Below are 57671 nucleotides of genomic sequence, written 5' to 3'. Positions count from 1 at the left end.
CACGCCACCTATGATGTACTCAAATCTTCTTACCGCCTATTAAAAATAGAAATAGATTATGATTCAATATTGAACGTAATGATCGAACAAATGTAATAGATGAGGCAGAGTTGGACTCTCAGAAATGACGAGAGATCTGTTTACTCTAATATATGGAGGGAATTTCATATGAATGTAAAGTCATCCGTTCAGGTGTTAAACGATTTGACTTATTCTTTGACACATCCACAGAAGCGCATATGGTATATGGAAAAGATTTTCCCTGGCACATCGCTAGCGAATATTGGCGGGCCCGTTCGGATTAAAGGTGCAGTTAATAATCAATGGCTTGAGCAGGCAATTCATACGTTTATAGGTCAGAATGAAGGATTGCGTCTGCAACTTGGTGAGCTTGACGGTGAAGCTTCACAGATGGTCAAAGCTTATGATGGGCTGCCATTAGATTTTAAGGATTTTTCAAAGGAAGTTAATCCTGAAGCGGCTTTTTGGTCATGGGTACATCGTGAAGCAAGCAAGCCTTTCCAGCTGTTGAACGCAAAGTTATATTACTTTGCATTATTTCGTATTTCAGATGAAGACAATGGGTACTTCGTTAAATGCCATCATATTTTGTCTGATGGATGGTCAAATCAGCTGCTTACATCGCAGATTGCCCAGTTCTATACGAAGCTTGCGAATGGTGAGGTACTGGACAAAGAAGCCAAGGCTCCTTCTTACTTACAATATGTTGGAGAAGGGGATCAATATTTCTCCTCATCGAGATTCAGCAAGAGCAAGCAGTTCTGGAACGATAAATTTAAAGTGCTTCCGGAAGGATTAATTCAATCATCTGTCAACAGCACAGAGGGAAAACGATATTTGATGCAGCCAGGCACCGAGATATCATTGCGTATTCAAGCCGTAGCAAATGAGTTAGGCATTTCGCTGAATACGTTTTTTGTGCTAGCTTATTTGATCTATATGTACAAAACGACGCAGCAAAGTGATCTCGTTGTTGGCACTCCTGTACTCAATCGCTCAGGCAAAAGGGAGAAATCGATGTACGGGATGTTCACAAGCACAATGCCATTTCGGTTCGAGCTTGATGCGAATGCAACAGTTAATGCTACGTTAAAGCTTGTTCAAAAGGGACTGATGGAATGTTACTTCCATCAACGATACCCTTACGATCTACTCTCGCAAGATTTGGAACTGAAAAAGCGGGGGTACGATCAATTGTTTCAGACGAGTATCAATTATTACAATACGAAACTTCAGTCGCAGATAAACGGATTGCCTGTTGAGAATGTAGAGTTTTACAACGGTCATCAGTTGCATGAGCTTCAAATAATTATTAAACATTGGTCGGAGGACGGTAGTTTAACACTCGAATTTGATTACAGGCTTGATGCCTATGAAACCGAGCAAGTTGAAGAGTTATCTCATCGCTTGCTGCTTTTAATCGAACAAATGTTGGAGAACCCCGAAGGGGAAATCAAACATTTAAGCTTATTAACTGATGCGGAAAGACAGGAAGAGCTTTATTACTATAATCAAACAGCTATGCCCTATCCGATGGAAAAGTCGGTACTAAAGCTGTTTGAGGAACAGGAAGAGAGAGCTCCTAGTACGATCGGCATTGCGTTTGAAGGAGAGAAGTGGACATATCGGCAATTAAATGAAAAGGCGAATCGGCTGGCACGTTATTTATTGCAAAAAGGGATTGTTCACGAGTCGATTGTAGGGCTTTGGATGAGTCATTCTATTGATGCGGTTGTCGCCATCTTAGCTGTGATGAAAGCAGGCGGTGCATATTTGCCAATCGATCCAGCATATCCAGAAGAGCGGATTCGTTACATGCTGGAAGATTCCTCCGCGCAACTTGTGCTTACAAATATAAATGATGCAACCATTATGGGCTACGAGGGCGAGATCTCAGATTATAAGAGCATTGAACTGGATGGACAAGATGTAGCTAATTTGGATCATGTAAATAAACCAAGTGATCTAGCTTATGTGATTTACACATCGGGTTCTACAGGACGGCCAAAAGGCGCAATGATTGAGCATAAAGGGTTAACCAATTATATATGGTGGGCGAAGAAGGTTTATGTTCGAGATGAGATTCCAACGTTTCCACTTTATTCCTCATTAGCCTTTGATCTTACGGTAACTTCTATATTCACTCCATTAATATGTGGTGGATGTATACACGTTTATCGGGATAATGGCGATGAATTTATACTGTATCGCATTATGAAGGACAATGCTTCTACGATTGTGAAGCTGACACCAGCACATCTTGCTTTACTCAAGGAACAAGATGTTGGGCATTCATCTGTACGACGATTTATCGTCGGAGGGGAAGACCTGAAAACTGACCTAGCGAAAGAAATTGTGAATCGATTTGGTGAAGCAATTGAAATTTACAATGAATATGGCCCAACTGAAACGGTCGTTGGCTGTATGATCCATCAATATAACAGAAATGAAGATCAGTTCGTATCTGTACCCATTGGCGTACCTTCTGATAATGTAATGCTCTACATTTTGGATCAAGACCAGCAGCCTGTAAGATCGGGAACCATCGGGGAACTTTATATTGCAGGAGACGGAGTAGCTAGAGGATATCTTCACCGAGAAGAGTTAACTAGGGAGAAGTTTCTGAACAATCCATTTTTGAATGGTACTCGGATGTATCGCACGGGTGATTTGTCGAAGCGGATTGCAAATGGATTGATTGAGTACGCCGGTCGAGTAGATCATCAAGTGAAAATAAAGGGTTATCGGATTGAAACAGCGGAGATCGAGAAAATTGTTATCCAGCATGAAGCGATTCAAGACGCAGTTGTTATTGATCGTGAAAGTGAGAAGTACGGGAAATATTTATGCGCTTATATTGTGAAGCAAGCCTCGATAGCTACAGCTGAACTAAGGCAGTACCTATCTGCTCAGTTGCCGACCTATATGGTTCCATCAATATTTATAGAGTTGGAGGAAATTCCATTAACGATTAATGGAAAAGTAAATAGAACATTACTGCCACAATCGGATTTTGCTTTAGTACGGGAAAACGAGCATGTAGCAGCACGAAACAGTAATGAATCGCAATTAATCGAAATCATTAGTGGCGTTCTTCAGAATACACGTATAGGTATTAAGGATCACTTCTATGAACTGGGTGGTGATTCAATTAAAGCGATACAACTCTCATCTCGCCTGAACAAAGTGGGTTTTTCGCTCAAAGTTAGAGACATTTTGGAAAATCCAATTATTGAGCAGATGGCATTGCGACTAGAGTTGCTAAACCAAATAAACGTTTATTCACAGGAGCGGACGGAAGGAAAGCTCCGACCGTTGCCGATTGCCGATTGGTTTTTCCGTCAGAAGTTTAAACGTCCAGAGTATTATCATCAGTCGGTACTTCTTCAATTGCAGAGAGATATAGATGAACATAATTTAAAAGCTATTTTGTTACGACTTGTCGAACATCACGATAGTTTACGATTGCAAGTTGATTCAGATACGAATGAGCTATTTTACTCTAACCAAGTTGATCGTCTGCTGCTTATACATTCGGTTTCATTAAATGAAGCTGATGATCATACGCAAACTATACGGATGACCCAGTTAAGCGAGACATTTAAGTCCCAATTCCATCTGCGTGATACATTGCTGATCGGGGTGTGCCTATTTGATCTCGGTCGTAATGGGAAGAGATTGCTTCTTACTGCGCATCATCTCGTAATTGACGGTGTATCGTGGCGCATTTTATTAGAAGATCTTGCGGAAGCGTTTAAAAGCCATGCAGGGGGTGAAGTCTATCAAATTCCTCAGAAAACGGCGTCTTTGCAATTATGGTCAGAGCACTTGTCGAATTACGTTGTTCCAGAAAAGGAGCTTTATTATTGGCAATCAACTTTGGATTGCATAACGGCTATTCCAACAGATAGTCACGAGGGTGAAGCATTGGTAAGCAGTACAAGTACGATGGAGCAGAGGTTTAGTGTGGAGCAGACAAGCACATTTTTGTTCGAGTGCCAGCAAGCCTATGGAAGCAAGCCAGTAGACCTGCTTGTGGCAGCACTGACTCATGCGGTCTATAACTGCTTTGACAAGGAAGAAATAGTTGTCGAGCTGGAAGCGCACGGACGAGAGCAGCTTCAACATGAGATTGATCTTTCTCGCACGGTTGGCTGGTTCACGAGTATGTATCCGGTAGTGCTAACGTATCCAACTGGGTCCATTACGCCTCAACTCGCTTCTCTTATTAAGTCAGTGAAAGAGCAGCTTCGAGAGGTGCCGTTGCAAGGGATTGGTTTTGGCTTACTACAGTCACGAAAGAAATTTACACAAAATTACGATGCCAGAAAGTTAATTCGCTTTAATTTTCTTGGTGATTTCGACGGTGCATGGGATAAGCGATGGTTCACATTAGCTCCCGAAAGCAGTGGCTTAGATTCAAGTAGAGCTAACGAACTTACTTCGTTGCTAGATATTCAGGTTATGATCATCAATCAGTCCTTGCACGTTAGCATCACTTATAGCCGCAATCAGTTTAAGATGAAAACTATTGAAAAGTTTATGGGGTTATTTAATGAAGCGTTAATTTTGATTATTAATCATTGTGCGGGCAATCAAGTATTGGAATATACCCCTTCGGACTTCGAGACCACGAGCTTGTCACAGGGAGAGCTGGATAGTTTATTTCACTAATGATTAATTATGTTTGAAAGTCTAGAAGGTGGAATTGGATGCGTCAGCTCGGTGCTGCTAGCGTCGTTAATTGTATTAATTATACGTGGTATTGATACGTAATTGTTTCACATCCGAGTTATCAATGGAGGTCGTTTTGTATGTCCAGAGTGGTATTTTTCGGGATAGATTTGCACGGACATGTAAACCCAACGCTTGGATTAATTCATAGGCTAATCGAGAAGGGCGAAGAGGTCACTTATTATAGTAATGATTCTTTTCGAGCAAAGATCGAAGGGACCGGTGCGACGTTCCGCAGTTATAGAGATCTGTTTAGTTTCGGAAGGCATATTGGAACCGGCGTGGAGACGATGATTGTGCTCGCCGATTTTCTCATGAATAAGTGCCGAATATTGGTGGATGCGCTACATGATGAAGTCGCTCAATTAAGACCTGATTATATTATTCATGATACATTTTGCCCTTGGGGGAAAGAGCTTGCAGCTAAGCTCAATATTCCGGGTATCGCGGTCTTCGCGAATTTTCCTTTTATTGATGAGATGGCGAAAAAGGACCCTGCGTTTTTTATGGAATATGTACTTCTTGCCGCAGATGATCCCCTCTATATCAAATATAAGGGTCAACACGATGTATATCGTAAGTTGTTGGACAAGCTGTCACGTGTAATTGCTCTCAAATACGGAAATCGGGAAGTTAATGTCATGAATGATATATTTTGCAGCAAAGAAAAACTGAATCTCGTATTTACGTCCCGTGAATTTCAAATTCATGAGGAAACCTTTGACGATACTCATCGGTTTGTAGGTTATGAGATTTATCCAAGAGTTGAGCCTTATGATTTCCCGTTTGAGCAATTGAATGGCAGACCGTTGATTTACATTGCTTTTGGAACGATCCTTCATAATTTGTCTGAGCTTTATCAAGCTTGCTTTGACGCTTTAGGCGACACCGATTATCAGGTGGTGATGTCGTTAGGTATTGGGACTGATGAGTCGCTCTATACTACGGTTCCTGATAACTTTATCGTTCGACCCTATGTGCCTCAATTAAAGCTATTAAGTATGGCAGATGTGTTTATTACTCATGGCGGGGCTAATAGTGTCTACGAATCAGTATGCAACAGTGTACCGATGTTAGTGATACCGCAAGTGTTTGACGAGTTTATGGGTGCAATGATGGTAGAGCGATCGGGTACGGGAATCTTTATGAGAACGAATGCACCAAATAGAGAGGAGCTGCAAGAATCAATTAGGCAGCTAATAACGAATCCACAATACAAACAAAATTGCAGATACATAAAGCAATCCTTTGAAGCGACGGGCGGTATTGATTATGCAGTAAATGAGATTATTCAATTTGCGAAGCAGAAGGTGTGCCATGAATAACATAGGAAAGCTGTTAATGTTCGTAGGTTTAATCGTTTCCTTGTTTATGTCTTCAAGTGGAAGTATAGCAGCAGCGTCAACAATAGGTTTGGCAGCAGATAGCGATATTGATGCTTATATCGAAGAAATGATGGATAAATCGAAAATACCGGGAATGTCCGTTGTTATTATAAAGGGCAACGAAACGGTCTATCAAAAGGGATTCGGTTTTTCAGATGTCAAAAAAGGGATACCTGTACGACCAGAAACGCTATTTGAGCTTGGCTCGACAAGTAAGGCTTATACCGGGTTAGCGGTACTTCAGCTAGAAGAACAAGGGCTCTTGAAGCTAGATGATTTAGCAACGAAGTATCTCCCTTGGTTTGAGACCACATACAAGGGTGAGACTGCTGATATTCAATTAAAACATCTTCTTCATCATACAAGCGGCATCCCCTTTCATAGTATTGGGGATATCCCCGTAGCAGAAGATGACGGGGCGCTTGAAACGACGGTTCGCACACAGATTGGGCAAAAGCTTGATCACAAGCCGGGCGAAAAATATAGTTATGCAACGATAAATTACGATGTTCTTGCTCTTATTATTGAGACTGTCTCTGGCATGTCATATGAGGAATACGTGCAGAAACAGGTGCTGGCACCACTAAATTTAGGGCAAACGTATATGTTCCATAAAGACGCAGCTCTTGGAGAGATGGCTGTGGGCTATAAGTTTCGCATGTTAAGACCAGCCCCATACGATGCTCCTATTTATAGGGGGAATACGGCCGCAGGCTATATTATTGCGAACTCGCAAGATGTAGCTAAGTGGTTGCAAATTCAGTTAGGTTCGGTTCCGGAAGCACAAAGCTTCGATAAATGGATTGAGCAATCCCATAACCCGGACCGTTCCGTAGCACCTGGTAGCGATGGTTCATCCTATGCGGCAGGTTGGAGTGTTTATCAGGATGGGACAGGGATGATCGCGCATGCTGGAGGTAATCCCAATTATTCGACTTATTTCGTTATTCGTCCGAGCGACGGTTATGGTGTAGCTGTCCTTGCGAATATGAACTCCCCTTATTCTGGTACAACAGCACAGGGCATTATGAATTTGCTAACGGGTGAAAAGGTGCCAGAACCTGTAAGTGATATGTACAAGAGTCTTGATTCTATCTCGACGGTAGTTCTTCTCTTAACACTGCCAGTAGTGCTGTTAGTTTTATGGCTGACAAGTAAAGCAGTCTGGCAGGCGCTCAAAGGTAGACGAACCTATGTGGGGCGACACGCTACAACGATTACTGGATTGGCAATATTTTTAGCGTTTATGGCGGGACTTGCTTATTGCTTATATCAAATACCTGACACGCTCTTTTGGGGATTAAATTGGTCGTTCGTTCAGGTCTGGGCCCCAAGCACACTGCCATATGCCGTAATTACTTTGTATGCAACGATTGTGTTGTTTGGACTGTACTTCCTATTCACGACCGTATTTCCGAAACCTGATGATCGCTCCTTCTTTGCAATTGTATTGCTTAGTGTGGCTAGTGGATTTGGTAATGCCCTCATTATTTTTATCGTTAATGAAACGTTGAATCGGGGTATCGAACAGTTCCAGAGCGGTATGCTTATCTTTTTTGTGCTTGGAATAGCAATCTATGCGTTCGGACAAAAGCTAGTCCGTACTCGGCTAGTCCGGATTGCAAATGACATGGTGTATGAGAAGCGAATGGAGCTGCTTGGGAAAATATTGAACACGTCGTATCAGAAAATAGAAGGAGTAGAGAATGGTAAAATTCCTGCCTCCCTTAATAACGATACGGAGGCGATAAGCGGATTCTCGAACATCGTAATTACGGGTGCAACGAGTGCCGTTACGTTAATCAGTTGTTTTGTGTACATGGGAATGATCAGTTTAGTGGGCGTGCTAATGGCGGTTGGATTTATTGTAGTAGCTGCTGGCATCCACTATTTCACGGGACTTAAAGCAAATAAGCTTTGGGAGCAAACTCGTGATATTCAAAACGTATTTTTCCGATTTATTAGTGACTTAACAGGTGGATTTAAAGAGCTGAGCCTAAACAAAAACAAACGTCAAGAATTTCAGCAGGATATGGGAGAGAATTGCCATACCTACCGCGAGAAACGAGTTGGGGGCGATCTTAAATTTGCTAATGTTAATGTAATCGGGGAACTGCTGTTTACTTTTGTCATCGGTGCAGTCGTCTTTCTGTTTCCATTGTTGTTCAGTGACCTGAAGGTAAGTACACTACGCAATTATGTATTCGTCCTTCTATATATGACTGGTCCGGTACACGGCATATTGGGAACGATCCCTAATATATTCCGCGTGAGAATCAGTTGGAAACGTATTAATGAATTGTCGAAAGAGCTGGATTCGATTCAAGAAGCCGAGAAACAAGCAGCACCTAGCCTCGAAGTGTTGGAGCAAATGGAGCTTAAGCTGCAAGCAGTTGAATATCACTATGGGAAAAGTGAAGGCGAGAGTTTTGGTGTAGGACCTATCGATTGTTCATTCCGATCAGGAGAGATCACCTTTATTACAGGCGGCAACGGAAGTGGTAAATCGACGTTAGCGAAGTTAATTACAGGTCTTTATGCTCCTGAGCAAGGTAGTATAAGCGTTAACGGCAACCCTGTTTCTATGCGTGAGCTGAGTGAACAGTTTTCCGCGATATTTAGTGATTTTTATTTGTTCGATAAGCTATATGGTGTTCCTTATACGACCAAGGAGGCAGAGATTTCCCATTATCTTAACGTGCTTCATCTGCAGGATAAAGTGGAAATACAGGATGGTAAGTTAAACACAACAAAACTGTCTACAGGTCAGCGAAAGCGGCTAGCGCTATTAATTAGTTATTTGGAAGATCGACCAATTTGCTTGTTTGATGAATGGGCAGCGGATCAAGATCCAGAGTACCGGGCATTTTTCTATAACAGCTTGCTGCCTGAGTTGAAGCAGAGGGGTAAATGTATTATCGCAATTACGCATGATGATCGTTATTTCGATCTGGCTGATCAGGTTATTAAGATGGAACTCGGCAAGGTCGTACAAGTGTTGCAAAACGAAGAGAACAGCGAGCTAATCTATTCAAAATAAAATAGAGATCGTTCATTTTATGAGCTTGGAGGAGAGGAGGAGGCTGTATGAAGCAGAACCATTCTAACCAGTTGGATAAGAACAATGTGGAGGATATGTTGGCATTAACTCCGATGCAAGAGGGCTTGTTATTTCATCATAGGAGTGACAAGGGAAGAGGGTATTATACGCAGCAATTTTCGGCACGATTGTCAGGTGAATGTTCTGTCGAAACATTTAGACAAGCATGGCAAATCGTTGCCAAGGCGAATGATGTTCTACGAACGGTTTATCGATGGGAGAAACTTGATAATCCCCTTCAAATCGTTCTCAGAGAGCGGGAAATACCGATTTCCATCCATAATTATTCCAATGATTCGACCGAGCAAGCCGAGACACGACTTGTGGAGCTCAAACGGCAAGATCGCACCCGGGAGCTCAATCTTGAGGTTTCGCCAATTCGCATCACGTTATGTCAGCTTGGCAATGCGACGAGCGAAATGATCATTACATGGCATCATATTTTGTTTGATGGCTGGAGCAATGGGATTTTAATTAAGGAGTTTATGCAAACGTATCAAGCACTATCAGAAGAGAAGCCTGTACCGCTCAGAGGTGCTGCGAAAACGGCATTTAAACATTTTGTGCGGCTGCAACAGCTTCAAGATAAGGAAGAGCACCAACGTTTTTGGGAGCGGGAGCTAGCCGGGTGGCAGGAGCGCAGCCGATTGACGGAGCAGCTGCTGGAGCTGCCGCTTGCGCAGGATGATGGAGTTGCAGGAGCGCGCCATACAATCATAATTTCTGCCACGGAGGCAGAGGAAATGAATCGCTTTACAAATGACCATGGAATAACAATCGCTGCTTTTATGTATACTGCTTGGGGAATATTGCTGGGACGTTACTGCCGAGTAGAAGATGTGCTGTTCGGAACTACGGTATCTGGCAGAACGCCCGAACTTCATGGGATGGAAGAAATGATCGGATTGTTTATCAATACGATTCCGCTGCGGATGTGCTGGAAGCCGGACGATACGGTTCATCAGATTGTTAAGGCTGTTAACGAACAATTGAAACGTAGAGTTGATTTTGAATTAACGCCGTTAATTGACATTAGCACCTATAGCGGGGCTGATCATTACGAGCCGTTATTTAATACGATTGTAGTTGTTGAGAATTATCCGTTAGATAAAGGAATCGGGCAAACAGACCAGTTGCAGATCGCGCATTATGAGATGGAAGAGGCAACACATTATGGAATGACAATAGGCATTAATCTACTGGGATCTGGAGAGATTGAGCTGGATTTTGCTTATGATGCAGGCAGCTTCACTCAAGCAATGGTAGCGAGGTTAGCAGGCCACTATGCAGAGGTCCTCAGGCAATTGTGCAGGAGTGCTGAGCTGCTCATAAGCGAGATTGGACTATTAACAGAGGCAGAGCGAGAGCAACTATTGTATTCGTTTAATCAAAAGCAGTCTCCTAAACAAATGCCGGAGCAGGCAGTTTTAGATACGGTAAAACTGCGATTTGAACGACAGGCAGAACAATCTCCGAATGAAATTGCAATGATTTGTAGTAATAGAAACTATACTTTTGCTCAAATAAATACGGCTGCAAATCGGCTGGCGCATCAATTGAGAGCACTAGGCGTCCAAGTCAATGAGCCTGTAGCAATCTATATTGACGAGCCAGAAAAGATTTTCATTGCGATGTTGGCAGTGCTTAAGTCGGGCGCTGCATATGTACCTATCGACTATGATTATGCTCCAGGTCGCATCAATCAAATGCTGCAAGATTGCAAAGCGAACATTTTAGTGACCATGGGAAAGCTATTGCCTGATTCAATTTCATTTGGCGGCACGATAGTGAACATTAATGAGGGATTGTTGCTACTAGATTCGACGGAATCGAACGAATCGCTCAACTTGCCTCCTATCCATAAGTCCAATGATGCAGCTTATATTTTATACACATCGGGCTCGACAGGTACTCCCAAAGGAGTCGTTGTAGAACATCGCAATATGGTTGCTTACGTGGATGCATTCCAACATGAGTTCCAGTTGACTAGCAAGGATATCTTTCTGCAACAAGCTTCTTGCTCCTTCGACCAATTTGTAGAGGAAGTATTTCCGGTGCTGCTAGCAGGAGGTCAAGTTGTTATTACACGCAAGACGGACGTAATTGACTTGCCGAAGCTTGTTCAGCTCATCGATCATTATGAAATTACGATCGTTTCCGTCTCGCCATTGCTACTGAATGAGCTTAATAAAGAGAACGGGATGGCAAGTGTGAGAACTTTTATTAGTGGAGGCGACGTGTTAAAGCCAGAATATATATCAGCATTACTAGATAGAGCTGATGTCTATAATACGTATGGCCCCACAGAAGCAACGGTTTGCGCAACTTACCATCGATGCATCGCTAATTCGTCACGAAACAGCATTCCGATAGGCAAGCCAATTTTAAACTATCGTGTCTATGTACTTGATCCCTATGGACATCCGCTGCCAGTTGGCGTTTCAGGGGAGATTTGTATCGCTGGAGCGGGTGTAGCCCGTGGTTACTTGAACAGACCAGAACTGACAGCTCAGCAATTCAGTAAAGATCCGTGTTATGCGGATGAACGAATGTATCGAACGGGAGATATCGGAGTTTGGCTGCAGGATGGAAGCTTGCAGTATGTGGGAAGAAATGATCAGCAGGTGAAAATTCGAGGCTACCGCATTGAGCTGGGTGATATTGAGCATCGATTGCTTAATCATGAAGCGATAGACGAGGCAATTGTACTTGCACATGAAGATGAACACGGCATGATGCAATTGGTCGCTTATGTGAAAACAAATCGCGATGTAACCGGCTATGAACTGAGTCATGAGTTAGCTGGCAGTTTACCGCCCTATATGATACCAGCTGTATTTTATGGGATAGATATTGTTCCTAAGACATCTAACGGCAAGCTGGATCGCAGAGCTTTGAAGCTCTTTACAAATCGATTAGCTAGTCATGTGCAATCATCGATCAAAGATAGCGATGTTAGTGAGACGGAGAACAACATTCGGCGTGTATGGAGAGAGGTGCTGAAAGCGGAAGATGTGGGGCTCCATGACCATTTCTTTGACCTTGGTGGCAATTCCATTCTGCTGATGCGGCTTCATGCCAAATTAGAGAAGGAATTTGCATGGGGGCTTCAAATCGTTGATCTCTTCACCTATACGACGATTGCTAGATTAGCAGAATGGGTAGATGAGAAGCAAAGAGAGACTGAGAGTGTGGGTCAGCCAGTATGGGGTAGTTATCAACAACTTCCACCAACATTTTTCCACCATCAGATGAATGGAAGCGGAATGGGAATTGTCAGCTTTCATCTTCAATCTCATTTGTACGAGCTGGTTGTTGCTGTTGCCGAGGAGAACGAAGTTGAATCGTTCGATGTGTTGTCGGGTATGATGCTGTATTTATTAAGTGAATGGAATGAGGAGCCTCGCGTATCGATTCAATGTTTGGTAGAAGGAGGAGAGCAGGTAGTTCCAATAATGGCAGATTTGCATGCGATCAAAGGCTTTGAACAACTTTTTCAATATGTGCACACAGCGCAAAAAAGTGAGGAAACAAGTCGTTATGCTATTCGTCGAATACACGCATATAAGCATACAAAAGAAGAAAACGATGTTCTGCCATTAATCTACCGAGAACTTGATTTAGAGCTCGATGCGCATTGGTTGGAAGCTTATGATATCGCTTGGGGCATAGAGGATCAGGTTGATGAAGATCAATTTGCTATATCGATCAAATACAACGATAGACGTATAAAAAAGGAAGCTATTCATACGCTTGTGGGTGGATATGTCGATCTGCTTGGTCAAATGGCGAAAAGCCGTGTGATGGTGTGAGAGGAGGAGGACGAAGATGAGAAAGTTGGCGCTTCTATTTCCAGGACAAGGTTCGCAATATGTCGGCATGGGCAAGGAATTAATCGAACGATCTGCAACAGCACGAACGGTGTTTGCTGAGGCTAATGAAGTGCTCGGGTTCGATTTGCAGGAGCTTATTGCGAAGGGCAGTTCTGATGAATTAATGCAAACCGAGAACGCACAACCAGCCCTGCTTACGGTAAGTGTCGCTGCATTCCGTGTATATATGGAGGAGATTGGATTAAAACCTGCTTATTCGGCGGGGCATAGTTTGGGTGAGTACTCAGCACTAACTTGTGCGGGAGCTATAACGTTTCAAGATGCACTGCTTCTTGTTAGACGCAGGGGTCAATTGATGCAGGAAGCTGCCGCAGAAGGAATCGGTGCAATGTGTGCAATTATAGGCAGTAAAGGGCAGCTTGTAGAAGAGGTATGTAAACGAGCATCATCTTCGGAGGATGAAGCAGCGGTTGTCGTTTCTAACTACAACAGCTCGGAGCAGCTCGTTATTTCCGGCCATTCCTTGGCTGTCGAGCGAGCCGCTCGTGAGCTAGAATCTGATGGAGCTAATATTGCGTTTCTAAAAGTGAGTGCACCTTTTCATAGTCCGCTCATGAAAACGGCTGCGGTACGGTTTCAAGAGGAGCTAGCTTCCTATACGTACCAACCATTGAAGTGGCCTGTATTGTCCAATGTTACAGGGAAGCCTTATGAATCTGCAGAGCAAATTGTCAGCCTTCTTACTGAGCAGTTAACAGCTCCAGTTCGATGGGATACCTCAATGAAGTTCTTGCTCGATCAGGGTGTTGCAGTTGCCGCTGAGATGGGGGCGAAGCAAGTTCTCACTAAATTTATGAAGACAGATGCTAAGTCTATCCTGTGTTATCCATATGAAAAAGCAGCCGATCTGGATATGCTGCGAAATGAACTGACAGCTGATAAGTTGGAGCAGGAACGTCGTCAAGCAACCAATAATGTGGTCACCAAATGTCTTGTTGCGGCTATTTGCACGAGAAACCGAAACTGGAATACGGAACAGTACGAGCAAGGTTTCATTACACCATACAGACGGGTCCAACAAATGCAAAAACAATTAGATGAGACTGGAGCTCCACCAACGGAGGCCCAGATGGAAGAAGCGTTAGAGCTACTGAAGCAGATGCTAGATACAAAGCAAGTACCAGAAGGAGAGCAGCAAGAACGATTTGCCGATATTTTACAGCAGACGGGTACAACGGCACAATTTCCAGCCTACTTAAGTACATGTGTTTAGTTGGTTCATACTTGATGATGTATGGAGGTGATCGGGGTGGATTTTCAATCAATCAAGTTAAATCGTAAGCCTGCCGCTGCGCTTGAAGATGTTGCCTTTGATACTGTACCCAGTCAAGATATCGCAATTATCGGAATAGCGGTAAAGCTTCCACTAGCCGATACGTTGGATCAATTTGCTATAAATCTAAAGACGGGAAGGGACTGTGTCAGATCGATTCCGCAATTGCGGAAACAGGATACAGATTCGCACTTCAAACAACTTGGTAGAGACCCTAAGGAGTTAGTTTATGGAGAAGCCGCTTATCTCGATGAAATTGACAAGTTTGATTACTCATTCTTTAAGTTATCGCCAAAAGAGGCCAGTCTCCTCGACCCGAATCAGCGACTATTTCTACAGACAGCATGGAGTGCTATCGAAGATGCAGGTTACGGTGGAGGAAAGCTTGGTGGGAGTCGAACAGGCGTTTATCTCGGGTATGGATCGGATGCCGATTACTTGAAGCTTATCCGTCAAGCTGAGCCAGAATCAGTGTCGATGTCGATGACAGGAAATGTTCGTCCAATTATCGCCAGTCGATTATCATATCTGATGGACTTAAAGGGACCTAGCTTGCTTGTGGATACGACATGCTCCTCATCTCTTGTAGCTGTTCATCTTGCATGTCAGGCAATTCGTAACGGCGAGTGTGATTCTGCGATTGTTGGAGGTATTCAACTTCATCTGATTCCCGTTCGGGAGTATGAAGTCGGAATAGAATCATCGACATCACGAGCGCGGACATTTGATGATGGTGCTGATGGTACGGGTACTGGTGAAGGTGTCGTAGCGATCATGTTGAAGCCTTTGGATCAAGCGATTGCAGCTCGTGACAACATCTATGCGGTCATCAAGTCGAGTGCGGTGAATCAGGACGGCGGATCTGCGGGAATAACAGCTCCGAATGCGGAAGCGCAGGAGGCAGTTATCGTTGATGCGTGGAAGCGGGGGGATATTAATCCCGAGACTATCGGATACATTGAAACCCATGGAACAGCGACAAAGCTGGGAGATCCAATTGAGGTTAAAGGTTTGGAGCGGGCGTTCCGGAAGTTTACCGATAAACGTCAATTTTGTGCAATCGGGGCACTGAAAAGCAATATCGGACATTTAGACAATACAGCGGGTATCGCTGGTTTACTAAAGGCGGTAATGTCCCTAAAGCATAAATGTATTTATCCGACATTGCATATGGATAGACCAAATAGAGTAATCGAGTTTGAGTATTCACCCCTTTATGTGAGCGATAAGTTGATGGAATGGGAGGCTGGTGAATCTCCCCGCAGATGTGGAGTAAGCTCTTTCGGCATAAGTGGTACAAATTGCCATGTTGTTTTGGAGGAGGCTCCACCGGAACGGAAGACTAGGAAGAGTAGTCCAGACGAATACCGGTTGTTTGTTTTATCGGCACAGTCGGAGTCGGCATTACAAGCTTATGTGGACTCAAGTATGGACTACTTACAGCATAATTTATCGATTGACTTCGGTGATCTATGTTTTTCATTAAGCACAGGCAGGGGTCATTATCGATATCGAATCGCTATAGCAGCACAACATGTAGAGGAAGCTTTGGCCGAGCTTAACAGATTCAAAAAATTAGGTTTCACAGCCTGCTCAGATGAATCCAATGATACTAGCTCTCTCTATGTGGGCAATGCAGATCGTCCCAACTTGCAGGTGGAAGTGATACGTTCTGATGCCGATTCTGCATTAGCTGCGTTTACTCAATCTGATAAATGTGATCGACAACTCTGCTTAGAATTAGGCAAGCTGTATGTGCAGGGTGCTACCTACAACTGGGAGCGATTATACAAACAAGAGCGAAGGAGACGTGTCAGCTTTCCAACGTACCCTTTCGATCGATATCGTTGCTGGGTTAAGCCAAGCGATGTTAGGTCAAATGAAAATGCTGGACATGAGGGACTTGCGGCCAATCGTAGGGATGAACAGACGGTTTCTGATATTCATCAACGTAGTCAGAGCAGTTTCTACCATCAAAGAAAGTGGTGTCCTGAACCGCTCGCGAGCAGCAATCGCAGAAGCTGGGAACGTCAAGGAGTCTTGATTTTTCATGATGAGCACATAGCGGCGAGTGCATTAATTCGTCAATGGGGCGATTCAGGGGCTACCGTTATCGCTGTTGTTATGGGTGAACATTATGAGCGTATTAACGATTTAACGTATATTATCCGGGACGAGCCAGGCGATTATGAGCAATTATTGCTAGATACAGCTAATGTCTCCGTTCATCACATTATCGATTTACGCTTTATGTCCATACGGGCAGAAGCGGAGAACTTGGCGGGACATAAACAAAGTCTTGAGCAATCGATTTATAAATTTTATCGTTTGGCACATGCGTTAACGCGCAGGACAGGCAGTGAGTCGATAGAAATGACCATTGTATCTTCATATGGAGATGAGGTTATCCACGATCAAGCTCGAGTACAGCCTGAGCAATACGCAATGATCGGATTAAGTAAAGCCATCGGCTGGGAAAATCCGCACATCCGTATTCGCTGGATTGATCTGGACGAACAAACTGATTCTGCGCAGGTTATATGGTCAGAACTTGAAGTTCCAGCTAACGACTACTGGATCGCTTATCGTCAAGGAACTCGTTATTTAGAGCGAGTAGATGAGTTGCAAGTGGAAGAGCAACGACAAGACAACAGGTTAGTGGAATACGGCAATGAGGGTGTTTATGTGATTACGGGTGGACTTGGCAGTATTGGTCTCCTTATAGCGGAACACTTTGTTAAAGAGGCAAAGGATGGCATTAATATTGCCCTAATGGGAAGATCGGTGCTGCCGCCGGAAGAACAGTGGTCTGACCTTGTGAATAGCAATCTGGACAAAAGAATCATCCGTGCGATACGTGCCATTAGAGGTATGAAAGAATTAGGTGCAAATGTTGAAGTCATCGCTGCGGATACGTCAAATGAAGAGCAGCTAAGTGCGGCGTTAACAGAACTGCGGCAGAGATACAGTCGAATTGCTGGTATCGTTCATGCTGCTGGAGTCGCTGAGGGGAACGTAATGAACCGTTTGTTATCGGACGAGCTTCGAGCAGTAATCACTGCAAAAACGACAGGCACATGGCTTCTGGATCACCTTACACGGGAGGATCAACCTGATTTCTTTGTATTATTCTCATCAGCGATAACGCTTATAGGTGGGATTGGATCAGGTCCGTATACAGCAGGAAATGCCTATTTAGATGGTTATTCGGCCTATCGGAATCGGCTTGGCTTGCCAACTCTTACAATTAACTGGCCTGCATGGGAGGATAGTGATGTTGCTGGGAATACCGATGTTGATGAATCTAAGGAGATGTTCTATTTGATGTCTGCGGAGCAAGGAATACGAGCATTTCAACTGCTGTTAAAAACAGTTGACTCGCAGCCCTTGCGACAAGTATTCGTAGGTAACTGGAATCATAAAAGTCATCTGTTCGCATTGGGAGAGTTATTGCCATTCCGCCAATCCGAGCAACTTCAACAAGCTCATACAAGCTCGCTCTATTCTACGAAGAGTAAGTCAACAGGAGAAGAAGCTACCGCTGCTAAGCTAGCAAAGGAAACTGCAAGCACAGTAAATCCAGTAGCTGGCACACACGACGAAATTGAACAAGTGGTAACAAAAGCTTGGAAGTTAGTACTTGGTTACGAAGAATTAGACATAAACGCTAATTTCTTCGAGATCGGAGGAGATTCCATCCTCATTACAAAAGTGCATCACTACATCGAAGAAGCTTTCCCTAGTCTAACAACGATTGCAGACCTTTTCTCTTATCCAACGATTGCACGTATGACTAGTCATCTCTTTTCTGTTGTTGCAAGTAGATTCGGTATTGAGAAGCCAGAGCCCGAATCGATGGAAGCTGATTCATTCGAGGAAGAGATTCTAGTAATGTTTACGCAAATGAAACGAGGCGATTTATCGATTGATGACGCAGTTGATCGATTTCACGAATTGGAGGTAGTTAATGGATAAATTAGCGAACCTTATTTTCGAGCAAGTTGCTGCGAGTCGCCTGGATGAGAAAGTGGCTTTGGAGTTGCTTCGAACGTTAAAGCAGCAAGGGGATTCACGGACGACGGACATCGCTATTATAGGGCTATCATTAAAAATGCCCGGTGCGACTAACGTTGAGGAGTTTTGGAATAACGTCGAACAAGGTCGTGATTGCACAGGTCCTTTCCCAGTAACCAGACAAGAGGACAGCGCAGCATTTATTCGTACGTTCACGCAGCTTAGTGAGGAACAAATTCACTTTAGTTATGGCGGGTATATGCAAGATGTAGATAAGTTCGATTATGCCTTTTTTAATCTATCACCGAAAGAGGCTGCTTTAATGGACCCGAATCAGCGGTTGTTTCTGCAAACTGCCTGGGAAGCCATTGAGGATGCTGGGTATGGTGGGAGACGAATACAAGGAAGTAACACAGGAGTTTATATCGGATATGCGGATTGGCCTGTATATGGCCAATATATAACGAAAAATCAACCTGCAGAGATCCCAATGGCAAGTACAGGGAACACGCCTTCCATTATGGCGGGACGAATCGCTTATTTACTAGATTTGCAAGGTCCTGCCTTGCTCATTGATACAGCTTGCTCGTCGTCACTTGTAGCTGTTCATTCTGCTTGCATGGCACTGCGAAATAAAGAGTGTGAGATGGCAATTGCGGGTGGAGTGAAGGTTTGTCTCATGCCAGTGGACGGCTTGTTCGAGATTGGCATTGAATCAACGAATAGACAAACGAGTGCATTCGATGATAGCTCGGATGGCACGGTGTGGGGAGAAGGGAGCGTTGCTCTGCTGCTCAAGCCGCTAAATCAAGCGATTCGAGATCGTGACCCGATTCATGCGGTTATCCGGGGCAGTGCGATGAATCAAGATGGAACATCGGTAGGACTGACGGCTCCAAATGCTGCATCTCAAGAAAAGCTGCTCATTCGAGCATGGCAGGACGCAGGAATTAATCCGGAAACGATTAGTTACATCGAGGCGCATGGTACGGGAACTAAGCTGGGAGATCCAATCGAGGTTGACGGTATGCGAAGGGCATTTCGCAATTACACGAATCAAACACAGTTTTGTGCAATTGGTTCTGTAAAAACAAACGTAGGGCATTTAGATGCAGCTTCGGGTGTTGCTGGGCTTGCGAAAGTGATTGCTGCACTCAAATATAAGAAGTTGCCGCCCACGCTACATTTTACAAAACCGAATCGAAGTATCCCTTTTGAAAGCTCGCCGCTTTATGTAAATGATCGTTTGGCAGAATGGGCAACAGATGAAGGAGTTCCTCGAAGATGTGGTGTCAGCTCATTTGGTTTCAGTGGTACGAACTGTCATCTCGTACTTGAAGAAGCTCCTGGGAGGTTGAAGGGTTTAGATCAAGACAGCAGGGATGGAGATGGACAACTCATCGTTTTATCTGCGAAGAGTAAGTCGTCCTTAGTACGACTCATACAGTCATATGTCGATCGATTGCCGTCACTTGAAGCAAACCTTGATGATCTTTGTTACACCGCCAACACGGGAAGAGGACAGTATAGCTATAGATTGGCCCTTATTGCTGGCAGCAAGTCCAGCTTACTGGACCAGTTGCTAGAGGTATTGGAGTCTGGCTTGCATTCTGTGGTAGAGAAAGGGATTTATTACGATGAACATCGAACAGCGAGCAGCCGAAAAGACGAACGAAAAAGGGGGGAATGGACATCTGAAGAGCTGAGAGCTCGAAGTAAAGCTTCACATGAATTAATTCTTCAGGCAGTTGATGCAGGTGGGAAACTCGAGCGCACTCAGCTTGAGCAGCTGGCTCAGCTTGTTGTACAAGGTGCAGAAGTAGATTGGACGCTGCTATATGAAGGGCATATCCGCTCGAAGCTGCATATCCCTGTTTACTCCTTTGAAGCAACACGATGCTGGATTGACTTTGGCGCTAATACGTATCATTCTCCCACAACATCAGTGACTGCCGCAAATCCCGGTGAGAGCAACTTAATTCCTTCATCGTCTTCAAATGACACTTCAATGAAACATACTCCTCGTCTGACAGGAAGAGCAGACGGTCGCTATTCCACCTTAGAAATACAGATATCAAAGTTATGGGAACAACTGCTTGGCGTTACGGAACTCGACTTGGATGATGATTTCTTCGAGCTTGGAGGAAATTCAATTCTAGCCATTCGCGTAGAGGTTGAGTTAGAGCAATCAGGTATTCAGTTTAGCTCGGAGCAGCTGTATCAAAGCCCGACGATTCGTGAAATAGCGGCATATGTGGAGCAATATTATAGTGAATCCACATCAGTAAAAGCTGAACGGGTAGAGCAACCGGATAGCGAGCAGTTTACATTGGATCAAGCAGCGGTTGCTAGCGAACAGCATAGCAGAACCTCCCTTGTCTTGGAGACTAATCAGGATCTGCCGAATCATGCGGAAGTTTTCATACTACCCCGCATAGAGCCATTTAACGATCTGTATTATCGAAATTGTTTTTATAACTCCTTTTTCCCAGTAGTTAACCATTTTGGAGGGGGTATTCTCCCATTTCTCCTGAATGATTTAATTGTATTTCACCATTCGGGATTAGAGGATTCTAGCGGATATGAGCTTTGCTACAGAGAAGTTCAGCCACTTGAGTCTCTATTCTCGCAATTAAATCTTATCGTTCAAACGAATTATGGCTTCGATGATCTAACGGATGAGCTTATACAAAGTATTCGTCAAGGTAATCCCGTCATCGTGTGGATAGATATCTACTATGTGCCAATGCGCAAAGATGCTTACATGAAGCAACATGTGGATCATACTTTGCTCATCTATGGTTATGATGAGCAGAATCGATTGTTCTATATGCTAGAGCATGATCGCCGTGAAAATCTGTCATATAAGCCTTGCACGATTGGGTTTGATGATCTAGTTCGGGCTTGTCAAGGGTTCCAAGAACATTATCAAGAGATGGAGCACAGAGCTGCATCTTACGTTATTTCACACAATAGCGATGCAGATCGTTGGCGTCTTGATTTGCCTGAGCTTAAGGGGATATTCGCGCGCAACTTGCTTAACAACCTCCATAGTTTAAACGAAAGTATGGAGGTGTTGAAACAGTTTGTGAAATGGATCAAACATATCAGTTCGACAGAAGATTGTTTAAAACAGAATGTTGGGATGCTTGTCGATACATTGAATCAAATGTTAATGGCCAAACAAGTGGAAGGTTATCGCATAACGGCTCTTTATGGAGTGGATGCAGAGATTCTTGTTGCACATCGTGAATGTGTAGATCACTGGGAAACGATTCGGAAAGGAATCGTCCGCTTTTTCTATGTACCGACCTATCAGATTGATAGGATCGAGGCTATTCATGCTAGATTAGACCGATTATTAGCGGCTGAAGAAAGGTTTCTAGCTGCAATGATCAATCAGCTTCAATTAACGTTAACTCACAACTATTAGGAGGAATAAACATGATAATCGAAACGAAGGACGAATTAACAATGAAAGTTATTGAACTGCTGAAGGATAATGTCGATGATCCATCTGAACTTGATCAATGCGGGCTAGACGATGATTTATCGGCACTTGGTATCAACTCAATGACGTTTATTAAGCTGGTTATTGCTACAGAAATGGAATTTGGTGTTTCTTGGAGCGATGAGGATCTTGATTTCCGCAATTTCAACTCGATCAATCAAATTGTTAGCTATATCCATTTAAACCAAGAAGATGACCAATAGAAGGGGGATGCTTTCATGTTAACAAGAGCAGGAAAACTTGGAGGAACCGCATTAGAGGAGCATGTTAAGAACTTGGTGCCAACAATTAAACAGCTCACATTATACCCATCAGAGTTATGTAATTATCGTTGCAACTTTTGTCATATATGGGGTGAGACAGGTTGGGCGCTCAAAGAACCTCAACGTGCTATCCGTGAGCAGCTTGATATTGATGTATTAAAGAAGTTTCTTGACGATGTCACTGCAGTAAATAAAAATCTCGGGGTCATTATTACTGGCGGAGAGCCAATGTTGTACAAACATTTTACGGAACTTGTGGAGCATCTTCGGAAGCGTAAAGCGAATATTTATTTGCTGACCAATGGATCATTAATTAAAAAACGTATCGAGTTTATTATGGAAAATATTGTAGCGATGAATATTTCCATTGATGGGCCAGAAGAGTACCATGATGCAATTCGGGGTAAGGGCAGCTTCCAAATCATTTGCGAAAATATCGAAGCGTTGCTAGCAGAGAAACGTAAACGGAAAAAGAGACTCCCATTTATTAATATTACGATGGTGCTCTCTCCAAGCAATTACCTTAGCATCAAGGAGTTTATGAGTGCGCTTCGAGAACGATTCAAAGATGCAGAGGTGCTCCTGCATGACTCTCGTAATCCATGGGCAAAGCGTCGTGACTTGTCCGTGAATTTAGCTCCACTGTTATTTACAACACCAGAAAGAGGTCGTGCTTATGCGACTCAGATGAAGCATGATTTGGACTGCGATGTTTCGCCAGCATGGCAAGGTTTCGCTGAAGATTCAATCCAGGTAGATACACTGCTCTTGAAGAAGGAACTGGAAGAGTTGTGGGCAGCTGAAGGGATGGATGCCTCCCACTTTGTGGACATACACGATTATTATACGGATATCGAAAATGTATTCGGTCGTACTAAATGTGTGGCACCTTGGCATGAGATGATCATACGCCGCACAGGTGATGTGTATCCATGCGTTGATCTACCAGACTATAAGTATGGCAACATATATGAGAATTCATTTGCGGATATGTGGGAGGGCGAGCGTGCAACCAAGTTCCGTGATTATTTGAGAACGACCAACTTGATGATGTGCAACCGCTGCACACGAATGTTTGCAGATCCTGAGTCCTATTAATCGACTACAATAGTCATCAACAAAAATGGAGGTCAGTTTCATGACAATCGTTGAAGTGGAATCCGCACTGGTTGATCAATCGAAGAGAAGTGTAAAATTGCCATTTGCGATGCCGCAAGTGTACGGTTTTTTGGGTCATGCCTATGTGCTCGGTATACTTCAGCCCTACGAATATGCGCAGCCATGGATACACACCAGCTATATTCAACTTTTTTTATCCAAGCACTACTTAAATGATTTTCAGGAATATCGTCTTGATTTTTACCCGGATTTAATGATCGCCTACGGTAATATGCCATGGCTGCGCTATAGACAATTTGATAAAGCAATGATTAAGCAGCTTAATATCGATATTCACCATTACCTTATTATGCAGTTAGAGCGCAAGTATTATGTTGTGACGTATGTGGATGAATACTATATTCACAATACAATTTGCTATCAGCAAAACCATTATGTCCATGATATTTTCATCTACGGGTATGATTTGGATCGGCAAGTGTATCATGTTGCTTTATTTGATAAAAATCGTCAGTTTTCTATGCAGGAGATCTCTTTTGAGCAATTTTATCAAGCCTATTCATCAGAGATCGCTCAATCACACAAGTTAATAAGCTCATGCAGTAGGGTGGAGCCTGTCGATTACAATGAAACGAAATACGGTTCAGGGGCGGGGAAATTTGAATTTGATTTGAAGCTTATTATCGAAGTATTACAAGATTATTTAGAAGGAAGAAACACGACCGAGCGTCTCAAGCTGCAACAGCATCCAATGGAAGGTTATTTCGGTGTTGAGATATACGCTAAGCTGCACGATTTTGTAACTCGTATCATGGATGGTGTACAAAACTTTGATGTTAGACCGTTTCATATTTTGTGGGAGCACAAAAAAATGATGGTCGCAAGGATTCAATATTTGCAGCAGTTAGGTCATCTTTCGAAGGAAACGACATTACTAGCCGAGTTTACGCAACTGGAGAAAAAAGCGTATACCCAGCGAAATATAATGCTCAAAAGTTATATGAGCGACAATAGAACGGTACTCCAATCACTTCCAAATTTGATGCAAGAGATGCAAAATGACGAACAGATTGCGATCCAGAAGTTAATTGAGGAGCTTCAGCAATCGAAATTTTAGCAGGAAAGGAAGGTGTAAGGTGGACGTATCAATCATAATTCCTGTGTACAACAAAATGGAGCAGTTGGAGCGAACATTATATTTTGTACAGAGCCAGAACACTAGTGCCCGTTCATTTGAAGTCATCGTCGTTGATGACGGTTCGACAGAGCCGGTAAAACAAATAGTAGATTCCTTTGCAGAGCGAATCGTAAATTTGAAGTATATCTATCTGGAACGTAATAAAAAGTCTTGTCGTTCCCTAACTCGCAACACAGGGATACGTGAGAGTAGCGGTAACATTATTGTGTTCCTTGACTGCGGCATTGTTATTCCTGACTTTTTCGTAGAAAAAGTAGTTGATCGTATCGGTGATAGCAGCAATATGGTGTTATACCATTATATATTGGGTGCATTTACCGACCCGAATAAAGAGGACATGTCCGTCATTGAAGGTGTACATCCAGCAAATCTTGCCCATGTATGCGAGAAGCTCAAATATGATCCGGGCTGGGAGGATTTGCGTACATCACATTTTGAATTAATAAACAATGATTTGGGTAGGATGGATGTACCTTGGACGATGGGGTGGAGTGGAGCGGTTAGCGCTTCACGCAGCATCGTTCTTCAAACAGGCGGGTTCGATGAGACGATGAAAGGCTGGGGAGCAGAAGATACTGATTTTTCATATCGACTGCACAAAGAGGGGGCTTTGATGTATGCAACGGATGAGATTTGCACCTTGCATCTACCACATCCTTCTGACGATAATATTGATCAAAAAATAAAGTCCAGTTATTTGAATCGCAAAAAAATGCACGTTAAACAACGAACCTTTGATACAGAATTGTACCCTTACTCTGCTGATATGCACTTTGATCAGATTATGGCAAAGTTCAACCGTCTGTTGATTCATTATTACATTCCTGCATACAGCAATTCATTTATTAATGTACTTAATAGGGAATATGTACAAGGTGCGGAACGATCTGCGGTACTAGGTGCTGACAGCCATTCTTTTCTCTCATCACTAAATACATCGCATGTGTTCTTGCAAAACAAACATTTGCTCGAGCGATATCAAAGCACGTGGCCTGATAAAGAGTTTATTTATTTGCTCGGTTTGGATACCCATTATACTTCTAAGTACTTTGATGTGATTATCGTAACGGATTATATTAGAATGTTTAATGAACCGCTCATAAGTATTATGTTGAAAGAGTTATATCGAATAAGTAAGAAGCTTGTATTTCTGTATAATGACAGCTACGTATCCTATCTCGCGACAACGGCAGGATGGATGTGGCATAGCAGACAAGAGCTTGAAGCGCTCTTTGATCGCAATCAGTTAGAGTCTGGAACGGAACGCCAAGTGGATGATTGTATCGTGTTTGAGGTGGATAAAATAGTTGCGACTGTAGTATAAGCTGGAGAGATTCAAAGGCTTGTTAACGGATAGTTCCCTCATGCAAATTGTGCGGGACAATGGAGAAAAAATATTATACAGTAATTGTAGATGGCGAATGACCAAACATTATGTTTGTGGCATTCGCCATCTATATTTTATTTTGCTTAAGTGAGATTGAAGCTTTCGACAGGTTCGCTTCATCTTAAATAAGAGTTAAGAGCAGGCTCGTTAGTTCGATCCGTGTAGTACAAGCTTCATACCCTCTACTTTTAGCTTGTTCATCTGTTCTACCCAATTCCTGAATTTATCGAATGTCTGGTCATTGCAACCGAATAGCTCCTTCATTTCATTAGCAATCCGTTTTTCTTCATCGTTATAATTGCCATCCACTAAAATCAGCAGCAGCATTTCCGCTATAAAAATGCGCTTAAGTTGTTCGTCCTGCAAGTTGCCGACTAACTCTGCAGTTGAAAGTTGTGCCTCAGTATTAGGCTCCCAGTCGTCGAGACCAAGCTCATTCATCCAGCCTCGAATGTAAGTGGATTCATTACGATTCACGAATCCATCTGATTTGGCAATTCGGTGTGCAAGTTCTAGAAAAGCTTCTTTATGGTCGCGTTCTACGATGAATTGTAAAAACAATTGTACTCACTCCTCTTTTAACTTCCTGTTCGTACCCAATTAGGGATGATAGGTAGATACGTTCAGTTTAGTAGACTCGGAAGGGAAATTCAACCTATTGCAAGGTGTTGCTAGATAGACGTTGTGGAATATTTATATTTAATAAGGTAAAATGTTCCATTAGGAGGTGTGTTATGCGTTTAATAACTTGCATATTGATAGTGTTGCTAAGTTTAACAGGATGCCGAGCTGACTCAGAAAGTAAGAATGAGACTACCAAAATAACGTTGACGCCTGTTGAGTTGTTCAAGGGTAAAGAGGAGAAGTATAAACCATTTCTAGGTTCCATGACTGGAGCATTTAAATTACGCTACGATGGTAATAGACCCAGCCCAAGCTTAGATATTGATATATTGGAATATGGAAAGAAAATAGATTCAGCGGGTTCTATTGGTGATGTATTTTTCAGTACGGGAGATAAGGAAAATAAGGAAGTTGAAATTATGATATCGATAGATAAAGTTTCTATTAAGGATCAAGTGGATTATAACAAAATAAAAGTTAGCACAATAAATCCTTCTGGAGTTACCCATTCTACCTTTACTATGCCTGCTTGGGAAAAGGAGATGGTTGCACAAGGAGTGATCTCTAATCATAAATCAGTTACATTTGGAACGGATCAATCTGTTCATGTTTGGGGAATTCACGAAACAAGCGCCAACCAAATTCATACGGAGGATTTATCATCGGAATCAGTTAGCAGAATGGAAAGAGCGATTATGTTTACTTTGCGGTTTGAAGATTAGTTGTAGATAGCGAGAGGCATGATAGCGGCAAGGGCAGCCTCTAAGTTGAAGCGAAGGTTTTCTATTTTAATGTTTCACTCAGCATGGAATATAAATTGGATATCTTTCCCTGAAAACCCGGACAAAAAGTACGTGAGGAGAAAGCGATATGCACTTGGATAAAGAGATATATGAAGGCTACCACACCTGCAATCACCGTAGGCTGTACTGCAAATATTCACGTCATGTCACACCAAGTGTCATCTTAATAACAGGAATGGGCGATAGCTGTGATACATGGAATGAGGTTCAAGAACGGATCGCTCAGGAGACATCAACTTTTTCTTATGACAGGGCAGAGCTTGGCAAGAGTCAGGATGCTCCTGTTCCTCGAACTTGCTTAGATCTGGTCGCCAGGTTATATGCAAGCCTGTATCCGCATACTATTTTCGGTATGATTTTAGTTGATGCGGCACCTGAATATAAAGAGCTTGAGTATGAAAAGGTTTTATCAGGAAAGCTTGCTGCGAAAAACAGGGAGTATTACGAGAATCCTATGCGAAATAGCGAGAAGATCGATAAGATTAAAAGCTATCAACAAATCGTTGATCATACCGGACATGGGAGCTATCCTCTTTCTATTATTATTAGAGGTTTGCCTGATGAAGGGAGCGCAGATTGGCCCTCCCAAGATATATTGGAAATCGAGCAAAAACTGCAAGCTGATTTTGAGCGCCTCTCTACCGCTAGTAAAGTCCGAGTTGCGACTAATAGCGGACATTATATTCACCACGATGAACCGGAAATCGTGATTGAAGAAATTTTGATGATGGTGAGAGGATGGAGGGACTTGTGAGAACATCCTTCATTTCTAAAAATAAATCCACTGTGTGTAAGCGTACATAATGACCTTGGCGAGCACCTTGAGGTGATAACTGTCTAGCCCGGTTTCTTTTTGATCTTCACACAAAAAGCTGTCCCTTAGGTCTATAACCTTTGAGACAGCCCCCACTACTTAACGATTATTTGTTTTACCAGATCGAAACACGGTCCTCGGGTGCTACATACATGCCATCCCCATGGTTTATGCCATAAGCTTCATAAAATTGTTCGAAGTTCACAATTGTTCGGTTTACCCGAACTTTATTAGCGGAATGAGTATCTTCTTTGCTAAGAGAAGCCGCAAATTCTTTTGTTGATGTGTAGGTCCAAATTTCTGCGTTGCTTTCGAAAAACGCTCTGTAATCCGGATTGTCCGTTTCGGAAGCAACTTGCAGTGCAACAGCCATACCGGCTAAATCCGCCACATTTTCACCTAACGTGAGCAAACCGTTGTTTATGGCACCTGGGGCGACCTCAATCCCATCATAGAATGCAATTAGTTCTTGGCATTTCTCTTTAAACTTCTTAAAGTCTTCTTCTGTCCACCAGTTCTTCGCATTGCCATGTTCGTCGTATGCCGATCCATTGTTATCGAATGCATGGCTGATTTCATGACCAATTACAACGCCAATTGCTCCAAGATTTTGTTCAGGCTTGGCATTGATGTCATAAAAAGGTGATTGAAGAATACCAGCTGGGAATGTTATTTCGTTATTGAATGGGCTGTAGTAAGCATTAACGCTATAGACGCTAGCTATCCACATCCCCTTATTGACTGGTTTTCCAATACTAGATTTAAACACATCAACATAAGCGGAGTTAACTGCAAAAGTATTCGAGAACAACGAGCCGCCTTCGTTGTATGACTTTACCTCTACTTGATCCAGCGTCGTATCCCACTTATCCGGATATCCAACTTTTACAGTCATTGTCTCAAGCTTTTTGATTGCTTTTGCCTTGGTCGCTTCGGACAGCCAATCAAGCTGGTTGATCCTTTTTTCATAGGTGGCTATTATTTTCTTTGCCATCTGCTCCACATCTTTTTTGGCTACGGCGGAGAAATGTTTCTCCGCATACATTTGATCCAAATATGCGAACATCGTACCTTTTGTAGCATTTATGGCATTTTCTTTATCCGTTTTCGTTCCGACAACGCCGTATAAGGCTGCGTAAAAATCGTTTGAGACATTCCTAATTTCATCCGACAACAGCGAGCCTGTTTCCGCAAGCAGTCGTGCTTTAGTATAGGCTTTAAGTACATCCAGATTAGATTCTGTCATGAGCTCTGCGCCTTTTTGCGCAAGTTTCAAATCGTATACAATCACTTTATCGACTTGATTAACTTTCATTGATTTCAAAATCTGTTTCATATCGACTTCTTTATGCATGTCATCAAATTGTGCAATCGTATACGGATTGTAGTATTTATTAATATCAAGCCGTTCATGGCCCTCAAGCGAAACAGCAGCCAAGCTTTTTTCCATTTCATAAACCTGTTCGGCGCGAGCTTTTGCTGCGGACTCCTTCTCACCCGTCAGTACGAGATAGTTGGCTACCTGTTCGATGTATAATTTCTTTGCTTTTGCATCCCCGGTCACATAGCTGCTTTTATCCAAGCCTGTTGTAAGTCCCATGTAATACAGGACATTTTCCTTACTGTTCTTGGGGTCACTTGTAATCGAAATTCGGAACAGTGTACTTAGAGCTATTTCCTTTTCCATGGTAAGGTCTGCTTGGACAAGCTCGTCGAGAGTTTTGGCCCTGTCAATCGCAGCTATATATTTCTTGATGGGTTCAATCCCTTGTTTGTTTCGTTGTTCGCTATTGAGTGCCGTTACATAAAAATCGGCAAGTTTACGCTCTTTTGTTCCTGAAGCGAATTGTTTTTTTGTTAGTTCTTCTACGATTACAGCTATTTTATTATTATTTTGCTTACTTAGTTCTGGGAAGCTTCCGTCCCAAAGCTCCCCTGCGGGGATGGTTGATTTTTGTAGCCACTTCTTATTGATTGCTTCATAAAAGTCATCGTTTAAATGAGAGCCTTCGAGCGCCCATACTCTGGATATAAACGTCTGTAACTCCGATATCGTAATCGTGTCGTTAACACCTAATGTGCCTTCACCCTTACCCGTCAGCACACCTGCTTTCAACAGTTTATTGATATCTTTTTTAGCCCAAGTAGGTATTTCGGTAAACGCCACGTCAAACGTTCCAACCCGCAAGTCGTTCCCTACTGGCTCGGGCAGCTCGCCAAATGCTCTGCTCAGCATAACTAAAGCTTCAATTTTTTTAACAGGTTCATTTTCTCTTAAATCTCCGTTTTCATAACCTTGAATAATCGTTCCTTTGTGAAGATTAGCGTTATAAGCATCTGCTGCGTTCAACAAGGTGCTAACGATGTCTCCTCGTGTTGCTGGCGCAGGCGGTGCTGTATCAGCATAAGCCGATGCGCTTACGTATAGTGCCATAGCTATTGCTACGGGTAAGGATAATAATTTCTTTTTCATCTTTGGACTCCTTCGTGGTTTATTTTTAGTACCGAAAATCTACAAATGGCCTATTTCATTCATATCCTGTATTACATTAATAACTATAGTGAATACAGTAATTAATGTATATGCATAATATATACACTAATTACTTATTCGTCAATATGTTGTTTAAGGGTAATTTTTTCATTTCATTGTTGAATTGTGTTGTTCAACCAGATACGATAAAAAGAGCAGCACGTAGCGATAATGGCCCATGTTGCTCGTTTTCTCAACTCTGAAAGCATTTACTTTTAGGAGAGTAGAGGAAACGAAGCATTCGACTATTTTGTGCTAGTCATTTCGAAATGGAGGGATATCGATGAACAGGTATGTTCTACACATCGTGTTAGCTATATTTATTATTGTTATGTCTATACTTACACTTTGGTATGGCTTATGGGATGCCAAGCAGCCCAAAACTGGACCAGTTGGTAATGGATATACACCCCCTACATTTATTGACCTACTTCCACACTGCATAACTTTTCTTACAGGAATTATTAACTTACCAGTAGCTATCCATAGATACTCGAAATTTAAACGAACAAAAGGAAATGGAGAAATTAATAAGTAGCAGGATAGGTTTAATCTTTTTTCAAGAGATGAATGGATTAGGAGAATGACGGTTGCTTCGGCAGCCGTTTATTTTGTTGTATATCAAAGAAATGAAACATTTTTCAAAGGATAAACGTGTTCTGGGTAGAAGGAGGGGAGAAATTGAGAATGAGTGAGTGGGATAGGAAAGAAGATTCAGTACTTCTGGTAAACAAATACGCCGATATAGTTCTTCGCTTGGCACTAGCGCATGTTGGGAATTTTGCGGATGCACAGGATGTATGTCAGGAAGTTTTTATTAAGCTCTTTAATTATCAACGCCCCTTTAACGATAAGGAACATGAGAAAGCGTGGATTATCCGGGTAACGATAACTACATGCAGGGATGTAATTAGAAGTCCATGGAAAAAATGGTTCTCACTTGTTGAGGAAGTGCCTCTACCCAATTATTTTATAGAAAATATGGAGGTTTTGCCCGTTGTTCTTACGCTCCCTCGGAAGTATAGGGTGGTCATCCATCTTCATTACTATGAAGGTTACAAAACGTTAGAAATTGCGGAGCTCTTGAAGGTAAAGGAGAGCACAATTCGGACGCAGTTGAAACGAGCGAAAGAGCTTCTCAGAGCAAAAATAACAGGAGGATTTGCTAATGACAATAGATCAAAATTATAGAAATGATATGAACGAAATAAACGTGAGTAGCGAGCTCAAGCAAACATTAATCAGTATTCCTCATAGAAGTACCGCTGAAAAACAGTCTACGGTTTCCATATTTCATAGAAAATTGACTATGATCACCGTTTCTTGCCTGATGATAAGCCTACTTGCTCTAGGTGGGACGCTTGCTCTCCAACATACAAAAACAACTAATACAATTACATTGTTTAGTGGGTTTGCAATTACTGCGTACGCGGCAGACGGTACAACATTACAGGTAAATCCTGATATCGAATTTCCACTTGGTCAATATTCGATGATTATGAGCAATGCGCCGGGTTTTCCTATAACAATTGCTGCTGAAGGTGCAGATCTGATCGAATTGCAAGCATCGGATGGGCAGCTGTTGAATTGGAATCATAGTGACTCCAAAATAATAGTATTGGGAAAGGAAGTGACCGTTAAATCTGGCGATACGATTTACTGGTCCCCCTTAGCAGAAGGCAGTGCGTCACAAGCAGCAGCAATTAAGAGTGAGCTTGAAATAACTGCTTACAAAAATAAAACAAAGCTAGGCAACAGTAGAATTGAGATTACTTCGGATGATAATGGCATGTATTCAGGTAAGCTTAGCAACTAGAGGGAGGATGATAACAGTTTAGGACGAATGCCATTAACCCTCTATATTGGCGAACACAATGTGAGTTGCGAAAGCATTATTTCGGCGAACACCATGGAAGTTACGATAGAATTATTTGGGGAAATATTACTTGTAATTAGAACTGTGTTTGTAAAATAATAGTGTAATCAGTGAAAGGAGAAATGAACAAATGACAATCGAGTTTTCAGTGTCGCAAGCAACTATTAATGATCTAAATGACTTAGCACCTTTATTTGACTTGTATCGTGTTTTTTATGGGCAATCTTCTAATCAGGAGGGAGCCAAACAGTTTCTGTTTGAAAGGTTTGACCATGCTGAATCTATCATATATATCGCTAGACATCATACAACGGATCAGGCAATTGGCTTCGCCCAGTTGTACCCGACGTTTTCATCTATTTCTATGAAAAGGTCATGGGTGCTTAATGATCTTTATGTTAGTGAGGAGTACCGTAAGCATGGAGTTGCTAGAAAATTGTTGGAGGAAGTAAAAACGTTTGCCCTGCAAACAAAAGCAAAAGGAATTGCACTATCGACGGCCCCAGAAAACATAAAGGCGCAGTCATTGTATGAAGGACTTGGATATGTTAAGGACGATGAATATTATCAGTATTTCTTAACACTGCCGCAGCAATAGTAAAAAACTTGCCAATGAGCGATATTTACTCCTAGACCAAGTATTTTGGGTTAACTTTGTGGCTTTTTATACCCGGTGATGAACCGGGTTTAATTATTTGGAGGAGGTAGGGGCGGATTGTTGTTATGCCTAACGAACCGTCTAACGAACCGTCTAACGAACCGTCTAACGGACTGTCTAACGAACCGTAAAGTGCTTATTAATAAAGATTCCGCGGTTTATTTCTTCTAACGAACTCAAATGGCGTTATTTCCTCATAAACAACAGTAATCAAGCTGATTTTCTCGAAATAGGGAATCTGGAATTCGTTAAAATTCAAACCCATCACATATGAATCAAATAAGAGTTGCTGAGTTCGTTAGCTAATGTGCTTTGAAAAAGCAGAAGGGCAACCGTTAACTGAAGATGCTCCAAATGAGATTTTTTTCAAACAAACGGGAATGTTTAAGGGCAAAATGTATAGCATTACTATCAAAAAAGCCTTCACTGCTTTCGCAGAAAAGGCCCTCATATCTTTCCCTTTTCAAAGTTTCATTGGCAAGGGATAGGATAATCATTAGCTTCGTGTAACAGGAATCCTACGTTACTTCTGTTCTTCAACAATTTCTTGTTGGTGTGTATCCTCAGTGTGTTGCGGAATGACTTTGGTATTATTCTGTTCCGCTTGTTGTTGAAGAACCTCATTGTTATTGGTGTTTTCGTCGGTGTGGAAATCATTTTGATCCGCATCAAAAATATTAGTTCCCATGGAAGTACCTCCAGTTATATGTAGTTGTGACATGAATAATATGCTCTAGTAGAGGATCGTTTATCCATCGTCAAACTACTCACACCAACTGCCATTATAATCAAACGTTAAAACTCTGGATATTTGACGACAGGCCATTTCTCCTTACGTAAAACATCCAGCAATTCTGCTCCGACGTGTAAATTATCTTCTATTAGTTCACGTGGTGTGAGCGCCATCCATTGGTTTAAAGACACATCAACAAATCTGTCGCTTTTGAACATCTCCAAAAATCTCAACGTTTGGTTACCCGTATTTTGAATATAGTGTCCAGTAGCAAATGGTACATATCCCACATCACCTGCTCTGTAATTGAATGTACGAGCCGTACCATTGCCCGCAAATACCGTCATGCGTCCTTGTCCAGTCAAGTAATATTGCCACTCGTCATTATTAGGATGCCAATGAAGCTCTCTCATTGCTCCGGGTTCGACTTCGACCAGTGCAGCAGCAATCGTTTTGGAGGCTGGAAAGTTGGTGGAGTCCACAATTCGTACGCTCCCACCCGGTGTTTTAATTGGTGTTTGTGCTAGAAGCTCGTACTTGAAACTTTGCGGAATAGTCCCGTAGGGAGATTTAATCTTCTGACTCTCCAGCGAACCAGGTACTTTATCTTGAAAAATATAAACTTGTTCCCTTGGGATGTTGTTAAATACACTATCTGGTACGCCGAAATTGGCTGATAGCACTTCTTTGGGAGTATGGGCAAACCAGTCGGAAATAGATAGTGTATTGAGGTCCGAAAAGTTACCATCATCAAAAACAAGTAGAAACTCGCAGCCCCCTTCCAGCCCCTGAATAGAATGTGGAATACCGGGAGGAAAGTACCAGAGATCGCCCGGACCAAGGTCTGCGATGAAATTTCGACCATCTTGGTCAACTGACGTTATTCGTGCCCTTCCCCATAACATAAATGACCATTCAGCTTGTTGATGCCAATGGAGCTCACGTACTCCGCCGGGTGTGAGGCACATATTTACACCTGCCAGCGTGGTTGCGATAGGCAACTCCCTCACTGTAATTTCTCGGGACCAGCCTCCATGATTTAATGTCATAGTCGTATCTGAAAATGAAAATTTCAAGTTTGGTAGTAGACCCGCATCTGTAATAGGCGGAACCAGCATATCAGGGTTTTCAAGATCTCGCATAATATCGCGAGGTCCGAGATCAGGTGCGCCTGCACCGTCACTTCGAATGGGCTGTGGAACATGATTAGAAGTCCCTTGAATTTTTGGTTGGTTATCCATTACACATACTCCTCACCATTAATTTCAACTAATATATGAGTTTTGAGAAGAGGGTATGATTTTTGAAATGTAATGAAGCTCGATTTAAAAAGGTTACCATGGAATCATTGAAATTATCAGAGTAGTCTGATATAAATGGTTAATAAGAGTCTGGTATGTGTGACTGGCGTAAACGTGGAGGAACCACGAGGGAGCACATATTTCATAAGCCGTACGCCTGGGCAAAGTATTTGGTCTAAGACCGAATACTTTTATTTGTTTTACAGGGGGATGATGGAATGAGTCAGGCAGGGCAAGCAAGAAATGTAGCCATTTTTATTTTTGACAATGTAGAGGTATTGGATTTTGCAGGGCCATTCGAAGTATTTACGGTAGGAAGCAACAGAGGGCAAGACTTCAATGTGTATACAGTGGCTGAGAACGATCGGCCTATTACAGCGTTAGGTAATTTGAGTATTAACCCCGCTTACACTATTCATAACTGTCCTAAACCAGATATTTTGATCATTCCTGGCGGATGGGGTGCAAGAACTGAAATGAACAATGACATCATATTATATTGGATTCGCGAAGTGTCGAAGGATGTGGAACTGCTACTTTCCGTTTGTACGGGTGCATTAATTTTAGCGAGCGCTAATTTATTGGATGGTTTGCAGCTAACGACAAATCGTAATGCGGTTAATGAATTAAAAGCAATTATTCCAGAAACAGCTACTATAGTTGAGGATGCTCGTTATGTCGACAATGGTCGAATCATTCTTTCGGCTGGAGTGTCTGCTGGTATTGATATGTCATTATATGTAGTTGGAAAACTTCTTGGAGAAGAGAGAGCATTACAGACTACTCGTCTGATGGAATACGATTGGATCAAGGCAACTTAGAAATAGGGAGGCAATGAGATTGAATATTCGCCTATTAAGGCAAGAGGATGAAAGATACGTTGCAGGGATTATGTCGGGGTATTCTCTACAGTTCCCGCCATTCGTCGTCGACCGGTATCCACAACGCTGGAGCAACTTTTTGCAGGATGCCAGTAGGTGTGCTTATTATGTCGCTACTACTGATTCGAATGAAGTGACTGGTCATGCCGGCTTTCTATTTAATGAAGAAGTTGGACTTTATGAAATAGTCGGGGTTGCTGTTTCGAACAGCTATCAGCGACATGGCATAGGTAAACGATTGATTTATACGATTTGCAACAAGTTACAAGAGTTTGGGGCAAATGCAGTGATCCTCTATACACTCGGTCATACTGGGACTGAGGACACTTTGACGTTTTATCGAAGTATTGGATTTGAAATGCTTGACTATGAAAAGGACTATTTCGAAACTTCTTTTGATAGAGTTACTTTTGTAAAAACATTGTAATGAACAGGTTGGATTCAGGACATAAGATAAGCTTTTCCTTTTCGAAGGAGGAGCTTGTTTTTTTGTCGTTCCGCAGCGAATCAAGCGCCAATTCGTTCATGCATTGCGCATACTATTTTGGAGAAGGAATGATAGGATGGATGACTTTTACTTCTTCATCATCCCTCCGACAGAGATTATGTCAGTCTTGAGTTGTATTAATTTTTGACCTTAGGGCTGGCTGCAATTATGGACTGTAGCCGGAGTTTGAAGAGGGGAATGTGAATTATGATAGAGAAGTATCGGATGTAAAAATTAGTTAAAAGTTAATGGAGGGAAGACTATGTTGGTGGCAAAAAGTAAGAAAAGAAAGAGGAACAAATGGGCGGCAGCGCTTATGGCAGCTATTATTACAGTAACGACAGTTTCATTACCAGAAAACAAAGTGGCAGCTGCAATTGCTAATGGTCCTAAAGACGCTAAAGAGGTAGAGGCATTTGCGGATGCATACTTCAACCGACCGGAAGTGAAAAAGTCATTGGCTGGAGGGGCATTTGTTGTTGTAGGTGAAGATAAGGTGCTGCTGAATAAAGGCTTTGGATATGCAGATGTGAAAAGTAAGAAGCTGATCGATCCGAATGAAACTCTTTTCCGAGTAGCTTCTGTGTCGAAGGTATTTACAGCTACGGCGCTAATGCAACTAGTTGAAGAAGGTAAGGTTGATTTAAATGGGGATATACACAACTATACAAGTGGTTTTAAAGTAGCAAACAAAACAACGACTAAGCTGAAAATACAAGATTTGCTCACACACACTTCCGGATTTGATTATTCCGATATAGACCTTGCCGGACCTTCTACACTAGAACAATACATCGAAAATTACGCACCAACTGTAGTCCGCAAACCCGGAACTGCTTACAAATATGACAACTACGCATCAAACCTACAGGGCTATATTGTGCAGAAGATGACAAATAAGCCCTTCGAGGAAGTCGTTGAAGATAAGATATTCCGTCCCCTTGGTATGACAAATAGTGATTTCCGTATAACAGATAAGGTAAAGGAAAAGCTCGCAACGGGCCATAATGGAAACGGTGAGGCAATGCCTTTTTATGAAATTAATCCACCCATTATGCCAACAGGAGGTATGGTTGCGACAAGTACAGATATTTCCAAGTTCATGTTAGCTCATTTGAATGGCGGCCAACTAGGCAATCAAAGGATTTTGCAGGAGAAAACGGTCAAAGAAATGCATCAGACACGCATCTCCATTCACCCAGAGTTACCGACTATGAGTTATGGATTTGAAATGTTTCATCGCGAAAACTACAATGGCGAAAATGTGATTGGGAAAGCTGGAGATTTGTCAGGTTTTCATTCATGGATGTGGCTGCTGCCTGATCGTAAAGTTGGTGGTTTTATTGTACTTAATGGCGATAAGGATAACACAGCGATCATTTCAGGATTGTTTAAAGCTTTTATGGATCATTATTATCCGGAAACGGACAAAGAGCGTCCCGTTCTTGCACTCACTAAAGCTCAATTAACAAAGTATGAAGGAAGCTACCGTTTCTTGCGTTATCCGCTTGCACACTTTGCTGTTAGAGCAGAAGAGGGATATCTTTCGTTTAGCGGAGCAACCGGGAATAAAAAGCTAGTACCTATTGGCGATGGACTGTTTCGTGATGAATCGGGAAAAGCAGCTGCTTTTAAAGGGAATGAGGAAGGTAAAATAACTCATCTTGATTATTCCATACCATCTGCATGGAGCGAGCGAGTGGAGGACAAACGAGATTACGATGATGTGCCTCGTAATCATCCATATGCCAATGAAATTTATACGCTGCGTACGTTAGATGGTGCACTTAACCCGGATGCAGTCGCATTTGAACCTGAGAGAGCTTTGACCCGTGCTGAATTTGCGACACAGCTGCATCATTTAATGAATTATCCGTTGACGCAGGTAGCTACAACCTTTGCTGATACAGAAGGTCATCGCTACTCAACTGAAATTAATCAACTCGCAGTAATCGGAATTATTAAAGGAAATGCCACAGGACAGTTTTATCCTGATCGAATTATTACACGCGAAGAAGCTGCTGTTATGGTCTATCGCTCGATGCAAACGTTTGGCGCATTAGCAATTCCAGTGAAATTGAGCGGCGAGACGGCTATATGGGGTCAAGAAGCAGTGCAATTCCTCGTAGCAACTGGCATGGCTGGGCCTGAAATCGAACCAAGTGAAAGCGGAGCTGATTTCCGTTCAAAAGATGAGCTGCTTCATAAGGAATCTGCATTTATATTATCTAATATTGCTAGAGTACTTGTAGCGGCAATGGGCTTTTAATTGTAGATTGATTTTTCTTTTTGGGAGAAGCAAATGATTGTCCAGCAATTCTAATTTAATATCTAATATGTAAGGCAGTTTGGAACTTTATTTTCAAGTTCGAGACTGCTTTTTGTCGTGAAATTAGTATACCTACTTACTAGCGAGGTTTGTTCGAATATAGCCGTATCCATATTTTTGAAATACTGTATCAAAAGAGCCTAAACTGCTTTTGCAGAAAAGGCTAAGAGAAATACGAATGATCTCTTCTGCATGAATGGGATCATCACTTGCTTCGTGATCGATTGCTCGTCGTTCAATAACAATTTCTTCATGCATCACAGAAACTGTAATTTCTTCAGCTCTTCAACAAACTCTTTTCGAAGAATGACTTCAATAAATATGTGACAGTGCGCCAAAAGGTATACAAAATGTATAATAAAAGAACGGTAGCTTACAATTAAAGAAGCGTCTTGCGTTAGAATAGAAAATGAATCACAAATCCGATTAACAAGTCACAAATTAATGGAGATAACGATGACTGAACAAAAAATGACTATAGAAGCAGGTTGGAAGTTTGACAATAGTTACGCTCGCCTGCCGCAATCCCTATTCTCTACGCTTAACTTAAACCCTGTTAGTGCACCAAAGCTAATCATTCTTAATGAGTCATTGGCAACATCACTAGGGTTGAGTGTCCAAGATTTACAAAGTGATAAAGGTTTAGCAGTGCTTGCAGGTAACGAAATTCCAGAAGGCGGATTGCCTCTTGCACAAGCTTATGCTGGCCATCAATTTGGACATTTTACGATGCTGGGTGACGGTCGGGCGATTCTGCTTGGAGAACAGATTACACCTCTAAACGAACGGGTAGATATTCAGCTTAAAGGTTCAGGCAGAACACCATATTCTCGTGGGGGCGATGGTCGAGCGGCACTTGGGCCGATGCTGCGAGAATACATTATGAGCGAAGCCATGCATGGGCTAGGTATTGCTACTACCCGCAGCTTAGCTGTCGTGACAACGGGTGAGTCCGTTCAACGAGAAATGAAGCTGCCGGGTGCAATTGTTACACGCATAGCTGCTAGTCATCTACGTGTAGGCACTTTCCAATACGCTGCAAATTGGGGAACAGTTCATGATCTTCGGGCTTTGGCAGATTACACTGTGCAAAGACATTATCCTGAGGTTGCGGCTGATGAAAACCGTTATTTATCGTTACTTCAAGCCGTAATCAAGCGTCAGGCTGGGCTTATTGCCAAGTGGCAGCTTGTTGGTTTTATTCATGGGGTAATGAACACCGACAACATGGCTATTAGTGGAGAAACGATTGATTATGGACCTTGCGCCTTCATGGATGATTATGATCCAGCGACGGTGTTTAGTTCTATTGATAAGAATGGGCGCTATGCATATGGTAATCAGCCGCAAATTGCCGCATGGAACCTCGCAAGATTTGCGGAAACGTTATTGCCGCTTCTGCATACTGACGAGGAACAAGCTATAAAGCTTGCCGAAGGTGCAATCGCACAATTTGCCGAATTATTTTATCAAAATTGGCTCGCAGGAATGAGGGCGAAGCTGGGATTGTTAGGCGAAGAAGAGCAGGATGAAACTCTTATTAAAGATTTGCTCAATTTGATGCAGAAGTATGAAGCTGACTACACAAATACGTTCCTCTCGCTAACATTTGATAAACGGGATGGCAACGCTATGTTTGGTACTGACGAATTTACTCAGTGGCATGAGCTGTGGCAGACGAGACTAGAGGGGCAACAAGAGTCAGATGAAGCTGCTAAGCAATTGATGAAGAGCAGCAATCCGGCGCTAATCCCTCGTAATCATCGGGTTGAGGAAGCGTTGCAGGCTGCAGAAAATGGAGATTCGAGCGTGATGGAGCAACTTCTAAACGTTCTAAAAAATCCATTTGTTCATTCTCCTGAGCAAGAAGAATACGCAACTCTGCCAGCGCCAACAACCTATCCATATCGAACTTATTGCGGTACGTAAAAAAATGAAAAATAATAATGTAAGTCTTCTAACCTGCTCTTAGAGTGGCAAAGAAGGCTTATTTTTGCTAGGAATGAATTGTTTGAGCATATATAGAATACGTCGATGCGTTCAAGTTATAATGAGTGCAGGTAGCTTGAGAGGAGCGGATTGCATTGGATTACCGATTGGAAGTTATGTTCGAGCCCGTACACGAGCTTATTGCAAGCCTTCACACTTATATATGTCGTAACTCTCATAAAAAGCTTGATCTGCCATCGACATGGGCAAACGATACCCGCCAAAAGCTTACCCCTGAGCTAGATTCACTGCTAAGTGGGACAAAAATGAATGCGGAGTGGAAGCTAATTTATTTACTCATTCATCTATGTCCAGACACAGTTAGTGCGGAAGGCTTTTTGAAATGGCTTGACGGATTAACTGTGGGTGACTTGAATGAGCTTGTTCTTAACTATGTTGACCAATATCCAGAAAGCATGCACGATTTTCGTTCCCGGACATTAACAATGATTGATGGTTGGAACGAGCAATATTTCCGTCATATCGAGCCAACTATTATCACAGCATTGCAGAAGGAGTTAAACGAACGGAAAGCTGCAATGCACAGCATGTCTCAGGAAGTATTTATCGATGAAACAACAAATGGTTTGCGATTTATGCAAACAGAAGGTTTAAATAAGCTCATCCTTATTCCGCAATTTCACTTTCAGCCAATTAATATGATCTTTCGTTTTGGCGAAGTTACGTTATGCCACTATTCCGCAAGAATTAATCTAGAGCAGGAAGATTTCCTTTCTCCACATAATTATCGTGTACTTCGCAGTCTTGGTGAGAGGAATCGTTTGAAAATATTACGTTATCTCCACAAAGGTCCACGGAGTTTCAGTGAGATCGTTCGTCACCTTGGTCTGTCGAAAGGAATTACTCATGATCATATTGCCAAATTGCGTACCGCAGGCTTAATTTGTGCTCATTTCGATGGAGATACTCTAACTGAATACAGCTTAAGATCACATGCCTTATTACGAATTCAAAGCAATTTACTTGATTTTATTGAGCGATAACGGGTAACCCTTAATGAAACCTCTTCTAAACGAAGCCATTTCTGCACCGGAAAGTCGGAGCATAAACGGCTTTTTTTGTTTTTACCACCTATATAATTGAATTTACAAATTTTTATTTGTTCTCTATTTACAGAACTGTATTTCGATCCTATAATATAACCTATCAGCTGATATCATACTTATCTTATCGGAATTGTATAATTTATATGAGAAGAGGGATCGATCTATGAAAAAAACAACTTTGATCTTACTCGCAGTAGTTCTCACAGCGTTAACACTCCTTTCCGCATGCTCAAAAAATAATGAACCTAAGGATTCAACAACTACCCCTTCGGCAGATTCAACTGCTACGACTACACCATCACCGAACACATCTACAGCGACCGCGCCTCCTGCGGATTCTGGTCTTACGTTAGCAAGCGATCTTACGAAGCTTCCAGAAGCAGCAAAAAAACGTACAGATACCGTTATTGTTGGCCTTACCGATCCGAGCGGAGCATTTACACCTTATTTCCATCAAAGTGGATATGACGGCAACGTATCCTCCGTTCTATTTTCTTCACTTGTCACTGTTGATACAAAAGGTGTACCTGTCCCTGATCTTGCTGAAAAGTGGGAAGTGTCGCCTGACAACTTAACGTACACATTCCATCTGCGCAGGGATTCGAAGTTTAGTGATGGCTCTCCTTTGACAGCAGAGGATGTTGCCTTTACATGGTCGCTCATCTTTGACAAAGCCTATGACGGGGACAGCGATTTGTTAACTCTTGGTATTAAAGGTTCTCAGGATTATAAAGAAGGGAAAGCAACCACTATCGAAGGGATCAAAGTGATTGATCCATTAACCGTATCTGCTTCGCTTGAGAAAGTGAATGCAACTGCTGTCCTGACGTTAGGTGGGAAGGTGCTATCCAAAGCCTATTATGGTAAGGACTATACATTTGGCAGTCTCGATTACATCAAAAACCTGCATGCGAAACCAGTTGGGAACGGACCGTATAAGCTGGATAAATTTATTCCAGGGCAAGAGGTACGTTTTGTCGCTAACGAGCATTATTACCGCGGTAAGGTTGGTATCCAAAACTTCATCTACAAAACGACAGAAGGCGATACGTGGCAGTTTATTGAGACTGGCGAACAAGATTTCGGCGGATTTTCTGCAACGGAGGAAAATATCAATAAGCTAAAAAAACTCGGATTCCTAAATTTGCAAAACTTCACAGCAAGTAATTATGGCTATATTCAATTTAATTTTGAGAAGGAGCATTTGAAGGATAAGCGGGTTCGCCAAGCACTCACTTATGGATTAGATCGGAAAACAATCTACGTCGATTCTAACCAAGGGGCTGCTATAGTAGCGAATATTCCTGCTCCTCCAATATCTTGGGCATACACAGAGGAGGGCATTAATCCATACGAGTATGATCCAGAGAAAGCAAAGCAGCTGCTTGAAGAAGCTGGCTGGATAGTAGGGAAAAACGGGATTCGTGAAAAAGACGGCAAGGAGTTGAAGATCCATTTCATCGGCTCGAAGAAAAAAGGAACGGATATATTTATAGCGGTAGCGAAAGAAAATTACGAAGCAATTGGTATTAAATTCGAGCCTGAGCAATTTGCAGATTTTAATGCACAACTCGCCAAACATAAGAGTGGAGACTTTGACCTTGTTTCATTTTCTACGCCGCTTTTGAATGACCCATCTGATGGAGTTAGCTCTTTCGTTAACGGAGATGTGAAAGGCTATGACAATCCCAAAGTGAAAGAACTATTTGAGAAAGGCTTGGCTACATTGGATATCGAGGAGCGTAAAAAGGTGTATAAAGAGCTTTATCAGGTTATCAATGACGATCTTCCATACATCTTCACCAGCTACAGCAAAATGGTCTATGGCTATAACGGACGTATTCAAGATCTTACCGTGAATCCATTCCGTGGTATTACGGTAGGATTGCCGGATTGGAAGCTAGCCCAATAAATGTGCAGGTTTCGCTGGCTGGAGCAACGGCTTCAGTCAGCGAAAATAAGGAGCCGATCATGAAAACATTTATATTGCGCAGACTGCTGCATACGACTCTTATATTGCTGGCTGCTTCGCTCCTCATTTTTTTGCTATATGCCTTAATGCCAGGAGATTTTATTACGGGCAATGTGAAATTAACGGATGAGCGCGAAGCGGAGCTAAGAGAAATTTATGGACTAAGCGATCCGGTTTTGGAGCGGTACGCGGTCTGGATGGGTAATGCGCTACAGGGCGATTTCGGTTATTCCTTACAGCAGCAGAAGCCTGTCCTTACGTTATTTAATGAATATATAGGGAGCTCATTTCTACTCGCAATCACATCTACTATATTAACGTGGCTCATAGCGGTAATCGTCGGTGTCATATCTGCATACAAACAATATTCGTGGTTTGATACGATAATTGTCATTTTTGTATTTGCAGCGATGTCTATTCCTTCTTTCTTTATTGGACTTTTTTTCATCAAAATATTTGCTGTTGATTTGAAGTGGCTGCCACCGGGCGGAATGATAACGACGGGAAGTAATGCGACAGGATTTGCCTATGTGAAGGAAGTGTTGCATCACATGATATTACCTGTAGCTGTAATGACATTGCTCGGTGTCGGCTCGCTTACACGATATTTCCGCAGCAATGTGCTCGATGTCATCAGACAAGATTATATTCGGACAGCTAGGGCAAAGGGGTTAAAGGAACGAACCGTTTTATTCCGTCACGCACTGCGCAATGCGATGCTTCCTGCTATCACAATGATAGGCTTTGAGCTTCCAGCTTTGTTTGGAGGGTCACTCATTATTGAGAAAATATTCAACTGGCCGGGTATCGGAAATTTATTTATGCAGTCGTTCACAGTTAGAGATTACCCATTGCTAATGGGCTTAACGATGTTAATCGCGATATTTACAGTAATTGGCACATTATTCTCTGACTTAATGTATCGAGTCGCCGATCCGCGCGTGAAATTGCAATAGGAGGACTGAATCTTTATGTCGACGTTGACCGCCAAAGCGGTGAGCAAAGTATCCAAGGATAAGCAAGTTGCTGCCGAGTCCTCGTTATGGAGCCAATCACTGCGCCGCATTCGTAAAAATAAGCTCGCTGTCATATGCTTTTGGTTTATTGTTTTTATGTTTGCGGCTTGTTTTATAGGGCCTTTTTTCTCCCCATATGCGGACAACAAAATTAATACATTGGTAATGAATAATGCGCCTAGTCTAAGTCACTGGCTCGGGACAGATATGCTTGGCAGAGATGTGTTAACAAGGCTGCTGCAAGCTGGTCGAATTTCATTAACTGTAGGAATCGCTTCAATGGCGTTGTCTGTTACGATCGGCTTTGTTCTTGGTGCAATCGCTGGTTATTATCGTGGAGTTGTTGATCAAATCATTATGCGAATTGCTGATTTACTGCTAACGATACCGAATCTGCCTATCCTATTCATCGTAGGAGCATTACTGTCCGATTGGAAAATGCCAACGGAATATCGAATGTATGTCGTTATGATTATGCTCAGCGTTATTGGTTGGCCAGGACTTGCAAGACTCATTCGCGGGCAATTGCTTAGTTTAAGAGAACGTGAGTTTATGCAGGCGACAATCGTTCTTGGCTTGCGTGATCATCGAAAATTATTTAATCATATTCTTCCTAATATGGTGCCACTGCTCATTGTTATTTCGACACTGAACGTAGGCGGTGCTATTTTGAGCGAATCGATATTGAGTTTTTTTGGACTTGGCGTTATGCCGCCGACCGCAACGTGGGGGAATATGATCGACTCAGCGAACAATTTAATGGACTTCGAGTTACGACCATGGTTATGGATACCGCCGGGTATGGCTATTTTTTTGACAGTTATTGCGATTAATATGTTCGGTGACGGATTACGAGATGCGCTCGACCCAAAACAAAAGTAGTAGGTGAACGTCAAACGATGAAACCTGTATTGGAAATTGAAGATCTTAGCACTCATTTTTTTACGGAACATGGAGAAGTGAAAGCGGTCGATCGTGTTAGCTTGAGTATTAACGAAGGAGAGACCGTATGCATCGTTGGGGAGTCGGGCTGCGGCAAAAGTGTAACTGCGATGTCGATAATGGGTCTTGTGGAAGAGCCGGCAGGCAAAGTTGTAGGAGGCGTTATCCGCTTTGAGGGCGATAATCTGCTTAAACTTAGCAAAAATGAGCAAAGAACGATTCGTGGCAACGACATCTCGATTATATTTCAAGAGCCTATGTCATCGCTTAATCCGGTATTGACCATCGGACAACAATTAATGGAGCCGCTTATGGAACATCTGAAGTTAAGTCGCAAGGAAGCGCATCTACGAGCAATTGAGCTTATCGAAATGGTCGATATTCCTCGTCCCGAGCAAATTGCCGGCTGTTATCCGCATGAATTAAGTGGCGGGATGTTGCAACGAATTATGATTGCCATTGCGATTTCGTGCAATCCGAGGCTGCTTATCGCAGATGAGCCAACAACCGCACTAGATGTAACGATTCAAGCACAAATTCTCGATAAGCTTGCACAAATTAAGAGTGACTCGAATATGTCCATTTTGCTCATTACACATGATCTTGGTGTCGTTGCAGAAATGGCAGACCACGTCGTTGTCATGTATTCAGGGAAGGTTGTCGAGACAGGCGGAGTTGTAGAGTTATTCGAAAAGCCGCTACATCCTTATACGCAAGGACTTCTGCGATCAAAGCCGGTCATTAATCAGCGGCAGGAGCAGCTCTATTCGATTCCGGGTCAGGTGCCGAATCCGCTGGAGCTTAATGAGCAATCTTGTTACTTTTATGAACGTTGTGAGCATCGAAAGGCAATATGCAACACGAAGCAACCACTGCTGCAAGAAGAGCCGGGCAACCAGAAGGTTGCTTGCTGGCTGTATGGGAAAGCGGGGGAAGCAAGTTGATGAATGAGCCGCTTGTAGAAGTGAACCGATTGAAAAAGTATTTCCCTATCACATCAACCGGGCTGTTCACCAGAACGATTGGTCATGTCAAAGCCGTTGACGATATTAGCTTTCGCATACAACGGGGAGAGACATTTGGACTAGTCGGAGAATCAGGCAGCGGCAAAAGCACGGTAGGACGCACGATGATTCGGTTAACAGATAAAACAGACGGAGAAGTAAAGTTCAAAGGAATCGATTTATATGGGACGACCCGTGCGGAGTTGCGTCAGCTGAGGCCGAAGATGCAGCTTATTTTTCAAGATCCATATGGCTCGCTTAATCCAAGAGTTCGAGTCGGTGAAGCAATTGGTGAAGCCGTGATCGATCATGGTCTAGCTACAAAAGGTGAAATCCGTGACCGAGTGCTTGAAACGTTAGCACTTTGCGGACTATCCTCGTACCATTACGATAAGTTTCCTCATGAATTTTCTGGAGGACAACGACAGCGAATCGGCATTGCAAGAGCACTCATTCTCCAGCCTGAGCTCATTATTGCAGATGAACCAGTATCTGCACTTGATGTCTCTATTCAAGCGCAAATTATTAATTTGTTCCACAGTTTACAGCAGCAACGTGGATTAACGTATTTGTTCATCTCACATGATCTCAGTGTCGTCGAGCATCTATGCTCACGCATCGGGGTTATGTATTTAGGCTCGATGATGGAGACAGCATCCCGTGATGAGCTATTCCGTAACCCACTCCATCCGTATACAAAAGCGCTATTGTCAGCAGTTCCAATACCGATTCCTAAGCTGAAGCGAGAACGAATCGTCTTGAAGGGTGATATGCCTAGTCCCGCCAATCCGCCGTCAGGCTGTAAATTTCATACCCGCTGTCCGATAGCCAAGGAACAGTGCAGTCAGGAAATACCCCAGTTTCGTCATATGGGAGGCGATCATTACGTTGCTTGCCATTTTGTATGAGGATGGTCCATTAGTGGTCCCAATGATCATTATGACCGCATTAGTATTGGGATACATATTAAAATTATCGAGAATTAATAGATTGTTTACAAATACAGTGTAAAAAAATTCAATTTTTGTAGTAAAAAAAGGTTACCAAACGATGAACTATTCCGTACATTTATTATCTAATAATGGGGGTGATAGTTTGGCTAACAAAATCGGGAATTTCCTATTAAAGGCTGTAGCTTTTCCATTTTCAGTTTTATTTTCTATCATTTTTGAACCAAGCGGCAATATGGCCATGTTCACACGAGATATTATTAAAGATAAGAGATATACTTCTTCTACAGAGATCCCTGCACATCAAAAACAGTATCTATAAAATGAAACCCAGTGCCTTGAATGGCACTGGGTTTTGTCTATTGCTGAAATTCCTCATGCTCAGCTAGCGCTTTTTCGAATTGCTCCTGCTCGTAGCGATCCTTCTCCAGCTGCTCTTTCTCGGCTTGCTCCTGCTCATAACGTTTCTTCTCCAGCTCTGCTTGTACCTCTAGAGACTGATAGTGGACTTTCAAAATATATTCCTTTTTGTCACTCTCACGAAATATAATATACATAATATTCATGCCATTAATTTGAATAAATTTTTCATCCGAATTTTCTCCATATGCAATTTTGACATTCTTCAACGCATTTTTTAATTCGTCGCTTAATCCTGGCAGCTTGACTCCCTTTTCACTTTCAATCATTTCTTGAATGAGCTGGAGCTTGTAATCATCTTTTTTAGCAACGTAATCTATATTTATGTTTAAGTCCGTATAGAAATAATCAGGTTCATCCGCTGAAAAGATATAAACCTCATCCTCGATTTCTTCTAGACTTTCCTTGCGCTCCTGCTCATAAACAGCAACTTTCTCATAGTTCTTATTTCTTAATACATAGTACTTTTCATCTTCTCTTGATATACGATCCAGCATGAACGAATATCCTTTTTTGTTCATATGAGATTGAATGGCCGGGATGCCCGTAACTGGATTACTATTCTCTAGTTCTGCTACAGGTCTCGTATTAAACTTTTCAAACACTCTTACTAACATGACTATCGCTTCTTCTTTTGTCGTATTGCCTCTCGGAACTAGCTGATTATTTTCTTTGCCATTGATGATTTGGTTATGGTTGAAAAATTGAAGAGCTTGATTCGCATAGGTAGCCACAAGATTCACATCTCCATAAGAAGTCTGCCAGTTAGTCTCTGCGTCTAAGTTTTGAACGCCTGCGGCTTTTAACGTTTTATAGAGCATAATCGAAATATCTTGTCTAGTAACGGGATTGTTTGGAGCAAACTTGCCTTGTGCGCCACCTTGAACTATACCAAGCTCATAAGCTTTCAAAATATAACCGTCTGCTGTATCTACAAACGGGTTGGTCTTAGGGGCCACCGCTTTAACCCCAGTCAGAGCCTCATACAATTGAATACTCGCTCTACTGAAATCTTTTCGGGTAATATTAGATTTATAATAATTAAGTAATTCATCTGATATTAATTGGTGTTTTGTAGCTTTCTGAATAGCCGCTGCCGCCCATTTGCTCGGTGTTTGCAGATCCTTGTTTTTGACGTAGTAAACACTGCTTCCCGCTATAAGAAAACCATCTTTTGTCGGCTGCACACTATGAATACTCGCATCTTTACTGTCTATAGTCACTGCACTCCAACGGACGCCATCCACTGAATAATAAAAAACTTTCCCCGTACCTACCGCGATATATTCCTTCCCATTAAAGCCTATACTTTTAAAATCAATATTTTCCGGTATTTTTAAAACCGTTTTCCACTTAACCCCATCAACCGAGGATATAATAGCATTGCCATCAAAACCAGACGATGCTGCAATAAACTTTTTGCCATCCCAAACGTAATTTAAATTATCTGCACCGTTGAAATCGATCATTTTTTTAGAATCGCCACCGTTCCAGTGAATACCATCTTTAGACGTGGCTACCGCATTACCATTTCCCAAAAAATATTTCCCTGTCCACATCAAATTTTCAATCGGTCGTTCTCCAGCCATGCTTTGTGTCATGCCTTCCTTTGTCCCAAGCTTGAAGCTCTTTAAATCTTTGCTGGTGAAAAAGGCATTTGGACCAGGGACATAAAACCCGCCGCCTAACTCTTCATATATATAAATCTCTTTATCCCGATCTTGTGCTACAAAATAATAGGTGCCATTCACATACAGAAAATCTTGAATCACATACATCTTATCCGCGTCCTTATGGGGGATAATCGTAGTTTGCCACGTTACTCCGTCAACGGACGTTGCTATCTCATTATCAACGCCAATCATTACAAAACGTTTGCCATCCCAAATAGTTTTCAATTCATCCTTAATGTATGTTGGTTTATTTTTCCCATCAAAAAAGTTTTTGTTATATTCATACCAAGTTAACCCATCTTCGGATTTGTAATCTTTGAAAATATAGCTTTTCCCATTATAGGCAATAGCACCGGGTATATTTGCATTAAAATACTTAACCTCTCGAACCTTTTTCACTTCAATATTCGGGCTTGCTTGTACATCTTGAACTTGAAAACACAATACGAATACAATAATACCCATTACCAATAATACGGTTTGTTTAGCACTTAACTTCCACTGACTGATTTGCAACAATGTGAACACTCCTAATTTTAGAATAGCATCAAGTTAAAAAGGATCATTTTTACAATATTTATTATAGCATAGCAAAAAGAATAACTATTATATGTATTTGTTATAATTCTACTTTCGCAGCTTGAAATTTGCAGATAGCTCTTCATGAACTTAGGCAAATCTGCAATCCAATACTGGATTTCAAACCGCTTAACCCAAGTGGAATTATGATGTAAAATAATTGTAAAACGCACATCAATTGAGCGAAAAGAGGGTGTTAAACAATGACAGCGAAGATGATAGTAGCATTCGGAGATCCAATTCTTCGAAAAATAGCTAAGCCAGTTGAGAGTATTACTCCAAAAATAATAAAGCTGCTCGACGATTTGACGGATACACTTTACGCTGATGAAGGTAGATCGGGCTTAGCTGCTCCCCAAGTCGGCATTTTAAGAAGAGTTATTGTGATGGATTGCGGCGAAGGATTAGTGGAGTTAATTAATCCCGAGATTATTTATAAAAGTGGCGAGCAAATAGGACCAGAAGGTTGCTTGTCCTATCCTGGTCACGCAGGAATTGTGAGTAGAGCGCAGTCGGTACGAGTGAAAACGATAACTCGATCAGGCGCAGAGACTATTATTGCAGCTGACGGCTTTCTTGCAAGATGCATCCAGCACGAGGTTGATCATCTAAATGGGATTCTCTATATTGATCATATTAAAGATGGTCTATTTTATAATGAGTGGACAAATGTTAGGGCAAATTTGCTTGCTGTGACGAAGTTATCTCATAGTAAGTAGCTATTATCGGCGGAGTCTGGCAGGCTTGAATGCAGCTCTTGTGCTGGGGAGAGCAAAGCAAAGCAATACGTAGTAAAAGAAGTTCGCTTAATCGGGTTAATCAAGAGACACATTGTATTCTAAGTTGGACAACGAAAAAGTGGTATTAATTGTAAGCCATCTTACACAGCTGAAACATAGAGCGCATAATTGTCATCTAATTCGATTGATTTGGGCTCATAATTATTTTAAACTGTTATAGGGGATGGTAATCCATAACTATGATGTTAAGGCTATAGGCAACAAATGTGGCCGCCCTAGATTTTATTAGAAAGGCGGAATTAAGTACATGCAAGACATTATTAATGCGATTATATTAGGTATTATTGAGGGATTAACTGAGTTTCTGCCCGTATCATCAACTGGTCATTTAATCTTAGCCGGTGATTTACTCGGATTTGATGGAGATGCAGCGAAAACGTTCAAAATTGTCATTCAGTTAGGTGCCGTCATGGCTGTCTTGATCCTTTATTGGAAGAGATATATGGTCATTCTAAAAGACTTGATGACTTTCAACTTCAAAACCAAAAATAAGTTGAATGCTATCCATATGATCATTGCAATGATCCCTGCATTAGTCGTATATCTGCTACTGAACGACTTTATAAAACGCGTATTGTTTGGTCCTGCACCTGTTCTCATTAGTTTGATTTTGGGTGGCATATTGATGATTGTTGCAGCAAGGGTTAAGCGTACAATCACTGCCGAAGAAACGGACGATATTACGTACAAACAAGCATTTGGAATCGGTTTGTTTCAATGCTTGGCGTTATGGCCGGGTTTCTCCAGATCAGGCGCTACGATATCCGGCGGATTGTTGCTTGGAACAAGTCAAAAAGCTGCTGCGGACTTTACGTTTATCATTTCTGTTCCAGTAATGCTTGGAGCGACAGTGCTAGATCTGTACGATAGTCGCGATTACATTACATCTGATGATCTAGTTCTATTCTTGATCGGATTTATCGCAGCGTTTGTTGTAGCTATGATTGCAGTTGTAACGTTCCTTAACTTGATTAAACGTCTTCGTCTTGAATGGTTTGCGATTTATCGCTTCGTTCTAGCTGCGGTATTCTTTATTTTTGTAATGTAATAATCCGCGAATATGCGGCGGTTTCTGGGCTTAATTATAAGCTCGGAAGCCGCCGCTTTTTTTTGCGCAATGATCTCCATTACCCTCACTTTTTCGAGAAATGACTCATCCAATATAGCTCTTTCTTCAGACATAAAAGTCGGTTATTCTATATGAATCGGAATAATTCCATTTCTTTGAATATTTCCTCTGATTGGCTTTTTTATCTGTAATGCGGAATTGCATATGAACGATTTTTTAATGCAGTAGTCGTATATTGAATCTCAGTTTGTACCTTCTAGGAAAGGTTAGGGATGCTATTATGCACGAGTCGAATGAACAGTTAGCAGCGGAAATTGCCCTTCATCTGAATGAGCAGTTCGGGCTAACCGTCACTGAAGCAACACCTATCGAAAAAGGTTTTCTGAACGTCAAATGGCGGATGACAACGAATAAAGGGAACTATTTCATAAAATATTATCATCCAGAACGGTACAAGATGCATATTTATCCTGCTCGAAGGGCTGAAATTGAACAAGTGCTCCAATTACAGGACGAACTGAGTAGAGCAGGGATACCGTGTTCAAACGTTTATTCCTTTGAAAAACAATGGTTGCAAGAAACGAAGAGTGGGCTGTTCTATACGGTACAGGATTGGGTAGATGGACATACCGTACAAGCTGGCAGCATGAACAGGGCGCAGATGTATCATTTAGGGCAAGTGACGGGGCAAATGCATAAATGGCTGGAGAGGGTTCCACCTTTGGAGAAGAATGTTTCGAAGCCCGTTCAAGCTGATTACTTTACTAGTTGGCAGAACAATTGGCAGGCGGCGCAAGAGGCTGGGGACAAGACTGCACAGGAATGGTTAAGCCGATCGCAACAAATTGTTCAGTCTATCGATTTTAATCTATTTGATTCATGCCCAATTGGATGGATGCATTGGGATTTGTGGGTGGATAATATATTGCTACATGAACAAGGAGTAACTGGGATTGTGGACTTCGACCGCATGACGATGGCCTATCCAGAAATTGATGTTGCCCGTGTCATTTTGTCTGGCGCCTTATCGAAGGGGCATCTCGACATAGAGAAGGTTGAAGCATTTATGAGCGGGTATCGTGAACATTCAAAAGCGCCGGCCGATATGCTTCCTCGAGCATTAAAGTTACTGTATGTATTTGAATCCATCTGGTGGCTGCGTACGGAAATTCGAGCTCAGATGGAGCTCAGAAGCTTATTAGGTCGCTTCGTCGAAGAATTACATTGGATAGAAGACAATTGGGACAAGCTGCCCCATATATGAATAAAGACATGCACTTGCCATTGTCCGGCGGGTGCATTTTTTTATGCCGAAAATATGCACCTCGTTGGAATCATTTAAAAATAAAATAACTATTTTGTAGTCAATATAACTCCAAATGGTCATTTGCACAAACGTTTTCCATCATAAATTTGGTTGGAATCCTAAATGAGTGGAGGTCACTAATGAAAACGATTTTAGATACGGTAGGTCATACCCCCCCTTGTGCAATTGAGAAATTTGGTGTTCTGGAGGGTACAAGATATACGATTGAAGCTAGAGAGAACGAATCCAGGAGGGAGCATTAAAGATCGACCTGCGCTATATATTGTGAAAGAGGCAGAACGTAGAGGTTGGCTTAAGCCAGGCGGTACTCTCATCGAATCCTCATCAGGAAACTTTGGTATATCCCTTGCGATGATAGGAGCAGCTCGGGGATATCGGGTTATTATTCTAATCGATCCGAAAACAACGTCAACGAACCTTGCCATACTCAAAGCCTACGGTGCAGAGGTTATTGTCGTGACCTAGCAGGATGACAGCGGCTCTTATCATAAAACAAGAATTGCTCTCGCCAATAAGCTGCACCGTGAAATACCAAATTCGTTCCGTCCTGACCAATGCTTTAATCCGCTTAATGGAGAAGCTCACTACAAAAAGACGGCAGCGGAGTTGTTCGAACAATGTGACGGAGAACTTGATGCAGTCATCATTACAGTAAGTACAGGTGGACAGATCGGAGGTTTCTCTCGTTTCTTCCGCGTGTATTGGCCGTTAATTCGGGCAAAGGGTACGAAGGATTTGAACGTGAGGCTGGCTCTTTCTCATGCTCTGGATAAGAAGACGTTAATCGATCACGTATTTTACGGAATTGAGAAGCAAGCAGATACGTTGTTTTCATCAGAGCTTCCTTATGCCAATTTGCCATTAAAGCCATATGAATTTGATAGCAGCAAAGCGGCAAGTTTACTGGATGAAGCAGGCTGGAAGATCAAGAATGGCGATACATTTAGATCGAAGGATGGTCAGCCGCTGGAGATCACACTTGCCTATGATAGCGGGGAAAGCGTACAGAAGGCAGTTTCTGAGTTTATGCAGGGAGAGCTGAGGGAGCTTGGCGTTGATGTTAAGCTTATTGGCGAAGAGTACCAGTCTCATGTCAATCGGCAAAAGGCTGGCGACTTCAATTTAATTTTCAGCGAAACATGGGGTGTTCCTTACGACCCACATTCGGTAGTCGCTTCAATGCCTAATCCATCCCATGGCGACTATCAAGCGAAATCGGGACTTTCAATGAAAGCAGAAATTGATCGTAAAATTAGTGAAGTATTAATTAGTACAGATGAGCAAACAAGAGCTGAGCTATATACATACATCTTGACCACCTTACATGAACAAGCGGTTTATTTGCCTATCTCCTTTACAACGCATACGGTCGTTTATAACAAAAATGTGGATGGCGTTCAGTTTCTGCCGATGCAATATGAAATTCCTTTCGGAACGATTGAAGTGAAGTAATGAACAAGGATAAGTGGGTGCTGAATGGTTGCATTTATTGGTAAAAGATTGTTGACGCCCATTCCAATTTTATTCGGCATATCGTTGCTTCATTTATACTGATCCATTTGGTACCTGTTGATCCTGCGGAAGCATATTTGAACTTGTCCAAAACGGCGGTATCGGAAGAAGCGCTCCAAGCTGCACGGGTAGAGCTTGGACTGGATCAACCGCTTGTGGTGCAATATTTGCAATGGCTGGGGGATGCTCTTCGTTTGGACTTTGGTATTTCTTATGTATCGAAGAAGCCAGTAGTGGAGGAGATACTCTCCTACTTGCCTGCTACTTTACAGCTTGCGGCTGGTGCAATCGTGCTGTTAATCGTCATTAGTATACCGATTGGCATTTTATCCGCACTCTATAAAGATCGATGGTTCGATCACATCAGCCGTCTATTCGTATTTGCTGTATCCGCTATGCGCAGCTTTTGGCTGGGCTTTCTTCTCGTCTATTTCTTTTCCATGAAACTGAATGTATTGCCGCTTATGGGCAGGGGAGGGATTACACATCTCATTCTTCCTGCTCTTACGCTTGCCCTCGCTTACTGCTCTTCATTTATAAGACTGCTTCGTACTGGCATATTGAATTATTTGAAAAGTCCGTTTGTGCTTTATGCCAGATTAAGAGGGATTAAGGAGAGTAGAGTAATAGGGACACATGTGCTAAGAAATGCACTTCCTCCTGTTACGACTGCTTAGAGTTCGTGAGAAGGGGAGCACACATAATGGCATTTGCGACTACAGTTAAGCTTATTCGCCACAAATTATTTTGGGTGAGCGGAGTGATCGTAGGTTTATGTATATTGATTGCATTATTTGCTCCCTATATTGCACCACATGATCCTTATCAAGGAGAAATTATCGATAAATTGCAAGGCTCCTCTTGGACATATCCGCTCGGAACCGATCATCTTGGCCGATGCATTTTATCAAGAATATTGTATGGTACACGTGTATCCCTTGGGGGAGCATTTCTTGCGATAAGCATTACTTTGGTTGTTAGTATGGCGATAGGGACGTATGCGGATTATAGGGGTGGGCGTCTGGATCAATTGCTCATGAGAATATGTGATGCGTTGCTCGCTTTCCCGAAGCTTATTCTAGCATTGGCGTTAATAGGCATCTTAAGCGTTGGTTTGGGAAATCTCCTATTAGCGATCGTTTTTGTGCAATGGGTCAGCTACGCACGAATTATTCGAGGAATGGTACTGAGTGCAAAAGAACGTAATTATGTTATTGCTGCAAGGCTATCGGGAACGTCACATATACGTATTATTTGGAAACATATTTGGCCTAGCATATTGCCGCATGTGCTTGTATTGCTTGCCCTCGATGCAGGTAAAGTCATTCTTATCATATCGGAGCTGTCTTTCCTTGGCCTTGGAGTTCAGGAGCCTATCGCGGAATGGGGAATGATGATTAACGAAAGAAGACCCTACATAGCAACGATTCCTTCGATAATGCTTTATCCGGGACTAATGATATTTATTACGGTGATGGCATTCAACACGTTCAGCAATGCATTAAGAGATTCGTTTGATGTGAAGGAGAGTGTGCAGTAGCTGGATGGGAAAGAGGCATTGTGAAGAAGGGGGGTTAGGCAGTGAATACTCCAATATTGCGGGTTGAAGGTTTAGAGATTAGTTGCACAAATAAGCAAGGGACTGAGCCGCTTGTTCATCAGCTTTCTTTTGACATTATGGGCGGGCAAGTGTTTGGCCTTGTTGGAGGAAGCGGAAGCGGGAAGACGTTAACATGTATGTCTATCTTGAACATACTTGGCGGTACTCTCGCGGTTACAGGGGGAAGTATCGAGTTATGCGGTGGGCAGTTGTTAGGGAAGAGTCCAATGGAGATGCGGTGTATTAGAGGGAAAGAAATTGCATTCGCCATGCAAAATCCAATGTCAGCATTTAATCCCGTAATGACAATCGGAGCTCATTTTGTTGAGACGATTCGGACTCATATTCCCTTAAGTAAACGAGAAGCGATCAAATATGCTGTGGATTATTTGAATCAGGTTGGGCTTGCGAATGGGGAAATGCTGCTACGTAAATATCCGTTTCAATTAAGCAGTGGGATGCTCCAACGGGTAATGATTGCGATGGCTGTATGTTTAAAGCCGCGCCTCCTTATTGCCGACGAGCCAACTACAGCGCTGGATACGGGGTGTCAGCTCGATATTTTGAAGTTGCTGGATCGGATGCGGAATCAGTATGGAATGAGTATTTTACTTGTCTCACATGACTTTGGCGTAATCGCTCAATTAGCGGATGAAGTAGGGGTAATGTGCGAGGGAAGATTGGTCGAACGTGCGTCTGTTCATCATATTTTTGATTCGCCTGAACATGAGTATACCCGTGCTTTATTAGGAGCAAGGCGCCAGTTAGCTGGAAAGGGTGACATTCACCATGTGGAGGGCGGAACCAGAAGTGA

General features: G+C 42.3%; 43 protein-coding genes, 1 pseudogene and 1 riboswitch (2 of these 45 running past the window's edge). Of the genes and pseudogenes, 38 read left to right on the top strand and 6 right to left on the bottom strand.

What is annotated here, in order from left to right; genetic code table 11:
• Positions 1–168: 168 nt before the first annotated feature.
• The 11 genes from MFF31_RS04925 (at position 169) to MFF31_RS04875 (ending at position 25835) form a co-directional block, all read left to right on the top strand.
• Positions 169–4695, top strand: a complete 4527-nt coding sequence (locus tag MFF31_RS04925) for a non-ribosomal peptide synthetase (RefSeq protein WP_238186992.1) — start codon at positions 169–171, stop codon at positions 4693–4695.
• Positions 4696–4835: 140 nt separating this feature from the next.
• On the top strand, positions 4836–6080 hold the full coding sequence (locus tag MFF31_RS04920; RefSeq protein ID WP_238186991.1) for a macrolide family glycosyltransferase: 1245 nt from the start codon (positions 4836–4838) through the stop codon (positions 6078–6080).
• Positions 6073–9180: a cyclic peptide export ABC transporter gene (locus MFF31_RS04915; protein WP_238186990.1), complete on the top strand. Its 3108-nt coding sequence runs from the start codon at positions 6073–6075 to the stop codon at positions 9178–9180. The genes MFF31_RS04920 and MFF31_RS04915 overlap by 8 nt, the downstream gene beginning before the upstream one ends.
• A 47-nt stretch (positions 9181–9227) precedes the next feature.
• Positions 9228–13052, top strand: coding sequence for a non-ribosomal peptide synthetase (locus tag MFF31_RS04910; protein WP_238186989.1), 3825 nt, complete (start codon positions 9228–9230; stop codon positions 13050–13052).
• Between the two features lie 16 nt (positions 13053–13068).
• Entirely contained in the window at positions 13069–14346 is a 1278-nt protein-coding gene (gene fabD, locus MFF31_RS04905; RefSeq protein WP_238186988.1) for an ACP S-malonyltransferase, read from the top strand.
• Positions 14347–14382: 36 nt separating this feature from the next.
• Positions 14383–18381 carry a type I polyketide synthase gene (locus MFF31_RS04900; RefSeq protein WP_238186987.1) on the top strand — a complete coding sequence of 1333 codons (3999 nt, stop codon included), beginning with the start codon at positions 14383–14385 and terminating at the stop codon, positions 18379–18381.
• Positions 18374–21853: a beta-ketoacyl synthase N-terminal-like domain-containing protein gene (locus tag MFF31_RS04895; protein ID WP_238186986.1), complete on the top strand. Its 3480-nt coding sequence runs from the start codon at positions 18374–18376 to the stop codon at positions 21851–21853. Before MFF31_RS04900 ends, MFF31_RS04895 begins: the two co-directional genes overlap by 8 nt.
• 11 nt (positions 21854–21864) lie before the next feature.
• Positions 21865–22134 carry an acyl carrier protein gene (locus tag MFF31_RS04890; RefSeq protein ID WP_238186985.1) on the top strand — a complete coding sequence of 90 codons (270 nt, stop codon included), beginning with the start codon at positions 21865–21867 and terminating at the stop codon, positions 22132–22134.
• Positions 22135–22149: 15 nt separating this feature from the next.
• The gene (locus MFF31_RS04885) at positions 22150–23292 is read left to right on the top strand and encodes a radical SAM/SPASM domain-containing protein (protein WP_238186984.1); all 1143 of its coding nucleotides are present in this window, start codon (positions 22150–22152) and stop codon (positions 23290–23292) included.
• A 40-nt stretch (positions 23293–23332) separates the two neighbouring features.
• A complete protein-coding gene (locus MFF31_RS04880; RefSeq protein WP_238186983.1) occupies positions 23333–24430 on the top strand; it encodes a BtrH N-terminal domain-containing protein in 1098 nt (365 codons plus the stop codon).
• 19 nt (positions 24431–24449) lie between these two features.
• Positions 24450–25835 (top strand): glycosyltransferase family 2 protein, encoded by a 1386-nt coding sequence (locus MFF31_RS04875; protein ID WP_238186982.1) that lies wholly within the window; start codon positions 24450–24452, stop codon positions 25833–25835.
• 210 nt (positions 25836–26045) lie between these two features.
• Here MFF31_RS04875 and MFF31_RS04870 read toward each other — a convergent pair whose 3' ends face one another.
• Entirely contained in the window at positions 26046–26459 is a 414-nt protein-coding gene (locus tag MFF31_RS04870; protein WP_238186981.1) for a tellurite resistance TerB family protein, read from the bottom strand.
• Positions 26460–26632: 173 nt separating this feature from the next.
• Between MFF31_RS04870 and MFF31_RS04865 the strand changes: the two genes are divergently transcribed.
• Together MFF31_RS04865 and MFF31_RS04860 are read left to right on the top strand one after the other, a co-directional pair.
• Positions 26633–27244 (top strand): hypothetical protein, encoded by a 612-nt coding sequence (locus MFF31_RS04865; RefSeq protein ID WP_238186980.1) that lies wholly within the window; start codon positions 26633–26635, stop codon positions 27242–27244.
• A 148-nt stretch (positions 27245–27392) separates the two neighbouring features.
• Positions 27393–28079 carry an alpha/beta hydrolase gene (locus tag MFF31_RS04860; protein WP_238186979.1) on the top strand — a complete coding sequence of 229 codons (687 nt, stop codon included), beginning with the start codon at positions 27393–27395 and terminating at the stop codon, positions 28077–28079.
• A gap of 175 nt (positions 28080–28254) precedes the next feature.
• On the opposite strand, the gene MFF31_RS04855 is transcribed toward MFF31_RS04860, so the two are convergent.
• Positions 28255–30612: a M13 family metallopeptidase gene (locus MFF31_RS04855; protein ID WP_238186978.1), complete on the bottom strand. Its 2358-nt coding sequence runs from the start codon at positions 30610–30612 to the stop codon at positions 28255–28257.
• Positions 30613–30955: 343 nt separating this feature from the next.
• On the opposite strand from MFF31_RS04855, the gene MFF31_RS04850 reads away from it, so the two are divergent.
• From MFF31_RS04850 to MFF31_RS04835, 4 genes are all read left to right on the top strand, one after another.
• Entirely contained in the window at positions 30956–31210 is a 255-nt protein-coding gene (locus MFF31_RS04850; protein WP_238186977.1) for a hypothetical protein, read from the top strand.
• Between the two features lie 149 nt (positions 31211–31359).
• Complete coding sequence (locus tag MFF31_RS04845; RefSeq protein WP_238186976.1) at positions 31360–31863, top strand: RNA polymerase sigma factor; 504 nt, start codon at positions 31360–31362, stop codon at positions 31861–31863.
• Complete coding sequence (locus MFF31_RS04840) at positions 31841–32488, top strand: hypothetical protein (protein ID WP_238186975.1); 648 nt, start codon at positions 31841–31843, stop codon at positions 32486–32488. Before MFF31_RS04845 ends, MFF31_RS04840 begins: the two co-directional genes overlap by 23 nt.
• Positions 32489–32678: 190 nt before the next feature.
• Positions 32679–33146: a GNAT family N-acetyltransferase gene (locus MFF31_RS04835; RefSeq protein WP_238186974.1), complete on the top strand. Its 468-nt coding sequence runs from the start codon at positions 32679–32681 to the stop codon at positions 33144–33146.
• Between the two features lie 583 nt (positions 33147–33729).
• Here MFF31_RS04835 and MFF31_RS04830 read toward each other — a convergent pair.
• On the bottom strand, positions 33730–33894 hold the full coding sequence (locus MFF31_RS04830) for a hypothetical protein (RefSeq protein ID WP_238186973.1): 165 nt from the start codon (positions 33892–33894) through the stop codon (positions 33730–33732).
• 107 nt (positions 33895–34001) lie between these two features.
• Positions 34002–35180 carry an oxalate decarboxylase family bicupin gene (locus tag MFF31_RS04825; RefSeq protein ID WP_238186972.1) on the bottom strand — a complete coding sequence of 393 codons (1179 nt, stop codon included), beginning with the start codon at positions 35178–35180 and terminating at the stop codon, positions 34002–34004.
• Between the two features lie 149 nt (positions 35181–35329).
• Positions 35330–35410: riboswitch (ZMP/ZTP riboswitch) on the top strand.
• A gap of 48 nt (positions 35411–35458) precedes the next feature.
• Between MFF31_RS04825 and MFF31_RS04820 the strand changes: the two genes are divergently transcribed.
• The 3 genes from MFF31_RS04820 (at position 35459) to MFF31_RS04810 (ending at position 38877) form a co-directional block, all read left to right on the top strand.
• Positions 35459–36061 carry a DJ-1/PfpI family protein gene (locus MFF31_RS04820; RefSeq protein ID WP_238186971.1) on the top strand — a complete coding sequence of 201 codons (603 nt, stop codon included), beginning with the start codon at positions 35459–35461 and terminating at the stop codon, positions 36059–36061.
• 13 nt (positions 36062–36074) lie between these two features.
• A complete protein-coding gene (locus tag MFF31_RS04815; protein WP_238186970.1) occupies positions 36075–36548 on the top strand; it encodes a GNAT family N-acetyltransferase in 474 nt (157 codons plus the stop codon).
• A 322-nt stretch (positions 36549–36870) separates the two neighbouring features.
• Positions 36871–38877: a serine hydrolase domain-containing protein gene (locus MFF31_RS04810; protein WP_238186969.1), complete on the top strand. Its 2007-nt coding sequence runs from the start codon at positions 36871–36873 to the stop codon at positions 38875–38877.
• A 132-nt stretch (positions 38878–39009) separates the two neighbouring features.
• Here MFF31_RS04810 and MFF31_RS25370 read toward each other — a convergent pair whose 3' ends face one another.
• Positions 39010–39195, bottom strand: a complete 186-nt coding sequence (locus MFF31_RS25370; protein ID WP_375541300.1) for a hypothetical protein — start codon at positions 39193–39195, stop codon at positions 39010–39012.
• A gap of 198 nt (positions 39196–39393) precedes the next feature.
• Here MFF31_RS25370 and MFF31_RS04805 point away from each other — a divergent pair, with 198 nt between their 5' ends.
• The 8 genes from MFF31_RS04805 to MFF31_RS04770 all read left to right on the top strand — a co-directional run bounded on the left by MFF31_RS04805 (position 39394) and on the right by MFF31_RS04770 (position 48199).
• On the top strand, positions 39394–40866 hold the full coding sequence (locus tag MFF31_RS04805) for a protein adenylyltransferase SelO (protein ID WP_238186968.1): 1473 nt from the start codon (positions 39394–39396) through the stop codon (positions 40864–40866).
• Positions 40867–41021: 155 nt separating this feature from the next.
• Positions 41022–41930 carry an ArsR/SmtB family transcription factor gene (locus MFF31_RS04800; RefSeq protein ID WP_238186967.1) on the top strand — a complete coding sequence of 303 codons (909 nt, stop codon included), beginning with the start codon at positions 41022–41024 and terminating at the stop codon, positions 41928–41930.
• Positions 41931–42156: 226 nt separating this feature from the next.
• Positions 42157–43905 carry an ABC transporter substrate-binding protein gene (locus MFF31_RS04795; RefSeq protein WP_238186966.1) on the top strand — a complete coding sequence of 583 codons (1749 nt, stop codon included), beginning with the start codon at positions 42157–42159 and terminating at the stop codon, positions 43903–43905.
• A 59-nt stretch (positions 43906–43964) separates the two neighbouring features.
• Positions 43965–44921 carry an ABC transporter permease gene (locus MFF31_RS04790; RefSeq protein WP_238186965.1) on the top strand — a complete coding sequence of 319 codons (957 nt, stop codon included), beginning with the start codon at positions 43965–43967 and terminating at the stop codon, positions 44919–44921.
• Positions 44922–44936: 15 nt separating this feature from the next.
• On the top strand, positions 44937–45863 hold the full coding sequence (gene opp4C, locus MFF31_RS04785; protein WP_238186964.1) for an oligopeptide ABC transporter permease: 927 nt from the start codon (positions 44937–44939) through the stop codon (positions 45861–45863).
• Positions 45864–45880: 17 nt separating this feature from the next.
• Complete coding sequence (locus MFF31_RS04780; RefSeq protein WP_238186963.1) at positions 45881–46867, top strand: ABC transporter ATP-binding protein; 987 nt, start codon at positions 45881–45883, stop codon at positions 46865–46867.
• Complete coding sequence (locus MFF31_RS04775) at positions 46867–47835, top strand: ABC transporter ATP-binding protein (RefSeq protein WP_238188494.1); 969 nt, start codon at positions 46867–46869, stop codon at positions 47833–47835. The genes MFF31_RS04780 and MFF31_RS04775 overlap by 1 nt, the downstream gene beginning before the upstream one ends.
• Positions 47836–48022: 187 nt before the next feature.
• Positions 48023–48199, top strand: a complete 177-nt coding sequence (locus tag MFF31_RS04770; protein WP_238186962.1) for a hypothetical protein — start codon at positions 48023–48025, stop codon at positions 48197–48199.
• A gap of 37 nt (positions 48200–48236) precedes the next feature.
• Here MFF31_RS04770 and MFF31_RS04765 read toward each other — a convergent pair whose 3' ends face one another.
• Positions 48237–50489: an S-layer homology domain-containing protein gene (locus MFF31_RS04765; RefSeq protein ID WP_238186961.1), complete on the bottom strand. Its 2253-nt coding sequence runs from the start codon at positions 50487–50489 to the stop codon at positions 48237–48239.
• Positions 50490–50752: 263 nt separating this feature from the next.
• On the opposite strand from MFF31_RS04765, the gene def reads away from it, so the two are divergent.
• Complete coding sequence (gene def / locus MFF31_RS04760; RefSeq protein ID WP_238186960.1) at positions 50753–51268, top strand: peptide deformylase; 516 nt, start codon at positions 50753–50755, stop codon at positions 51266–51268.
• A 328-nt stretch (positions 51269–51596) separates the two neighbouring features.
• Positions 51597–52397 (top strand): undecaprenyl-diphosphate phosphatase, encoded by an 801-nt coding sequence (locus MFF31_RS04755; RefSeq protein ID WP_238186959.1) that lies wholly within the window; start codon positions 51597–51599, stop codon positions 52395–52397.
• Between the two features lie 301 nt (positions 52398–52698).
• On the top strand, positions 52699–53682 hold the full coding sequence (locus MFF31_RS04750) for a phosphotransferase enzyme family protein (protein WP_238186958.1): 984 nt from the start codon (positions 52699–52701) through the stop codon (positions 53680–53682).
• 182 nt (positions 53683–53864) lie between these two features.
• On the top strand, positions 53865–53987 hold the full coding sequence (locus MFF31_RS25165) for a hypothetical protein (RefSeq protein ID WP_282570420.1): 123 nt from the start codon (positions 53865–53867) through the stop codon (positions 53985–53987).
• Positions 53950–54408 (top strand): annotated as a pseudogene (locus MFF31_RS04745) (pyridoxal-phosphate dependent enzyme); the annotation flags it as partial. The gene MFF31_RS25165 and the pseudogene MFF31_RS04745, both read left to right, overlap by 38 nt.
• A 33-nt stretch (positions 54409–54441) precedes the next feature.
• The gene (locus MFF31_RS04740) at positions 54442–55197 is read left to right on the top strand and encodes an ABC transporter substrate-binding protein (RefSeq protein ID WP_309296677.1); all 756 of its coding nucleotides are present in this window, start codon (positions 54442–54444) and stop codon (positions 55195–55197) included.
• 47 nt (positions 55198–55244) lie between these two features.
• Positions 55245–55934, top strand: a complete 690-nt coding sequence (locus MFF31_RS04735) for an ABC transporter permease (protein ID WP_309296676.1) — start codon at positions 55245–55247, stop codon at positions 55932–55934.
• Between the two features lie 26 nt (positions 55935–55960).
• Positions 55961–56797: an ABC transporter permease gene (locus MFF31_RS04730; RefSeq protein WP_238186956.1), complete on the top strand. Its 837-nt coding sequence runs from the start codon at positions 55961–55963 to the stop codon at positions 56795–56797.
• Between the two features lie 41 nt (positions 56798–56838).
• Positions 56839–57671, top strand: the 5' portion of a protein-coding gene (locus tag MFF31_RS04725; RefSeq protein WP_238186955.1) for an ATP-binding cassette domain-containing protein. It continues 19 nt past the right edge of the window; 833 of the gene's 852 nt are visible here — the first part of the coding sequence; the start codon lies at positions 56839–56841; its stop codon lies off the right edge, out of view.
• Position 57671, top strand: partial view of an ABC transporter ATP-binding protein gene (locus MFF31_RS04720; protein ID WP_248565483.1) — a 1-nt sliver only. The gene runs 887 nt beyond the window's last position; only 1 of the gene's 888 nt is visible here; the start codon is cut by the window's right edge — 1 of its three bases falls inside, at position 57671; the stop codon falls past the right edge of the window. The genes MFF31_RS04725 and MFF31_RS04720 overlap by 20 nt, the downstream gene beginning before the upstream one ends.

Source organism: Paenibacillus sp. L3-i20, assembly GCF_022180385.2.
GTDB lineage: Bacteria > Bacillota > Bacilli > Paenibacillales > Paenibacillaceae > Pristimantibacillus.
Note: the sequence above shows the minus strand (reverse complement) of the source record. Positions and strands in the feature narration are given on the sequence as shown.

Bases quoted from the DNA above. Each gene is read 5' to 3' on its own strand.
- fabD (WP_238186988.1), top strand. From the start codon at position 13,069: ATGAGAAAGTTGGCGCTTCTATTTCCAGGACAAGGTTCGCAATATGTC.
- MFF31_RS25370 (WP_375541300.1), bottom strand. From the start codon at position 39,195: ATGCATGAAGAAATTGTTATTGAACGACGAGCAATCGATCACGAAGCA.
- MFF31_RS04910 (WP_238186989.1), top strand. From the start codon at position 9,228: ATGAAGCAGAACCATTCTAACCAGTTGGATAAGAACAATGTGGAGGAT.
- MFF31_RS04860 (WP_238186979.1), top strand. From the start codon at position 27,393: ATGCACTTGGATAAAGAGATATATGAAGGCTACCACACCTGCAATCAC.
- MFF31_RS04865 (WP_238186980.1), top strand. From the start codon at position 26,633: ATGCGTTTAATAACTTGCATATTGATAGTGTTGCTAAGTTTAACAGGA.
- MFF31_RS04730 (WP_238186956.1), top strand. From the start codon at position 55,961: ATGGCATTTGCGACTACAGTTAAGCTTATTCGCCACAAATTATTTTGG.
- MFF31_RS04825 (WP_238186972.1), bottom strand. From the start codon at position 35,180: ATGGATAACCAACCAAAAATTCAAGGGACTTCTAATCATGTTCCACAG.
- MFF31_RS04855 (WP_238186978.1), bottom strand. From the start codon at position 30,612: ATGAAAAAGAAATTATTATCCTTACCCGTAGCAATAGCTATGGCACTA.
- def (WP_238186960.1), top strand. From the start codon at position 50,753: ATGACAGCGAAGATGATAGTAGCATTCGGAGATCCAATTCTTCGAAAA.
- MFF31_RS04850 (WP_238186977.1), top strand. From the start codon at position 30,956: ATGAACAGGTATGTTCTACACATCGTGTTAGCTATATTTATTATTGTT.
- MFF31_RS04915 (WP_238186990.1), top strand. From the start codon at position 6,073: ATGAATAACATAGGAAAGCTGTTAATGTTCGTAGGTTTAATCGTTTCC.
- opp4C (WP_238186964.1), top strand. From the start codon at position 44,937: ATGTCGACGTTGACCGCCAAAGCGGTGAGCAAAGTATCCAAGGATAAG.
- MFF31_RS04835 (WP_238186974.1), top strand. From the start codon at position 32,679: ATGACAATCGAGTTTTCAGTGTCGCAAGCAACTATTAATGATCTAAAT.
- MFF31_RS04775 (WP_238188494.1), top strand. From the start codon at position 46,867: ATGAATGAGCCGCTTGTAGAAGTGAACCGATTGAAAAAGTATTTCCCT.
- MFF31_RS04815 (WP_238186970.1), top strand. From the start codon at position 36,075: ATGAGATTGAATATTCGCCTATTAAGGCAAGAGGATGAAAGATACGTT.
- MFF31_RS04755 (WP_238186959.1), top strand. From the start codon at position 51,597: ATGCAAGACATTATTAATGCGATTATATTAGGTATTATTGAGGGATTA.
- MFF31_RS04920 (WP_238186991.1), top strand. From the start codon at position 4,836: ATGTCCAGAGTGGTATTTTTCGGGATAGATTTGCACGGACATGTAAAC.
- MFF31_RS04830 (WP_238186973.1), bottom strand. From the start codon at position 33,894: ATGGGAACTAATATTTTTGATGCGGATCAAAATGATTTCCACACCGAC.
- MFF31_RS04795 (WP_238186966.1), top strand. From the start codon at position 42,157: ATGAAAAAAACAACTTTGATCTTACTCGCAGTAGTTCTCACAGCGTTA.
- MFF31_RS04810 (WP_238186969.1), top strand. From the start codon at position 36,871: ATGTTGGTGGCAAAAAGTAAGAAAAGAAAGAGGAACAAATGGGCGGCA.
- MFF31_RS04880 (WP_238186983.1), top strand. From the start codon at position 23,333: ATGACAATCGTTGAAGTGGAATCCGCACTGGTTGATCAATCGAAGAGA.
- MFF31_RS04890 (WP_238186985.1), top strand. From the start codon at position 21,865: ATGATAATCGAAACGAAGGACGAATTAACAATGAAAGTTATTGAACTG.
- MFF31_RS04885 (WP_238186984.1), top strand. From the start codon at position 22,150: ATGTTAACAAGAGCAGGAAAACTTGGAGGAACCGCATTAGAGGAGCAT.
- MFF31_RS04840 (WP_238186975.1), top strand. From the start codon at position 31,841: ATGACAATAGATCAAAATTATAGAAATGATATGAACGAAATAAACGTG.
- MFF31_RS04790 (WP_238186965.1), top strand. From the start codon at position 43,965: ATGAAAACATTTATATTGCGCAGACTGCTGCATACGACTCTTATATTG.
- MFF31_RS04845 (WP_238186976.1), top strand. From the start codon at position 31,360: ATGAGTGAGTGGGATAGGAAAGAAGATTCAGTACTTCTGGTAAACAAA.
- MFF31_RS04780 (WP_238186963.1), top strand. From the start codon at position 45,881: ATGAAACCTGTATTGGAAATTGAAGATCTTAGCACTCATTTTTTTACG.
- MFF31_RS04820 (WP_238186971.1), top strand. From the start codon at position 35,459: ATGAGTCAGGCAGGGCAAGCAAGAAATGTAGCCATTTTTATTTTTGAC.
- MFF31_RS04925 (WP_238186992.1), top strand. From the start codon at position 169: ATGAATGTAAAGTCATCCGTTCAGGTGTTAAACGATTTGACTTATTCT.
- MFF31_RS04750 (WP_238186958.1), top strand. From the start codon at position 52,699: ATGCACGAGTCGAATGAACAGTTAGCAGCGGAAATTGCCCTTCATCTG.
- MFF31_RS25165 (WP_282570420.1), top strand. From the start codon at position 53,865: ATGAAAACGATTTTAGATACGGTAGGTCATACCCCCCCTTGTGCAATT.
- MFF31_RS04895 (WP_238186986.1), top strand. From the start codon at position 18,374: ATGGATAAATTAGCGAACCTTATTTTCGAGCAAGTTGCTGCGAGTCGC.
- MFF31_RS04805 (WP_238186968.1), top strand. From the start codon at position 39,394: ATGACTGAACAAAAAATGACTATAGAAGCAGGTTGGAAGTTTGACAAT.